The sequence below is a fragment of the Gilliamella sp. ESL0232 genome (assembly GCF_013346885.1).
Lineage (GTDB): Bacteria > Pseudomonadota > Gammaproteobacteria > Enterobacterales > Orbaceae > Gilliamella > Gilliamella bombi.
In genome coordinates this window covers 517,244-570,839 of record NZ_JAAEDW010000001.1, presented here as the reverse complement: position 1 = coordinate 570,839, position 53,596 = coordinate 517,244, and the positions used below count along the sequence as shown (strand labels likewise).

General features: G+C 34.8%; 48 protein-coding genes, 2 tRNA genes and 2 pseudogenes (1 of these 52 only partly in view). 36 read left to right on the top strand and 16 right to left on the bottom strand.

Annotated elements, in window-relative coordinates:
* Window positions 1-398: 398 nt before the first annotated feature.
* A complete protein-coding gene (locus tag GYW75_RS02740; RefSeq protein ID WP_065589761.1) occupies window positions 399-800 on the bottom strand; it encodes an SMI1/KNR4 family protein in 402 nt (133 codons plus the stop codon).
* 360 nt (window positions 801-1,160) lie between these two features.
* Here GYW75_RS02740 and GYW75_RS02735 point away from each other — a divergent pair, with 360 nt between their 5' ends.
* Entirely contained in the window at window positions 1,161-1,811 is a 651-nt protein-coding gene (locus GYW75_RS02735; RefSeq protein ID WP_034912801.1) for a DUF421 domain-containing protein, read from the top strand.
* Window positions 1,812-1,885: 74 nt separating this feature from the next.
* Here GYW75_RS02735 and GYW75_RS02730 read toward each other — a convergent pair whose 3' ends face one another.
* Window positions 1,886-2,158, bottom strand: a complete 273-nt coding sequence (locus GYW75_RS02730) for a DksA/TraR family C4-type zinc finger protein (RefSeq protein ID WP_065589760.1) — start codon at window positions 2,156-2,158, stop codon at window positions 1,886-1,888.
* Between the two features lie 162 nt (window positions 2,159-2,320).
* Here GYW75_RS02730 and msrA point away from each other — a divergent pair, with 162 nt between their 5' ends.
* The 3 genes from msrA to msrB are packed head-to-tail and all read left to right on the top strand — an operon-like array spanning window position 2,321 to window position 3,886.
* Window positions 2,321-2,851 carry a peptide-methionine (S)-S-oxide reductase MsrA gene (gene msrA, locus GYW75_RS02725; RefSeq protein ID WP_366940515.1) on the top strand — a complete coding sequence of 177 codons (531 nt, stop codon included), beginning with the start codon at window positions 2,321-2,323 and terminating at the stop codon, window positions 2,849-2,851.
* A gap of 15 nt (window positions 2,852-2,866) precedes the next feature.
* The gene (locus tag GYW75_RS02720) at window positions 2,867-3,394 is read left to right on the top strand and encodes a cytochrome b (protein ID WP_174798317.1); all 528 of its coding nucleotides are present in this window, start codon (window positions 2,867-2,869) and stop codon (window positions 3,392-3,394) included.
* A gap of 48 nt (window positions 3,395-3,442) precedes the next feature.
* Window positions 3,443-3,886 carry a peptide-methionine (R)-S-oxide reductase MsrB gene (gene msrB / locus GYW75_RS02715; RefSeq protein WP_174798341.1) on the top strand — a complete coding sequence of 148 codons (444 nt, stop codon included), beginning with the start codon at window positions 3,443-3,445 and terminating at the stop codon, window positions 3,884-3,886.
* Between the two features lie 60 nt (window positions 3,887-3,946).
* Here msrB and lptG read toward each other — a convergent pair whose 3' ends face one another.
* Entirely contained in the window at window positions 3,947-5,011 is a 1,065-nt protein-coding gene (gene lptG, locus GYW75_RS02710; protein ID WP_065589757.1) for an LPS export ABC transporter permease LptG, read from the bottom strand.
* A gap of 10 nt (window positions 5,012-5,021) precedes the next feature.
* Window positions 5,022-6,125: an LPS export ABC transporter permease LptF gene (gene lptF / locus GYW75_RS02705; RefSeq protein WP_065589756.1), complete on the bottom strand. Its 1,104-nt coding sequence runs from the start codon at window positions 6,123-6,125 to the stop codon at window positions 5,022-5,024.
* A gap of 137 nt (window positions 6,126-6,262) precedes the next feature.
* Between lptF and GYW75_RS02700 the strand changes: the two genes are divergently transcribed.
* The 6 genes from GYW75_RS02700 to ruvB all read left to right on the top strand — a co-directional run bounded on the left by GYW75_RS02700 (window position 6,263) and on the right by ruvB (window position 13,180).
* Window positions 6,263-7,741 carry a leucyl aminopeptidase gene (locus GYW75_RS02700; RefSeq protein WP_065589755.1) on the top strand — a complete coding sequence of 493 codons (1,479 nt, stop codon included), beginning with the start codon at window positions 6,263-6,265 and terminating at the stop codon, window positions 7,739-7,741.
* A 16-nt stretch (window positions 7,742-7,757) separates the two neighbouring features.
* Entirely contained in the window at window positions 7,758-8,213 is a 456-nt protein-coding gene (locus GYW75_RS02695) for a DNA polymerase III subunit chi (protein ID WP_065610897.1), read from the top strand.
* A 581-nt stretch (window positions 8,214-8,794) separates the two neighbouring features.
* On the top strand, window positions 8,795-11,002 hold the full coding sequence (dnaX, locus tag GYW75_RS02690; RefSeq protein ID WP_174798316.1) for a DNA polymerase III subunit gamma/tau: 2,208 nt from the start codon (window positions 8,795-8,797) through the stop codon (window positions 11,000-11,002).
* Between the two features lie 31 nt (window positions 11,003-11,033).
* Window positions 11,034-11,372 carry a YbaB/EbfC family nucleoid-associated protein gene (locus GYW75_RS02685; protein ID WP_174798315.1) on the top strand — a complete coding sequence of 113 codons (339 nt, stop codon included), beginning with the start codon at window positions 11,034-11,036 and terminating at the stop codon, window positions 11,370-11,372.
* Window positions 11,373-11,553: 181 nt separating this feature from the next.
* Entirely contained in the window at window positions 11,554-12,162 is a 609-nt protein-coding gene (ruvA, locus tag GYW75_RS02680; RefSeq protein ID WP_065589753.1) for a Holliday junction branch migration protein RuvA, read from the top strand.
* Window positions 12,163-12,175: 13 nt separating this feature from the next.
* On the top strand, window positions 12,176-13,180 hold the full coding sequence (gene ruvB, locus GYW75_RS02675) for a Holliday junction branch migration DNA helicase RuvB (protein WP_174798314.1): 1,005 nt from the start codon (window positions 12,176-12,178) through the stop codon (window positions 13,178-13,180).
* A gap of 93 nt (window positions 13,181-13,273) precedes the next feature.
* On the opposite strand, the gene cysK is transcribed toward ruvB, so the two are convergent.
* Window positions 13,274-14,239, bottom strand: coding sequence for a cysteine synthase A (gene cysK, locus GYW75_RS02670; protein WP_174798313.1), 966 nt, complete (start codon window positions 14,237-14,239; stop codon window positions 13,274-13,276).
* A 474-nt stretch (window positions 14,240-14,713) separates the two neighbouring features.
* Between cysK and GYW75_RS02665 the strand changes: the two genes are divergently transcribed.
* Entirely contained in the window at window positions 14,714-15,475 is a 762-nt protein-coding gene (locus GYW75_RS02665; RefSeq protein WP_174798312.1) for an IS5 family transposase, read from the top strand.
* Between the two features lie 231 nt (window positions 15,476-15,706).
* Here the strand turns inward: GYW75_RS02665 and GYW75_RS02660 are convergent.
* A tRNA-Val gene (locus GYW75_RS02660) sits at window positions 15,707-15,783 on the bottom strand.
* Window positions 15,784-16,066: 283 nt separating this feature from the next.
* Here GYW75_RS02660 and recQ point away from each other — a divergent pair.
* From recQ to GYW75_RS02635, 5 genes are all read left to right on the top strand, one after another.
* The gene (recQ, locus tag GYW75_RS02655) at window positions 16,067-17,896 is read left to right on the top strand and encodes a DNA helicase RecQ (RefSeq protein ID WP_174798311.1); all 1,830 of its coding nucleotides are present in this window, start codon (window positions 16,067-16,069) and stop codon (window positions 17,894-17,896) included.
* A 265-nt stretch (window positions 17,897-18,161) separates the two neighbouring features.
* A complete protein-coding gene (locus GYW75_RS02650; RefSeq protein WP_174798310.1) occupies window positions 18,162-19,004 on the top strand; it encodes a Rossmann-like and DUF2520 domain-containing protein in 843 nt (280 codons plus the stop codon).
* Window positions 19,001-19,855, top strand: coding sequence for a 3-methyl-2-oxobutanoate hydroxymethyltransferase (panB, locus tag GYW75_RS02645; protein ID WP_174798309.1), 855 nt, complete (start codon window positions 19,001-19,003; stop codon window positions 19,853-19,855). The genes GYW75_RS02650 and panB overlap by 4 nt, the downstream gene beginning before the upstream one ends.
* Before the next feature lie 5 nt (window positions 19,856-19,860).
* Window positions 19,861-20,709 carry a pantoate--beta-alanine ligase gene (gene panC / locus GYW75_RS02640; RefSeq protein WP_174798308.1) on the top strand — a complete coding sequence of 283 codons (849 nt, stop codon included), beginning with the start codon at window positions 19,861-19,863 and terminating at the stop codon, window positions 20,707-20,709.
* Between the two features lie 193 nt (window positions 20,710-20,902).
* Window positions 20,903-23,761 (top strand): valine--tRNA ligase, encoded by a 2,859-nt coding sequence (locus GYW75_RS02635; RefSeq protein WP_174798307.1) that lies wholly within the window; start codon window positions 20,903-20,905, stop codon window positions 23,759-23,761.
* 49 nt (window positions 23,762-23,810) lie between these two features.
* Here the strand turns inward: GYW75_RS02635 and GYW75_RS02630 are convergent, their stop codons facing one another.
* Window positions 23,811-24,482: an OmpW family outer membrane protein gene (locus GYW75_RS02630; RefSeq protein ID WP_085164020.1), complete on the bottom strand. Its 672-nt coding sequence runs from the start codon at window positions 24,480-24,482 to the stop codon at window positions 23,811-23,813.
* A 217-nt stretch (window positions 24,483-24,699) separates the two neighbouring features.
* Between GYW75_RS02630 and GYW75_RS02625 the strand changes: the two genes are divergently transcribed.
* A tRNA-Lys gene (locus tag GYW75_RS02625) sits at window positions 24,700-24,775 on the top strand.
* Between the two features lie 165 nt (window positions 24,776-24,940).
* Here GYW75_RS02625 and GYW75_RS12685 read toward each other — a convergent pair.
* Window positions 24,941-25,096, bottom strand: coding sequence for an integrase core domain-containing protein (locus GYW75_RS12685; RefSeq protein WP_202983908.1), 156 nt, complete (start codon window positions 25,094-25,096; stop codon window positions 24,941-24,943).
* Window positions 25,086-25,448 carry a DDE-type integrase/transposase/recombinase gene (locus tag GYW75_RS02620; protein WP_202983907.1) on the bottom strand — a complete coding sequence of 121 codons (363 nt, stop codon included), beginning with the start codon at window positions 25,446-25,448 and terminating at the stop codon, window positions 25,086-25,088. Before GYW75_RS02620 ends, GYW75_RS12685 begins: the two co-directional genes overlap by 11 nt.
* 870 nt (window positions 25,449-26,318) lie before the next feature.
* Here GYW75_RS02620 and GYW75_RS02615 point away from each other — a divergent pair.
* The 15 genes and pseudogenes from GYW75_RS02615 to GYW75_RS02550 all read left to right on the top strand — a co-directional run bounded on the left by GYW75_RS02615 (window position 26,319) and on the right by GYW75_RS02550 (window position 41,641).
* Window positions 26,319-27,647, top strand: a complete 1,329-nt coding sequence (locus GYW75_RS02615; protein WP_174798306.1) for a hypothetical protein — start codon at window positions 26,319-26,321, stop codon at window positions 27,645-27,647.
* A 693-nt stretch (window positions 27,648-28,340) separates the two neighbouring features.
* Window positions 28,341-28,862, top strand: coding sequence for a DUF2867 domain-containing protein (locus tag GYW75_RS02610; RefSeq protein WP_174798305.1), 522 nt, complete (start codon window positions 28,341-28,343; stop codon window positions 28,860-28,862).
* A 268-nt stretch (window positions 28,863-29,130) separates the two neighbouring features.
* Complete coding sequence (locus tag GYW75_RS02605; protein WP_085164023.1) at window positions 29,131-30,204, top strand: HlyD family secretion protein; 1,074 nt, start codon at window positions 29,131-29,133, stop codon at window positions 30,202-30,204.
* A 13-nt stretch (window positions 30,205-30,217) separates the two neighbouring features.
* A complete protein-coding gene (gene rbbA / locus GYW75_RS02600) occupies window positions 30,218-33,016 on the top strand; it encodes a ribosome-associated ATPase/putative transporter RbbA (RefSeq protein ID WP_174798304.1) in 2,799 nt (932 codons plus the stop codon).
* A gap of 5 nt (window positions 33,017-33,021) precedes the next feature.
* Window positions 33,022-34,152, top strand: coding sequence for an ABC transporter permease (locus GYW75_RS02595; protein ID WP_174798303.1), 1,131 nt, complete (start codon window positions 33,022-33,024; stop codon window positions 34,150-34,152).
* A gap of 186 nt (window positions 34,153-34,338) precedes the next feature.
* Window positions 34,339-34,554 carry a hypothetical protein gene (locus tag GYW75_RS02590; RefSeq protein WP_174798302.1) on the top strand — a complete coding sequence of 72 codons (216 nt, stop codon included), beginning with the start codon at window positions 34,339-34,341 and terminating at the stop codon, window positions 34,552-34,554.
* Between the two features lie 133 nt (window positions 34,555-34,687).
* Window positions 34,688-34,786: pseudogene (locus tag GYW75_RS02585) on the top strand (IS5/IS1182 family transposase); the annotation flags it as partial.
* A gap of 166 nt (window positions 34,787-34,952) precedes the next feature.
* Window positions 34,953-35,930 carry an HlyD family secretion protein gene (locus GYW75_RS02580; RefSeq protein ID WP_174798301.1) on the top strand — a complete coding sequence of 326 codons (978 nt, stop codon included), beginning with the start codon at window positions 34,953-34,955 and terminating at the stop codon, window positions 35,928-35,930.
* 42 nt (window positions 35,931-35,972) lie between these two features.
* A complete protein-coding gene (locus GYW75_RS02575) occupies window positions 35,973-37,133 on the top strand; it encodes an ABC transporter permease (protein WP_174798300.1) in 1,161 nt (386 codons plus the stop codon).
* Window positions 37,130-38,320, top strand: a complete 1,191-nt coding sequence (locus tag GYW75_RS02570) for an ABC transporter permease (protein ID WP_174798299.1) — start codon at window positions 37,130-37,132, stop codon at window positions 38,318-38,320. Before GYW75_RS02575 ends, GYW75_RS02570 begins: the two co-directional genes overlap by 4 nt.
* A gap of 285 nt (window positions 38,321-38,605) precedes the next feature.
* Window positions 38,606-39,325 carry an epoxyqueuosine reductase QueH gene (locus GYW75_RS02565; RefSeq protein WP_174798298.1) on the top strand — a complete coding sequence of 240 codons (720 nt, stop codon included), beginning with the start codon at window positions 38,606-38,608 and terminating at the stop codon, window positions 39,323-39,325.
* A 188-nt stretch (window positions 39,326-39,513) separates the two neighbouring features.
* Complete coding sequence (locus GYW75_RS12430; RefSeq protein ID WP_238786379.1) at window positions 39,514-39,870, top strand: hypothetical protein; 357 nt, start codon at window positions 39,514-39,516, stop codon at window positions 39,868-39,870.
* A protein-coding gene (locus GYW75_RS02560) for an IS3 family transposase (RefSeq protein ID WP_174798297.1) occupies window positions 39,774-40,939 on the top strand; the annotation gives its coding sequence in 2 pieces (ribosomal slippage) (window positions 39,774-40,020 and window positions 40,020-40,939; 1,167 coding nt in all). The genes GYW75_RS12430 and GYW75_RS02560 overlap by 97 nt, the downstream gene beginning before the upstream one ends.
* 17 nt (window positions 40,940-40,956) lie before the next feature.
* Window positions 40,957-41,238: pseudogene (locus tag GYW75_RS02555) on the top strand (phosphatidate cytidylyltransferase); the annotation flags it as partial.
* A gap of 139 nt (window positions 41,239-41,377) precedes the next feature.
* Window positions 41,378-41,641, top strand: coding sequence for an HPr family phosphocarrier protein (locus GYW75_RS02550; protein ID WP_034913021.1), 264 nt, complete (start codon window positions 41,378-41,380; stop codon window positions 41,639-41,641).
* Between the two features lie 122 nt (window positions 41,642-41,763).
* Here the strand turns inward: GYW75_RS02550 and GYW75_RS02545 are convergent, their stop codons facing one another.
* Complete coding sequence (locus tag GYW75_RS02545; RefSeq protein WP_065590976.1) at window positions 41,764-43,140, bottom strand: APC family permease; 1,377 nt, start codon at window positions 43,138-43,140, stop codon at window positions 41,764-41,766.
* Window positions 43,141-43,485: 345 nt separating this feature from the next.
* On the opposite strand from GYW75_RS02545, the gene GYW75_RS02540 reads away from it, so the two are divergent.
* The gene (locus GYW75_RS02540) at window positions 43,486-43,653 is read left to right on the top strand and encodes a hypothetical protein (protein WP_174798007.1); all 168 of its coding nucleotides are present in this window, start codon (window positions 43,486-43,488) and stop codon (window positions 43,651-43,653) included.
* 25 nt (window positions 43,654-43,678) lie between these two features.
* Here the strand turns inward: GYW75_RS02540 and GYW75_RS02535 are convergent, their stop codons facing one another.
* On the bottom strand, window positions 43,679-45,367 hold the full coding sequence (locus GYW75_RS02535) for an amidohydrolase (protein ID WP_174798296.1): 1,689 nt from the start codon (window positions 45,365-45,367) through the stop codon (window positions 43,679-43,681).
* Window positions 45,368-45,514: 147 nt separating this feature from the next.
* On the opposite strand from GYW75_RS02535, the gene matP reads away from it, so the two are divergent.
* The 3 genes from matP to cysB all read left to right on the top strand — a co-directional run bounded on the left by matP (window position 45,515) and on the right by cysB (window position 49,758).
* Complete coding sequence (gene matP / locus GYW75_RS02530; protein ID WP_085164035.1) at window positions 45,515-45,979, top strand: macrodomain Ter protein MatP; 465 nt, start codon at window positions 45,515-45,517, stop codon at window positions 45,977-45,979.
* Window positions 45,980-46,008: 29 nt separating this feature from the next.
* On the top strand, window positions 46,009-48,618 hold the full coding sequence (topA, locus tag GYW75_RS02525; protein ID WP_174798295.1) for a type I DNA topoisomerase: 2,610 nt from the start codon (window positions 46,009-46,011) through the stop codon (window positions 48,616-48,618).
* A gap of 168 nt (window positions 48,619-48,786) precedes the next feature.
* Window positions 48,787-49,758 (top strand): HTH-type transcriptional regulator CysB, encoded by a 972-nt coding sequence (cysB, locus tag GYW75_RS02520; RefSeq protein WP_174798294.1) that lies wholly within the window; start codon window positions 48,787-48,789, stop codon window positions 49,756-49,758.
* 76 nt (window positions 49,759-49,834) lie between these two features.
* On the opposite strand, the gene hisIE is transcribed toward cysB, so the two are convergent.
* The 5 genes in view from hisIE to hisB are tightly spaced (at most 2 nt apart) and all read right to left on the bottom strand, a layout consistent with a single transcriptional unit that may run on beyond the window.
* Window positions 49,835-50,461 carry a bifunctional phosphoribosyl-AMP cyclohydrolase/phosphoribosyl-ATP diphosphatase HisIE gene (hisIE, locus tag GYW75_RS02515; RefSeq protein WP_065560083.1) on the bottom strand — a complete coding sequence of 209 codons (627 nt, stop codon included), beginning with the start codon at window positions 50,459-50,461 and terminating at the stop codon, window positions 49,835-49,837.
* Window positions 50,455-51,231, bottom strand: a complete 777-nt coding sequence (gene hisF, locus GYW75_RS02510) for an imidazole glycerol phosphate synthase subunit HisF (protein WP_065590971.1) — start codon at window positions 51,229-51,231, stop codon at window positions 50,455-50,457. The genes hisIE and hisF overlap by 7 nt, the downstream gene beginning before the upstream one ends.
* Window positions 51,213-51,965, bottom strand: a complete 753-nt coding sequence (hisA, locus tag GYW75_RS02505; protein ID WP_174798293.1) for a 1-(5-phosphoribosyl)-5-[(5-phosphoribosylamino)methylideneamino]imidazole-4-carboxamide isomerase — start codon at window positions 51,963-51,965, stop codon at window positions 51,213-51,215. Before hisA ends, hisF begins: the two co-directional genes overlap by 19 nt.
* Window positions 51,966-51,967: 2 nt before the next feature.
* Window positions 51,968-52,555, bottom strand: a complete 588-nt coding sequence (gene hisH, locus GYW75_RS02500) for an imidazole glycerol phosphate synthase subunit HisH (RefSeq protein WP_174798292.1) — start codon at window positions 52,553-52,555, stop codon at window positions 51,968-51,970.
* Window positions 52,556-53,596: the 3' portion of a bifunctional histidinol-phosphatase/imidazoleglycerol-phosphate dehydratase HisB gene (gene hisB, locus GYW75_RS02495; protein ID WP_174798291.1), read on the bottom strand. Its footprint extends 27 nt past the window's final position; 1,041 of the gene's 1,068 nt are visible here — the last part of the coding sequence; its start codon lies beyond the right edge, outside the window — the gene reads right to left on this strand; its stop codon occupies window positions 52,556-52,558.

Genomic DNA, 53,596 nt, shown 5'->3' with positions numbered 1-53,596 from the left:
TTCCCACCGTTTATCTGTTAGCATTGTTCTTGGCATGATGAATCGAGTTATGGTTGTTTTTGACAGAATTATTATAACTCACATCATGCCGTCTAAAAAATAATCACGAAAGATCAACACGCCCTATAAACTCGGCCAGTATTTTTCATTATTTGTAGTAGCTTCTCCCACCGTTTATCTGTTAGCATTGTTCTTGGCATGATGAATCGAGTTATGGTTGTTTTTGGCAGAATTATTATAACTCACATCATGCCGTCTAAAAATAATCACGAAAGATCAACACGCCCTAATATTTTATGATTAAAATACTCAACTGAAAACTTATAAGGCGTTAATTTTGTTTTTATGTATATTCATTGCAACATTTTTTTAATTACTTTAAACAATGCGATTAATTCCTACAGCTTATTTATAAAACTATCAAATGATTCAGATACTAAAACTAATTCTTTTTCATCCATCAGCCATATATATATTTCTCCATAATTTTCATTTTTTAATGAAAGTAAAAAACAATTTCCACCCTCATCATAAGCAAAAGGAATCATATCTTTTAAATTAGAAAAGTCATCAATTAAATTAGTGTAAATATCTTCTATAGTTAAATCGCCATATTTTATTGGATTAAAGCCACCTAATAAAAAGAAATTATGTTCACCGTTTTCGGGAGGGTAACCACCATTAAATTTAATGTAAAAATCAATAAATGAAAGTGGAATTTCTTTATCAAAATAGTTGCTAAATTCTTCAATTTCTTCAAAAGATAATTGTTTTTCCGATTCTTCGATTATTAGTTGCATTTGTTATTATCCTTTTTAACTGGAAATATATACTTTTTGACTGTTTTTGTGGGTAAATATTTTACCTTCATTTCAAACTTAAAACACACCGATTTACAACATTGCATAATAGAAATTAGTTATCGCAATCAAAGTAATAATCTTATAATTTGTGTGAATTTTAGAGTAAAATACAATCAATAAATTATATTAATAATCATACTTTGTTTTAGTCATGAAAATAGAACCGTATTGATCATTAATCAAACAAAAATTATACCAGTTTTACATAAATTATTACCCGTTTCGATACAGAAGTTTCTATTGATTCTGCATTTGGAATTGTAGTTCAACATATTTTGTTTAGCTTGGAGAAAGGAAATGTATTTATTAGAAATGGCACCAAAATTTTTATTAGCTTTAATTATTTTACTTGTTTATGTGAAGTTATCGGGTAAAAGCCAAATAGCACCTATGTCACAGCTTGATCAGGTTGGTAGTATGGTTATTGGTGCGTTGGTTGGGGGGGCCTTACTTAGTCCGACAGTATCTTCTTGGGAATCGGCTGGATTAGTGGCTATTTGGGCTGGCTTACTTGTTTTAATTCGATTTATCAAATCTAAAAACTCACGTTTACGCGATGCTATAGATGGCGAACCAATCCAACTTGTTAAAAATGGGCATTTAATAACGGATAATTTTGTTAAAGCCAACTTACCAGTAAGGGATTTTGAAACCTTAGTCAATATACAAGGCATAGCTTCTTTTGATGAGTTAAAAGAGGTTTGGTATGAATTAAATGGTTCGTTAACTGTTATCAAAAAAGGTGATAAAGATATTGCCGTGCTAATCATCGAAAATGGCGGTATTAGCCATGACAATTTAGAACAACTTAAAAAAGATGAAAATTGGGTTAAACAAGAAATTGCAAAACAAGGTTATGAAAAATTAGAAGATATTTTTTGTGCTGAATGGTTTGATAATAAATTAATTGTTTATCCTTATGACGCTGTTCGTGAAGGTAAAAAATAACTATTGTTTGTATCTTAGGGTGGGTAATAATCCACCCATCTTTTAGCTCAATTGGTTAAAAATGTATCTTCAAATTAACGTAGTTGGCTATCTTTGCTGCCACGACGATTATATAGACTTGATGTTTTAGCTAATTGTTTATCGATTTCTTGTTGGCAAGACAAACAATATTGTACGCCAGGCAATGCTGACCTTCTGGCTTCTATAATAGGCTCTCCACATTCAATACAAAAATGAGCACTAATTGTACCGTGATTGAGTTGTCTTCTTGCGTTTTCGATGGCATCAGCAATAGTGCCTTCGATTTGTTGATTAACGGCATCGTCAGACGCCCATCCACTTGCCATAAATGAATCCTTCTATAACTGAAATCGTTGACCAATGATATGGTGTTTTTTTAAACATTTTCAAGTAGTATGCTAATTTAAAGCAGTGTATTTTAGTGTTAATGATTATGCTGAAGTTAAGCAATAAATAGAAGAATTGTTTAACATATTAAGTGGGAGGTTATTATGCAACAATATGAACAAGCAACATTTGCTGGCGGTTGTTTTTGGTGTATGGTTAAACCCTTTGATCAGTATGAAGGGGTTATTAGTATTGTAGCAGGATATACTGGGGGGAATGTTATCAATCCAACCTATCAGCAAGTTTGCTCAGGCACAACAGGGCACACCGAAGCGGTACAAATTAAGTTTGATCCAAAAGTTATTAGTTATAAAAAATTGCTTGAAATTTTTTGGAAACAAATCGATCCAACGGATTCACAAGGGCAATTTGCTGATCGAGGTGATTCTTATCGTCCTGTTATTTTTTATCATAATGAATATCAACATAAAGTAGCATTATCGTCTAAACAAGCATTACAAGATAGTAAGAAGTTTAATAATCCTATAGGTGTCGCTATCGAGCCAGCAGTTGCCTTTTACCTAGCTGAGGATTATCACCAAAATTATTATACAAAACAATCCCAGCATTATAATCAATATTATCAATTATCAGGGCGATCAAAGTTTTTAGCACAGCATTGGCAAAAATAAAGAGGCAATTGAATTATGCAAAACTATCCGCAATATAGTAGTAAACAAAAATGGAACCATTGGTTAACATTGATACTGATTGTATTAACGTTTTTATTAGTGTTATTTAAGGTGACGTTGTCACATTATTTGGGTGGTATGTTTACTATTTATTTATTACATAAATCTTTTGGCGTGTTGATATTTGTAATAACCTTGTGGCGTTTTACAATTATTAAAGCTGAAGGTGTGCCTAATGTCTTGCCCAAAAATCAAAAACTACAACGTATTTTATCGACGTCCATACAAGGGTTTATTTACATTTTTTTAATTATTGTGCCTCTGTCTGGGTACTTAATGAGTAGTCGGTCGCTGAATTTTTTTGGCATCATTTCTATTCCGGCTATTGATATGCCTAACATGTTTTATGATTTTTTTCATATTATGCATAAGTTCAGCTCATATTTATTAGCAATTTTACTTATTTTACATATAGCTGGCGCCTTATATCATTATTTTTGGATTAAAGATAAAGTATTGCAATCAATGTTAAATCGTAATTAATTCTATTATTTAAAATAAATAACATAAAGGTGACTTATGAATAAAACAATGAAGGAAAAAGCACTGTCCATATTAACACCTATGCAATATCACGTAACTCAAAAAAATGGGACTGAACCACCGTTCGAAAACGAATTTAACTCTAATCATGAGGAAGGGATATATGTTGATATTGTATCTGGCGAGCCGTTATTTACTTCGTTAGATAAATTCGATTCAGGATGTGGCTGGCCTAGTTTTGCTAAACCGATAGAAAAGGGCAATATTGTTGAAAAAAAGGATACCAGTTTTGGTATGCGACGTATTGAAGTGCGATCTGTGGAAGCTGATTCTCATCTTGGGCATGTCTTTAATGATGGTCCAAAAGAGTTAGGTGGATTACGTTATTGTATTAACTCGGCTTCCTTACGATTTATACCTAAAGAGGAACTGGAAGATGCAGGTTATGGGCAATATTTAAACCTGTTTGATAAACAATCACAGACAGCATAATCGTTACAATATAAAAATCCTATCATCTAAATCAGATGATAGGATAAAATTTTAAAAAACCTAGTTTTTTCGTTTAAATAAAATATAACTAATCAATAAAAATACGAAACTGGTTATAAGCGAACCAATAATAGGGTAAATACCAATAACAATACTTACTTGGGCAAACAAATTATCGGCAATATAAAATAAAAAGCCAAAGCTGATACCTATCACCACACGAATCCCCATTGATACGCTACGCAATGGACCAAAAATAAACGATAAAGCTAACAACATCATCACAGCAACTGAAATTGGTTTAATGATCTTTTTCCAAAACAGCAAATCATAATACTTAGAATCTTGCCCAGAGTTTTTTAGATATTGTGAATATTCATAAAGTCCTGAAGCCGACAACGAGTCAGGATCAAATGCGACAATATTTAATTTATCAGGAGTAATGCTTGTTTTCCAAGGTATGGATATCGTATTTACACCAACTACTTTATTGGGCACTGTTAGATCATTTTTTTCAACTTGCGATAATGTCCAAGTATCATTTTCATACACTCCATAAGCAGCATAGGTAATGGATTGAAGCTTATTTTGGTCAACTGAATAAATATAAACATTCGAAATCGAATTATCGTTATTTACATGGCCAATAAAAACATAATCATTACCATCTTTAGCCCAAAGACTGCCTTGTTCAGCCATTAACGAATTACCATAAAGCTTTTCAGAACGCATATTGCGTGCAGTTTGCTCGCTAACTGGAGCAACCCATTCACCAATCGCCATTGTAATTAGTACTAGTGGTAATGCTGTTTTCATCACCGCAAATGCAATTTTGAAACGACTAAAGCCAGATGTTTCCATTACAATTAATTCACTGCGGGATGCTAACAATCCTAAACCAATCAATGCACCCAATAACGCTGCCATCGGGAAGAATACTTCTAAATCTTTTGGAGCCATTAAAAGCGTATAAATACCGACAGAAAACGCATCATAATCAACTTTAATTTTTCGAAGCTGATCAATAAAACGGATGATACCCGACAAACTAATAAGTAAAAAAAGACTAACACCAATGGTGCTTAAAATAGTTTTACCGATATAACGATCTAAAATCGAAAACACGCTTTGCTCCTTAAGATGCCGAATATTTTAAGCGAAGTTTACGCATAAATAGGTTATCCCAACAATTCAATATTATCGCTAACACAAAATATCCTAAATTTAATATATAAAACCACAATTCGGGATCTAACCGACCTTTACCAGCATTAGCCTTAATTGAACTGGCCGATAAAAAGTAAACTAAATAGATCAGTAAAGCTGGTAAAACTTGCGCAAGGCGTCCTTGTCGTGGGTTTGATACGCTCAGTGGAATAACTAAAAAGGCCATTAATGGTACTGAAATAATTAGCGTTATCCGCCAATAAAATTCCGCAACAGCTTTAGGTGTATTAGTGTTAATAAGCTCTAATATTCCCAATTGCTGAACATCGATTTTATCGTTATCCTCGTTAGTATTTAACTCTTTGGGTTTTATGATACCTAAATAATTATGAAAGTTTGAAATTCTAAAATCTTTTAATTGTGCTGTTCCTTCATAACGATTAGCATTTTCAAGCGTAATAATTTGGTTACCTTCGTTATCGTGTCCAGTCTTACCTTTATTAGCAATAATAATAGAAGGTCGTTGATTTGCTTTTGGATTGATTTGAGCAATAAAGACATTCTCTAAATTGTTATTATCCACATTACCAATGTAAATAACTGAATTACCATCTGGCGTTTGTTGGAATTGTCCTGCTAATAATCCAGCTAAACTAGGATTGATCTTAGCATTAGCAACCAATTGATCTTGCTTAACGTTAGACCAAGGACCAAACCAAAGTGAATTCATTACGGTTAATATACTAGTTAAAATGCATAGAAGAAATACTACTTGATAAGTTAAGTTTTTCTTAACACCACATGCATGCATTGCTACCATTTCACTATCAGAATAAAGTCGCCCGAAAGTAACAAGTACACCAAGAAAAAGGCTCAGCGGCAAAATAAGATCGGCCATATTTGATACGCCTAAAACTAGTAACGGCATAATTAATTCACGAGGGATTGAACCATCGATTGCGCTCGACAAAATTCTAATTAATTTTTGAGAAAAGAAAATCAGCAACAAAATAAATAAAATTGCCCCTTGGGTTTTCAATGTTTCTTTCACTAAATATCGACGAATTATCACATCTTACCTTTATCTGTTGGCACAAAACCAGACTATTATAATCTGATTTGTTTCGTTTTAGTTATCTTTTTGTTGCTATCCAACAATGAACCGATAGAATATAAATTATCTGCACTAATTCATAAACGAGAAGCACCATGGAATTTCAAATAAAAAACAGTACTATTATAACTAAACAAAAAACAGAGTGTTTAGTTGTTTCAATTGATTCAAGAAAAAACCAGTCTGATTTTGTCAAAGATATCGATAAATCAACCAATGGTTTAGTTAGTCAACTTATCAAATCAGGTGATATAAGTTGCGAACTAGGTAAAACTACTTTGCTATATCCAAATAACAATTTAAAACAAAAACTTTTATTTGTTGGTTGTGGCAAAGCAAAAACATTTGACTCAGTTCAAGCTAAAACCGTTATTAAAGCGGTAATAAAAGAACTACTAGCCAAAAAAATTAAAAATATTGCATGGGATCTATTAGCGTTCAATGAAGTAAATAGCCTTGAAATAGCCAAACAATTGCCGCAAATTATTAGCGATATAACTTATCGATTTGATGATTTTAAAACGACTAAAGATCCTGTACCAAGCTTAACTAAAGTGACATTATTAATTCATAATAAGAAAGCGTTATCAGCATTAACTGATAACTTGTTACAAGGGCAAATTATTGCTAATGCTATTACCGTAACAAAAACAATTGCCAATATGCCGTCAAATATTTGTAACGCAAAATACTTAGCCGAACAAGGTAAACAACTAGGCAAACAGCATTCATCATTAAAAGTAACCTGCCTTGGCGAAAGCGAATTGGCAAAATTAAACATGAACGCTTATTTAGCAGTAGGGCGGGGTTCGCAAAACGAATCAATCATGACTATTATTGAATACAAAGGTGCTAAAGATAAAAAAGCCCAGCCGTATGTTTTAGTCGGCAAGGGACTAACCTTTGATTCAGGAGGAATATCAATCAAACCATCTGCAGGCATGGACGAAATGAAATACGATATGTGCGGTGCGGCAACCGTTTATGGTGTTATGCAGGCTGTGGCAGAGTTAAAATTACCTATTAACGTTGTTGGAGTCATGGCGGGTTGTGAAAACATGCCTGACGGCAACAGCTACCGTCCTGGCGACATATTGACAACCATGTCAGGTACTACAGTTGAAGTGATTAACACTGATGCTGAAGGTCGCTTAGTCTTATGTGATGCTTTAACATATGTTGAACGTTACAATCCAAAAACTGTTATTGATATTGCCACTTTAACTGGCGCTTGTATCGTTGCACTAGGACATCACTATACTGGAGTAATGGGTAATAACGACAAATTAGTTGCACAATTGATCTTATCATCCAACAAAGCAGGCGACAAAGCATGGGCGCTACCGATTGATAGTGAATTCCAAGAACAAATCAAATCAACCTGTGCTGATATTGTTAATACTGGTGGTCGAGATGGCGGCACCATTACTGCGGCATGCTTCTTATCACGTTTTACCGAAAAATATCAATGGGCACATCTAGATATTGCTGGCACAGCGTGGAAATCTGGTGGGCAAAAAGGAGCAACGGGTCGTCCAGTTGCCATGTTGATTCAATATCTACTAGATCAATAAATCGAGCTAAGATTTTATGAAAAAAGTGATCTTCTATTTACTTGAAAACCAAACAGAAGCCGACGAGTCTGGCGTGCTTTTTTACGAAAAACTAGCATGCAAAAAAATAGTTGAAGCATGGCACGCCAATCAGCGCGTGCAAGTTGCTTGTCAAGATCAGGGTCAAGCAGAACGAATAGACGAGTACCTATGGCAACTCGAAACCGACAATTTTGTTCCGCATAATTTGGCTGGTGAAGGCATGAAAGGGGGATCACCTGTTGAAATTAGCTGGCCACAAAAACGCAGCAGCGGCACACGTCAGCTACTTATTAATTTACAAGAACAATTTCCTGAATTTGCAGGTGTTTATCGTGATATTATCGATTTTGTGCCAGTGGATGAGCAGCTAAAGTCATTAGCAAGGAAACGGTACAAGTTGTATAAAGAGGCAGGATTTAATCTTAAAACGATTTCAATTAATTGCGAATAATATTAGGGAAGTTTTTTTATTTCTTCACTGATTATTTTTTCTAAAACTTAATGTGAAAATTAAATAAAATCAATGGGCTACCTGAATGTTTTTTAATGGTGAAATCTGTGCATTATCCAAAAACTCAAAATTCACGCCAACCCTTTTTTTATTGATGGGTAAAAATTAGTGAAAAACAATAAATTAAAATCATCTTGTAGAAAAGGGTATTTTAAAGTAGAAAACTTGTTTTGCTTTTGCAAAACTATGTTTATAGTATATCTGTTTCTCTATTAACGCCATATAGGTGGTTTAGAAAAATGTAGGCGGTGCATTAAATGGCATTAATATTATTAACGCCATATAGGTGGTTTAGAAAAACGCTCTTTTTTCGTTGTGCTTTCTTATATATTCCATTTTATAATTTGTTAGGTATGTTTAGGTTAGCACTATTACACTTTTATTTTTTAATAGCAAATTTAGGTTTTCTCAAGCTAAATTTTGTTGATTAATATTGCATCGATTATTGACTGTATCAAGACTATTTTGCCAGTTTATGATATGATTAGTGCCAAATTCAATGGCAATGAGTTATGGTGATTATGAGTTATCAAGTTCTGGCACGCAAATGGCGACCAAAATCATTTTCTGAGGTTGTGGGGCAGCAACATGTCCTTAAAATTTTGTCTAATGCACTTTCGCTAGGGCGAGTTCATCATGCTTATTTGTTTTCAGGCACTCGAGGAGTAGGTAAAACGTCAATTGCGCGTTTGTTAGCAAAAGGGCTGAATTGCGAAACAGGCATTACTGCTACACCATGTGGAGTTTGTGATAATTGTCGTGATATTGAACAAGGTCGTTTTGTTGATTTACTTGAAATTGATGCCGCATCTCGTACCAAGGTCGAAGACACTCGTGAAATACTTGATAACATCCAATATTTACCAACTAAAGGGCGCTTTAAGGTTTATTTGATTGATGAAGTGCATATGTTATCGCGCAGTAGCTTTAATGCACTTCTTAAAACCCTAGAGGAGCCACCTGAGCATGTTAAGTTTTTATTGGCAACTACAGATCCGCAAAAATTACCTATAACTATTTTATCACGTTGTTTGCATTTACATTTAAATGTATTAGATACAACATTAATTGGCCAGCAACTTGAACATATTTTAAAATTAGAGCAAATCAGCAGCGATCCGAAAGCGATTGGGTTATTAGCTAAAGCAGCTAATGGCAGTATGCGTGATGCGCTGAGTTTAGCCGATCAAGCGATTGCTCTTGGTAACGGTAAGGTCGATGCAGAATCAGTGTCGGTAATGCTTGGTACACTTGATAAGTCGGTTCCTTTTGCAATTGTTGAAGCATTACATAATAGTGATGGTAATGCCTTAATGCAACAAATTGAAGCAGCTGCTATACAGGGCGCTGATTGGGATAATCTGTTAGCCGAAACCATTACTTTATTGCATCAAATTGCGTTATTACAAGTAGTGCCAACTGCTTTGGGTGATTATATTGATAATGAAGAGCGCATACGTTTTTTAGCACAATATATGGCACCTAACGATGTGCAGTTGTTTTATCAAATTTTGCTAATGGGTCGTAAAGAGCTTTCTTTTTCGCCTGATAAAAAAATTGGTGTCGAGATGAGTTTTTTACGCGCTTTAGCCTTTATGCCAAAGGTGGTTGATGCTGTTACACCACCAGTTATGGCTAGTTCGGCATCTGTTCAAGGCAATAAGCAGACTCAAACTCAAAAGCAAACTAAAGAACCGCCTAATACCCAATCGCAATCACAAGCAGTAATGCATGCGAATGTATCAAGGCAAGCAGAAGCTAATAATCAGGCTGTAAATCAAACTAAAAAACAATCTCGAATTCAGCAATCTGATCCTATACTTGCAACAGTGAGCCAGCCAGTTAATCATACCGAACAGAATACACCACAATCAGTGATAAGTTCGTCATTAACAAATGAGCAAAGTCAGCACAACGACTTAAACGATTTAACCGTTTTGTCTTCAAAAACAGCGTCAACATCTAAAGCCAAACCAGCAACGGCGGATCTAACGATTCCTGATGATGTGTCGTCGGTGACTAAAAGCATTTTAGAAATGCGTATGCAGTTGTTAAAAGAGGAACAATATCCAAAAAAGTCTGAATCGGTTGATGTAATTCAACCAAAAAATTTAGTAATAAATAAATCACTAACACGAATTAAACAGAGCGCTGTGCCAGTAAACGATATCGATAACAACGATAACGGCAATAGTAAAGAAGATATTACCGCTGAAAATTATCAATGGCAAGCCAGTGGTCTAACTGCAATGAAGGAAGAGTTGGTGGTCGATACTAAGGCTTTTCGTGAGTCACTAAATGGTGATAAAACTCCTGAAATGATTAAGAAATTAATTACCGAAATGGCGCAAAAAGATGCCTGGTGTGCCGAGATCGAGCAATTAGATTTACCGCCGTTAATTAAGCAAATCGTAGCTAATTCAGCTTTTGAACAAGTAGATAGTGGAACGATTGTGTTGCATTTGCGTTCAACCGTTAAGCATTTGATTAATTCGATATCGAATGTGATAAAGATAAAAAAAGCGCTATGCAAACATCGTAACCAAGAGCTTGATGTAGATATTATTATTGATGATGTAAATTATAAAACACCAGTTGAAATGCGCGAAGAGTTATACCAAGAAAAACTTGCGCAGGCGAAGATAGCCATTGCCGAAGATTCAAAAGTGGCTACAATTTGTCGATATTTTGATGCTAAGATTGATGAATCCAGTATTCGTCCTGTATAATGCAGACTATATTTTTTAATGAGGAATTATTATGTTTTCAGGTGGAAAAGGTGGTTTGGGCAATTTAATGAAACAAGCCCAACAAATGCAAGCTAAAATGCAACAAGCACAAGAGGAGATCGCTAAATTAGAAGTTACTGGCGAATCAGGTGCTGGTTTAGTTAAAGTCACCATTAATGGTACTCATAGTTGTAAGCGCGTTGAAATTGATCCATCACTTATGGCTGATGATGATAAAGAGATGTTAGAAGATCTTATTGCTGCGGCTTATAATGATGCGGCTCGCCGTTTAGATGAAGCACAAAAAGAAAGAATGGCTCAGGTTACTGGTGGCATGCAATTACCATCAGGTTTTAAAATGCCGTTTTAAGTTAATGCATTAATTCAGTTAGTTAAACTTTTTGCATTGCCGACTTTGAGTACCAAGTCGGCGATATTTTTTTGTTATTGCCTGTCTATTTATACAGTTTTTCTTTATTATTTTTTTGCTATCGGGTAAACTACACCTTATTATTTGCTTATTTGTTATGCTTTATTATTAAGGATATATTGTGATTGGTCGTTTACGTGGTACCATTATTGAAAAGCAACCACCTAAAGTCTTGATAGAAGTCGGTGGCATCGGTTACGATGTGTTTATGCCGATGACCTGTTTTTATGAATTACCCGAAAATGGACGAGAGGTCATTGTGTTAACACATTTTTCCGTGCGTGAAGATGCCCAAATCCTATATGGTTTTAATCAAGAACAAGAGCGTGAATTGTTTCGTGAACTTATTAAAGTTAATGGAGTTGGTCCTAAGTTGGCGTTAGCCATTTTATCGGGCATGTCAGCAGCACAATTTATTAGTGCTGTTGAACAAGGTGAAATTAAAACGCTAGTTAAATTGCCAGGCGTAGGTAATAAAACTGCACAACGATTAATTGTTGAGATGAAAGATCGCCTCAAACATTTTGGTGAGCAATCATCAAATGTTAGCTTGGTTTCTGATGTAGATAGTGTTCAAAAGTCAGCTAATCAAATTGAAAGCGAGGCTGTTTCAGCTTTAATTGCATTAGGTTATAAACCACAAGAAGCTAGCCGTATTATTAATAAAGTAATTAATCCTGATATGGATTGCGAAACGCTGATTCGTGAAGCCTTAAAATCAGCATTGTAAATAGAGATTTATTATGATTGAAGCGGATCGTTTGATTGCACCACAAGCGCAAAAGGAAGAAGAGTCATTAGATCGTGCAATTCGTCCAAAATATTTAGACGAATACATTGGTCAACCGCAAGTTCGTGAGCAAATGAAGATATTTATTCAAGCCGCTAAACAACGCAGTGATGCACTTGATCATGTGCTTATTTTTGGTCCCCCAGGGCTTGGAAAAACTACATTGGCTAATATTGTCGCAAACGAAATGAATGTAAATTTACGCACTACATCAGGCCCTGTTTTAGAAAAAGCCGGCGATTTAGCCGCTATGCTAACTAATCTAGAGCCAAACGATGTGCTGTTTATTGATGAGATTCATCGGCTTTCGCCTGTAGTTGAAGAAATTTTATATCCAGCTATGGAAGATTATCAATTAGATATTATGATTGGTGAAGGACCTGCTGCACGTTCAATCAAAATCGATCTTCCCCCCTTTACATTAATAGGTGCAACAACTCGTGCAGGGTCGTTAACTTCGCCATTGCGAGATCGTTTTGGTATTGTACAAAGACTTGAGTTTTATCGGGTTGAGGATTTGGAATATATTGTTAGCCGTAGCGCTAAATTTTTGGGCATGGATCTGTCAGACGAAGGTGCGCATTTAATTGCACAACGTTCACGCGGTACTCCCCGAATTGCAAATCGACTTTTGCGCCGAGTGCGCGATTATGCTGATGTAAAATCAAAAGGTGTTATCGACAAAAAAATTGCTACTCAAGCGCTAGATATGCTTAATGTTGATAATGAAGGCTTTGATTATATGGATCGCAAATTATTACTGGCCATTATAGAAAAATTTATGGGTGGTCCTGTTGGTTTAGATAACATTGCCGCGGCAATTGGTGAAGAGCGTGAAACGATCGAAGACGTACTTGAACCTTTTTTAATTCAGCAAGGTTATATCCAAAGAACGCCACGCGGTAGAATTGCTACACCTCATGCGTATCACCATTTTGGGATTATTCAGGATAATTGAACAGTTAAAATTATACTAGTTTATGTTAACAAAAAGCGTGGCTATTTGCTCAGCCACGCTTTTTTATTAATCAAGTTTAATTCTATTTGGAATTTAACCGAGCTCTTTTTCAGTAAACATGCCACTAAATAAGTCAGTACTTAAGTAGCGTTCACCAGAAGAAGGTAAAATGGTTACAATAGTTTTATTAGCATTTTCTGGCAATTTTGCTAATCGATCGGCAGCATAAACAGCGGCACCCGATGAAATTCCTGCTAAGATGCCTTCTTTTTCCATCAATTTACGGGCTGTTTCGATCGCTTCTTCATTTGATACTTTTTTTACCACATCAATTAAACTTAAATCAAGATTTGCAGGAATAAAACCAGCTCCAATACCTTGAATTTTGTGAGGTCCTGGCTTAATTGGTTTACCTGCTAGTGCTTGACTAATTACTGGTGAGTTGGTTGGCTCAATGGCAACTGCTGTTATATTTTTACCTTGTGTTTTTTTGATATAACGTGTTACACCAGTAAATGTGCCACCAGTTCCTACTCCAGCAATAAAAATATCGACTTTTCCATCGGTATCTTGCCAAATTTCAGGGCCCGTTGTTTTTTCGTGAATTTCTGGATTAGCAGGATTACTAAATTGCTGTAGCATCAGGTTCTTTTTAGGATCCCTTGCCACCATTTCCTCTGCTTTTTCGATTGCGCCTTTCATACCTTTAGCAGCTTCAGTTAATACTAAGTTAGCACCTAAGGCTTTTAGTAGCTTTCTGCGTTCAATACTCATGCTTTCAGGCATGGTTAACGTTAGCTTATAGCCTCGAGCAGCGGCTACAGCTGCAAGTGCAATCCCAGTATTACCACTTGTTGGTTCAATTAGTTCAACATCAGTAGTTAATAAACCACGCTTTTCAGCATCCCAAATCATGTTTGAGGCAATGCGGCATTTGACGCTAAAACTTGGATTGCGAGACTCAACTTTGGCTAAAATATTACCGTGACCAAAATGTTTTAATCTGACTAATGGTGTATACCCAATAGTTTGTGAATTATCATCAAAGATATTACTCATAATAAAGTCCTTCTTTAGTTCTAATTAGCTCAAGAGAAACTCTCTCTCTCTAATTACTTAATCATATTTATCATTATAAATACTACCTAAAAAGATGGTACTAATTAATTATTATAATGATATTCATTTTAGCTATAAGATGATCTTTGTTTGTAGGAGTTTTTTATAAATGTTAGTAATTGCCAAGATTCTAAAATTGAATTTTTTGTTAAAAATGTGTTATCACAAAATATATGACTTTAAATCAACAAATTCTTTAGTATTTATTGGATCTTATGTAAATGTATGAAATTATCTGATATCAATTAATTTAAATTCTTACTATTTTAGCTCCTTTATACCTATGGTTTATTTATATTCCTATTTCAATAATAGTGTTAATACTAGGGCGTGTTGATCTTTCGTGATTATTTTTTAGACGGCATGATGTGAGTTATAATAATTCTGTCAAAAACAACCATAACTCGATTCATCATGCCAAGAACAATGCTAACAGATAAACGGTGGGAAAAGCTACTACAAATAATGAAAAATACCGGCCGAGTTTATAATAAATCCGAGCATCGGATGACGTTTGAAGGGATCCTTTTCCGAATGAGAACCGGAATTCCTTGGCGAGATTTGCCAGAAGAGTTTGGTGAATGGAGCACCGTCTATAGACGATTTAATTTGTGGTCTAAAAAAGGAATATTAGTTGATATTTTCAAACATTTATCACAACTAGCGGATTTTGAATGGGTGTTCCTAGATGGCTCGATTATCAGGGCTCATCAACATAGTACAGGCGCTGCAACGGAGTATTCCGAGCAAATAGGTCAGAGCTGTGGTGGTAATTCAACTAAAATTCATCTTGCGGTTGATAGTGGTGGTTTGCCTATTTGTTTTGAGCTTTCTGAAGGACAACGACATGATATCACTTATGCAGAAAACCTAGTTGAAAAGCTCGATGAAGTCAATACAGTGATAGCCGATAAAGGTTATGACAGCGAGTCTTTTCGGTGCTTTGTTCGTCAAAAAGGCGGACGAACGGTGATTGCTAAACGTAATTATGGTAAGGATATAGATAAAAGCAGTATGGATAGGTGCCTTTATCGCTATCGTCATTTAGTCGAGAATGCCTTTGCTAGAATCAAGCAATATCGTTCAATATCAACTAGATACGATAAGTTAGAAAGGAATTATGCCAGTATGGTATCACTGGCATTTATGTTAATGTGGCTGCCAATGTATTGTTGAGTAATTTATGTACAGCAAAGATCAACAGCCCCTAGTTATTTTTAACAAAAAATAATCAAATTAATAAGGCAAATATAAATTACTACAGGTTAGGTAATTTTTTACGATGTTTATTTTGATTATTTTTCTCATATCAGTACCAGGGGGTATTGCTAGGGCTTAATATAGCTGAATTCTAATTGAATAGATAATAAACTGGTTTATTTGGATAATTGTAAATAGACCATAATATGGTACGCCCGGGTGGACTCGAACCACTGACCCCCACCATGTCAAGGTGATGCTCTAACCAACTGAGCTACGGGCGTATATTTGAAACACGTAAATATTAACTGTCAAATCGGTTTGTATCAAGTAAAAAAATAAAAAAATAGCTTTTTTTTTAGTCTGTTGAACTAAATTTATTATTGAATTAACATTCTATATATAATAAGTTCTAAAAATTACAATAGATATTGTTTAATGCAGCTGTTTAAAAAACATTTGATTTTTCGGATTGAATTACCAGTTTTCGAAAATTGATGGTGGTTTGTTTACTTTAATTTAGCTATACTCGCTAGCCCAAGTCGGATTTTATATGTTTAGGTTAGTATGTCAATAAAAGATCATATTGAAGATGTTTTACAAAATGTTTTTGGTTACAAGTCGTTTCGAAATCAACAAAGAGAAATTATTGAATCTATTATTGATGGTCGTGATACTTTAACAATTATTCCAACTGGAGGAGGAAAATCTTTATGTTATCAAATTCCCGCAGTTTTATTACCAGGAACAGCAATAGTTGTTTCACCCTTAATTTCTTTGATGAAAGATCAGGTTGATCAATTATTAGCTAACGGTATTGCTGCTGCCTATCTTAATGCCTCACAATCATCTACAGAACAACAAAAAGTTATCAAGCAATATTTGGATCATTCAATAAAACTATTATACGTTTCTCCTGAAAGATTGGGTGTTTACTCTTTTTCTTCATTAATTGATGAGTATCCTCCTTCATTAATAGCTATTGATGAGGCGCATTGCATTTCTCAATGGGGGCATGATTTTAGACCTGATTATAGGCAATTAGGACAACTTTCTATTCGTTTCCCTAAAGTCCCTATTGTTGCATTGACTGCAACAGCAGACACAATGACACAAAAGGATATTATTCATCAACTTAATTTGGTTAATCCATTGGTTGTAGTAAGAAGCTTTGATCGGTCTAATATTCGTTATACAGTTGTTGAAAAATTTAATCAATTTGAACAAGTTGTTTCTTTTATTGAGACGCAAAAAGGTAATAGTGGAATTATTTATTGTTCAAGCCGTTCTAGAGTTGAAGATATGACAACTAGGCTTGCTTCCCGTGGGTTTTCTGTTAAGGCTTATCATGCTGGGTTGACTAATAATGAACGTCAACAGGCCCAAGAAGATTTTATAAAAGATAATGTGCAAATTATTGTAGCTACCGTTGCATTTGGTATGGGAATTAACAAACCTAATGTGCGTTTTGTTGTTCATGCTGATAGCCCAAGAACGATTGAATCTTATTATCAAGAAACAGGCCGTGCAGGTCGTGATGGTGTACCAGCTGAAGCTATACTATTATTTAATAGTAAAGATCTTAATTGGTATCAGCAACAAGTTATTAAAAAAGGGAATGGTCAACATCAAGATATAGAATTACAAAAGATCAATGCAATGGAGGCTTTTGCACAAAGTTTGACTTGTCGGCGCATTGTGTTGCTTAATTATTTTGGTGAAGAGAGGACCGAACCATGTAATAACTGCGATGTTTGTTTATATCCTCCAGAGCTTTATAACGGTTTAATTGATGCACAAAAAGTTTTATCTTGTGTTTATCGTGTAGAACAGCATTATGGTGCTCAATATATTATTGACGTGTTACGTGGTTCTGGGCGATCTCAAATTAAAGAAAATGGTCATGATAAGTTATCGGTTTATGGTATCGGTAAGCAGTATTCATCAGATTATTGGCTTAGTGTTATTAGACAACTAGTTTATTTGGGGTATTTAAGTCAAAATATATCTGCATTTACTACGCTTCAGTTAACACAAAAAGCGCGTCTAATACTTAGAGGTGAAATATCATTATCATTAGCTAAACCACGTTTAGAAATTGTTAAGAAAAGCAGAATTAATCGCTATGCAAGAGCGATTAATTTAACAACAATTCTATCTTACGAAGAACGTATTTTATTTAATAATCTCAAAAGATTACGCAAAAGTATTGCCGATGTTGAAGATATTCCTCCCTATATTGTTTTTAGTGATGCAACATTGCTTGAGATGGTTCAGACTAAACCTGAAAGTAAAAAACAGCTAATTAACATTACTGGTGTGGGTAAAATTAAGTTACAAAAATATGGTAATTTGTTTTTAGATGAAATAAATGAATTTATGATAAAAAATATGTAACAATTTTATACTGAAAAATATTTCTTGAGCTTTTACATCGTTTGGTTCTGGTAATCTTCAAAAGATACCAAATGGTTACATTTCATGTGTTGTTTCCTTCTTTCTGTATCTAATTAATAAAATAATCTACTGTTTTTTCTTTTAATTTTATAATTATTAAAATTATATCTTACTAATTTATTTTAAATGTTATTGATATCTAATTTGATTGAATATCAAGCTGATTAAGCTATAATGCAACGACTTCAAATAATTTACAGTTGTAATGATTATTGGTTTTATCGGTGCAGGTAAAGTAGGTTGTACTTTAGCTAAGTATTTTTCTTTATGTGGAATGCAGATTTCTGGATTTTATAGCCAAACCTATGAACATGCAAAAGAGGCAAGTGATTTTACTCAAAGCCAACATTATACTTTTTTACCTGAATTAGTTAATGATAGTGATTGCATATTAGTCACAGTACCTGATGGTCAAATAGTCACAGTTTGGCAAGAACTTTGTCAATTATCTATTGCTAACAAATGGATTGGTCATTGTAGTGGTCTGTTAACATCGCATATTTTTAGTCAACATAAGGTTGTTCACCCATTTGCGTTTTCGTTGCATCCTTTATATGCTATTTATGATAGATTTAGTTGCTATATGGCAATGTCAGGTATCTCTTTTACTCTTGAAGCAAATGAAAATATTATCCCTCAATTACGAGCCACATTAGCTCCACTAAATAATCCTTTAGCAATTTTACCTGCAAGTAAAAAACCGTTGTATCATGCTGCTTGTGTTATGTTAAGCAATCAAGTTATTGCATTGGTTCAAATTGGTGTTGATTTGTTTAAACAATGTACACTAGATGCTGAATTTAGTGAACAGGCTTGGCATCCATTATTTCTAGGAAATGCAAATAATATTGGTAAAGTAGGAGTGATCAATGCTTTGACTGGACCTGTCGAACGTGGTGATATTGAAACTATCAAACAACATATTATGGCAATGCCTGATGAACTCAAGCCGATTTATCTACAATTATCAACTATTCTACTTAATATTAGTCGGACAAAACATCCAAATAAGGATTATCGACAATTAGAGCTGGAGCTGTTACCTTGAAAAATACAATTCTTACACTACAAAAATGCAAGCAAAATCAACAAAAAATTACCATGTTAACTGCATACGATTACACTACAGCCAAATTAATGGACGAAAGTGGTATAGATTGTCTGTTAGTCGGTGATTCTCTAGGAATGGTGATGTTAGGTTACGATAGTACTGTATCGGTTACTATGGAGGATATGATTCACCATTCCAAAGCAGTAGCAAGAGCCGCTAAGTCAGCTTTTGTGGTGACAGATTTACCTTTTATGTCTTATCACACGTCTGTATATGATGCGGTTTTAAATGCAGGTCGTTTAATCAAAGAAGGGCAAGCTCAAGCAGTGAAACTTGAAGGTGGGCAAGCATTTTATGAACATATCAAAATGATTACACAAGCATCTATCCCTGTTGTAGCGCATATTGGGTTAATGCCACAATCTGTACTTGCTTTAGGTGGGTATAAAGTTCAAGGTAAGGATTATGAACATGCTAAAAATATTGTTCTTGATGCATTAGCGGTTGAAAAAGCTGGTGCTGCAGCTATTTTGCTTGAGTGTGTTCCGGCAGGTTTAGCGAAATTTATCACACAATTAGTTAATATTCCGACGATTGGCATTGGAGCGGGGGGGGATTGTGATGGGCAAGTGCTAGTTTATCAAGATATGTTATCAATGTATGATGGTATTTCGTCAAAATTTGTGAAATCTTTTGCATCGATTGGTGAACAAATGAAACAAGCTTTTAAATTGTATTGCCAAGAAGTTAATAATCGACAGTTCCCAGCTACAAATCATGAGTTTTCTATTGAAGATAATGTTATAGAGAAACTCAAGCTTGAATTTACTATTAACCATAAGGGCTAATACAAATGAATATTGTAAGTACAATTAAAGAAGTCCAAGCACAAGTAAAAGCTTGGCGTCAAGCTGGGTATAGTATAGGACTTGTTCCAACAATGGGATATTTGCATGAGGGTCACCAAAGTCTAATGGCTGCGGCTAAAAAGGAAAACCAAAAAGTAATTGTGAGCATTTTTGTTAATCCTATCCAGTTTGGTCCTTCTGAGGATTTAGCCAGCTATCCTCGTGATTTAAATAGAGATAAAATTGTTTGTGAGCAGATGGGGGTAGATTTGATTTTTTGCCCAACTGTTAATGAAATGTATGTTCCTAATTTTAGTAGCTATGTTGATGTTAATGGTTTAACCAACGCATTATGTGGACAAAAGCGTCCGGGGCATTTTAAAGGTGTTTGCACTGTTGTCACAAAATTATTCAATATTACGCAACCTGATCGTGCTTATTTTGGGCAGAAAGATGCACAGCAGCTAGCTGTAATTAAACGTATGGTAAATGATCTGAATTTTAATATTGAGATTGTTGGTTGTCCGATTGTGCGTGAAGCTGATGGGCTAGCTAAAAGCTCGCGTAATAGTTATTTGTCCGAAAACGAACGATCCGCATCTGTTTGCCTTTATCAAGCTATAGAAAGTGCCAAAGCAATGATAAAGCAGGGGGAAAAGTCAGTAACTGTTATTACAAAAGTTATGCATGAGCTTATAAACAATCAACCCTTAGCTAAAATTGATTATATTGAATTTGTTGATCTAACATCTTTACAATCGGTTGATATGCTTGAGCAAGATAGTTTATGTGCATTAGCCGTTTATATTGGTAAAACACGGTTAATTGATAATTTTATATATCAACATCTCTAGTTATAACAATATTTTGGTGATAGATATATAAAACCGCTTGATATAAAGCGGTTTTTTTGTCATTTGTCGTGTAATAAAAATTTTTTAAGAAGATTAAATCAACGAGTTTATTATTCTGCCAATTTATTGTTTAGCTATTTTACTGTAGAATGGTCAAAATTTTATGCCTTAAATCAGGATTTATGCATTAATTATGAAAAATACGACTTATAATCCACAAGAAATTGAACAACCTATTTACAAACATTGGGAAGAAAGTGGGTATTTCAAACCCAATGGCGATAAGTCCCAACCAAGTTACTGTATTGCTATCCCACCACCAAATGTAACTGGGAGTTTACATATGGGGCATGCATTTCAACAAACTATTATGGATGCCTTAATTCGTTATCATCGTATGCAAGGCAATAATACTTTGTGGCAATCAGGAACCGATCATGCAGGTATAGCAACGCAAATGGTTGTAGAGCGGAAAATTGCTGCAGAAGAAAACAAAACTCGTCATGATTATGGTCGTGATGGATTTATCGAAAAAATCTGGCAATGGAAAGCTGAGTCAGGTGGTAGCATTACAAAGCAAATGCGCCGTTTAGGGGATTCAGTTGATTGGGAGCGTGAGCGTTTTACAATGGACCAAGGCTTATCCAATGCCGTTAAGGAAGTTTTTGTTAGATTATATCAAGAAGATCTGATTTATCGCGGCAAACGTTTAGTTAATTGGGATCCAAAACTGCGTACAGCTATTTCTGATCTTGAAGTCGAAAATCGTGAAGTAAAAGGTTCAATGTGGCACTTACGTTATCCTCTTGCTGATGGTATGAAAACATCAGAAGGAAAAGATTATTTAGTTGTCGCCACAACTCGTCCTGAAACATTATTCGGTGACACAGGTGTTGCTGTTAATCCTGAAGATCCACGCTATAAAGATCTGATTGGTAAATTTGTAGTATTACCGTTCGTAAATCGTCGCATTCCTATTATTGGTGATGAACATGCCGATATGACTAAAGGTACTGGTTGTGTAAAAATCACACCTGCTCATGACTTTAATGACTACGAAGTTGGGCGTCGTCATCAGTTACCAATGATAAATATCCTAACTTTTGATGGTGATATTCGTACACAAGCTGAAGTATTTGATACTAATGGGGAACCTAGCACGTTATATTCAACTGATATACCATTAGAATTTCAGAATTTAGAGCGTTTTGCTGCCCGTAAAACTGTTCTTGCACAATGTGAAAAACTAGGTATTTTGGAAAAAATAGAACCTCATGATTTAACCATTCCTTATGGTGATCGTGGCGGTGTTGTTATTGAACCTATGTTGACGGACCAATGGTATGTGCGAGCCAAAGTGCTTGCAAAACCAGCCATTGATGCCGTCAAAAATGGTGATATTCAGTTCGTACCAAAACAATACGAAAACATGTATTTTTCTTGGATGAATGATATTCAAGATTGGTGTATTTCCCGTCAATTATGGTGGGGACACCGTATTCCAGCTTGGTATGATAAACAAGGTAATGTATATGTGGGGCGTGATGAAGCTGAAGTACGACGTGAAAATAATTTGCCAAATGATATTGAGTTAGAGCAAGATGAAGATGTGCTTGATACTTGGTTCTCGTCAGCCCTTTGGACATTTTCAACGTTAGGTTGGCCAGAAAATACTGACGACTTAACCACGTTCCATCCAACGAATGTGCTAGTGACCGGTTTTGATATTATATTCTTCTGGGTAGCTAGAATGATCATGATGACCATGCATTTTATAAAAGATGAACATGGAAAACCGCAAGTCCCATTTAAAACGGTGTATGTCACAGGTCTAATTCGTGATGAAGAAGGACAAAAAATGTCAAAATCTAAAGGAAACGTTATCGATCCTTTAGATATGATTGATGGTATTTCATTAGCTGATTTGTTAAAAAAACGAACAGGCAATATGATGCAACCACAACTTGCTGAGAAAATTGCTAAGCGAACAGAAAAGCAATTTCCAAATGGCATTGAAGCGCATGGTACTGATGCGCTACGATTTACACTCGCAGCACTAGCATCAACAGGGCGTGATATTAATTGGGATTTAAAACGTTTAGAAGGTTATCGTAATTTCTGTAATAAACTATGGAATGCAAGCCGTTATGTGTTAATGAATACTGAGCAGCATGATTGTGGTTTTAAAGGAGGAGATTTAGATTATTCGCTAGCTGATAAATGGATTTTGGCTGAATTTAATCAAACAGTTAAAACTTATCGTGAGGCATTTGATACTTATCGTTTTGATTTGGCTGCTAATATTTTATATGAGTTCACTTGGAACCAGTTCTGTGATTGGTATTTAGAACTAACGAAATCCATTTTAGCTAATGGCGAAGCATCGCAGCAACGTGCTGCTCGTCATACGTTAGTGACTGTATTAGAAGCTCTATTACGTCTGGCTCATCCAATTATTCCATTTATAACGGAAGAAATTTGGCAAAATGTAAAACCACTAATGGGTATTAAAGCTGATACCATTATGTTACAACCAATGCCTATTTTTGATAACCAGTCTTCAATTGATGAGGCAGTTGCAGATATTAATTGGATAAAAGATGCGGTAATTGCTGTACGTAATATTCGTGCAGAAATGAACATTGCACCAAGTAAGCCTCTGCAGTTATTAATTCGTAAAGCGTCACCAACAGTGCATCGAATTACTAGCAATAATATTAGTTTTATTGAATCATTAGCAAGATTATCTGAAATAGTCTTATTAGATGAAAATGAAACTGGACCTTTATCAGTAACTAAATTAGTTGACGGTGCAGAATTATTAATACCTATGGCAGGATTAATTAATAAAGAAAATGAACTTGCTCGTTTAGAAAAAGAAATTGCACGCATTGAAGGTGAAATTATGCGGATTGCAAACAAGTTATCTAACGCAAGCTTTGTTGATAAAGCACCTGCGGCAGTGGTCACTAAAGAGAAAGAAAAACAACAAGGTTATATTAATGATAAAGCCAAACTGCAAGAACAGTATTTGTTGATAAAAAATCTTTAATATTAATAATAAAAAGTCTCTCAAATGAGAGGCTTTTATACTTATTAAATCAAAATTTGTACCCAACTCCAATCATAGCAACCCAAGGATCAAGCTTATAATTGGCTGTCACTTTTGTATTGCCTAAATGTGTAGTTGCTTTCGTTTCAATATCAATATAACGTATTTGAGCATTAACGAGCCAATTTTCATTGAAAGTATAATCAGCACCAACCTGTGCTGCCCAGCCCCAGGAACTATCAAGATCTAAACCATGGAACCCAGCCTTTTTAGCTTCACCATTGAGTTTTTCATCAAAAAAGAAGGTGTAGTTTATGCCCATTCCAAGATAAGGTTGAAACTCATATTGCGAATCAAGCGGATACCAAACAGCACTTAATGTTGGCGGTAGGTGTTTAATTTTTCCTAAATGAGCACCAGAAAGGCCTGTTGAATTACCACCACCTAACTTAAGCTGATGGCTAAAAGGCGTTGCAGCTAGCAATTCGACACCAATATTATCAGTAACCATATATTGAAAGTTTAATCCAAGTTGGGTATCGTTATCTGCCTTTGCTTTTAGATCGCTTTTTACTCCACCTACTTTAACATGATCACTTTTATCTTGAGGATGAACATAAACCGGTCCTCCACGAATTATAATTTCATTTGCTGTATGAGCATAAGCCAAAGAGCTTACTAATCCCATTGAGATAAGCATTGTAATTGATGATACTTTCATTTTTGCCTCCAAAGTTAAATTGCGAATTAATGTAAATTATGACAACAAGTTTTAGTTAGATAAATAATATTGATTTTATAACTAATTTTATTTTACAATATTATAATACTGAATTTGATATTTCTGAGATTTATATCAAAATTCCTGACAAATAAAATTAAATTGATAACTTGCATTATTAATATAATTTATATAAAATAAACGGAAATATTTAAGTGGGTTGTTAGCTCAGTCGGTAGAGCAGTTGACTCTTAATCAATTGGTCGCGGGTTCGATCCCCTCACAACCCACCATTCTTCTTATTTAAACTCTTATCTAATTCCAAAAAAATATTATATGATAAATAGCTAAGCTAAAAGTTATTTGCATCAAGTTGCACTGAATTGTGTATATGTTTTGTATACGAACTTTCTTGACTAAGTTGGCTAGTAATAAACTGTAGGAAAACGCCGAGTTGTTTACACTTCATGGTTAAAATAATCCTTTAAAAACTCATAAGGCGTTTTCCCTGAAATCGCTTTATGTGGTTTAACGGTATTATAAAAATTAATAAAGCGTTTCAGTTTTTGTTTTCTATCTTTTGAATCGCTAAATATATGCTGATTATGCCACATCGCAATTCAAAGTTCGTATCACTCTTTCGGCTTTCCCATTCGTTTGTGGGCAGGCGGGTTTGGTGAATTTTTGATTAGTACGGTGGTTGTTACACGTTTTAACAAATAAGTGTTCGCTGGTGCCTTGATATTCACGTCCATTATCGGAATAAACACATTCAATAGTATAAGGACATTGGGTTAACACATCGTTTTGTAAAAATTGTGCCGCGCTAAATTGGGATTTATCAGGGTAAATACCCGCATAAAGCTCACGTGAAAAATCATCAATACCGACAAATAAATATTCTCTAGTTTGTTGTTTCGTTTCATTTTTAAGTAAAGGTAAACGTTTGGTATCAACGTGTAGCATTTCTCCCGGATAGGTTTTGTTGTAGTGTTTAACTTGTCATCTTAATTTATCTTCAATCGATTTTTCGACTTTAACCAGACGTTTAATTCCATAACAAATGGTTTTATAACGTTCATTCTTACATTCCTTACTGGTTAAAAACACAAACAGCTTCAATCGTGCTTTTTAGTACGTTATAAATGACTTAACGAATGGCAATAAAACGTTTAGCTAAATCAGTGACCGTTATTTTTCTTTTGCTATATCTCTTGTCTATGATAAGGCGTTAATTTTGTTTTTTTATGTATATTTATTACAGTATTTTTTTAATCACTGTAAACAATGTGAGTAAATTTTATATATTTCTAATTAATCACTTTTCTTAATAATTAAATTAATGTTATATTTACAATATATTTACAAAAAATCTAATCATTTCATTTACTTTAAAAAGTTATGTTGTTTAGTTTATAGTTATTTTAATTTTTTTGTGAATAGGTAATATTAGTATTTTATGTTTTTAAAAGCGCAATATTTACTCGTATTTTCACAAAACGTAATTAGTTAATAAAAGAACTTTAATAAATTTTATTATATAAAATCATAGGGTTAAGTGATGAAAAAATTGCAATATGGACGAAGAAATGATATAATTAATAGTAAGGTACACAGGTACACAGGTCACCCTCTGAACAACTTAAAAAGTTATTTTTATACATACTGTTAATTTTCACGTATTCAAGTCTTTATAGTTCCAAGTTGTACTTAATTAAAACTTCATTTTTGCTACTTTGGATAAAACCGAAGTTTCTGACTAAAATAGCAAAGTTTTGTAAACTAATTCCACGGTTAACGCAACCAAATATAAAAAATTATGCTTTTGGAATGATTTTGGTATTGTTAGGTTTAACGATATCAAGTAATGCAATTGCACTATCAGCAATAACAGTAAAGACAATTCAAGGTAGTGCGCCTTATTTATCGTTTGATAGAAAGGGGACTAAAGCAAATTCAACAGAACATTTATTGAGTATTACATTGTCTGATGGTAGGCAATATAGTATCCGTAATAATCCGTCATCGGAAAATAACCCAATTGAGTTGCCTGCTGTAGATCAAAAACTGAAAGATATTAAGAAATTCATTCCCGAAGGGAAATCAGTAGTTACTTTAACAGATGTAGTATCAACTAACAAATTTTGGAAAGATGATGATGGCGATAGTTCGATCTCTGTAACAGGTAATCTTACAATGACCGTGCAAAATGTTGATGGAAAAATAGTTAATGAGAATACAGAATTAAATGCTTGTTATTCGCCTTATAAAATCACTTTAACGAGTGATAGTGGTATTTTATCTACCCAATACGGAAAGCCAAGATCAACTGAGTTTAAAGGTGGAAGCGTTAGTTATTATCTAACACCTAAAGTTGCAGTTCCTTATGCATGCTTTGCTCAACCAACGTTAAGGTATAATGGAAATGTACTTGTTAGTTATCGTGGTCCAGTTGAACAGTGGGATGATGATAAAGGCTTTAAACCACAAGATATAAATTCCCCCGCATCAAATTTCCCAACTATAGGGGCTAAGGGGATGTACTTTGATTTAACGGTGGCAGGAGCATCGGCAAAAGAGTTAACTTACAGCAAATGGCCAACAGATTCAAATATAGATTTAAGTATAAAACAAGGAAGCCGTTACAATATTGCTAGAATAGAATTAACCGGACCTAGTGATTCAAATAAAGGTCAAACCTCATCAGTTGTTCCAACTTACTTTAATATTTATTCAGATAAAGCAAAGACAAATGTTATATACCGTTTTATGATAAGTAAATGGTTTGTTGCAAAGCCGACTTATAGCGGAGGTTTAGAGGCAGCCAAAGCGTACTGTAGTAGTTTAGGAAATGGTTATAGGCTTCCCCATATTGTTGAAATGACAAATGCAAATAATGATATTGTTGCTTGGGCAGGAGGATTATCTGGTCAACCTAATAATTTCCAACGTCGGATCGGGGGAGGATTCTTTGCAGAGTGGGGGTATACGGATAATGAATACTACGTGAATAGTGATTTTATACGGGATGATATCAATTTTGATTACTGGACTGCTGACCCTTTTTATGGTGGAGAACAAAATTATACTGTTTTTTCAAAGCAAGGTAATATTGGGCACTATTATTTTGTGCATAATGAAACTAGAGTTGTGTGCGTACGTTAATTATCAAGAAATGGAATTAAAAATTTTAGTTCCATCACAATTAGGTTTATGAGATAAAAACAAAAAACATCTAGTGTACTAGTTTAAGAATAAAAATGGTTATTGTAAGATAAAATTATGGATTAAAAGACATTTAAGTTTGTAAGGTGATGGTAAATTATTTGGTTACGTGTTGGTAAAATTATAGGATTGTGATTAGTTGTATCGAAGTTAAAGTCAATCGAATAATAAGACACGAATGAATTGTTACTGAAAGTATATATTCAAACAAAATTTCTACGCATCATGATGGAGATTAGACCTAGCTTTCTTATAACCATTTTTTAAGTAAATAAGATAGCAATTGTAGCTATTTTATAAAATAGTACAGCAAAAAATTAGAAAATTTTCTATGATAAAAGTAAAAAAAAGAAAATGACAGGCACTAAATCATATTGATCTTAAAAGAAGTTGAAGACGGTATTCTGGTTAAAGAGTTTTGCTAGAAATAAAGTATGGGAAATTCTATTTTTTATAAATAGTGAGAGAAATCTAACGATATAGAAAGCTTATATATCAAATGTTTAAAAGAATTAGAAGCGGGAAATCACAAGATTAAGTAGAAGTTTGCTGATTTGCAAGGATCAAATAACATGATGTGTTCTTATATTTTTTGATAATTGACTTATATAATTTAAGGAGGGAGAATATGATATGAAAAACAGACAAAATCATATTATGAAAGTACGGCAAACATTACCTGATAATGTAAGCTTTATTGCAGAAGAAATCGATTATTTAGATTGTCAAAAAAAAGATATTTCTAAAAAATTGACAGCCTATGAAGCTTATAAAATGATGACATCCTATCAACCTAGATGGCTAAAAATACTATTTAAAATAAGGGATTGTTTAGTGAAATTAATCGGTGTTAAAGCGATTAATGGATTTGATAGTTCTGCGGAAAATAAGCATCAACCAGACGAAAGCAATATGGCCGATTTTTTTACCATAACAGAGGAAACCAACGATAAACTGACATTAGTTGTAAAAGATTGCCATTTAGATGTATGTGTTTGTATTCGTGTTGTAGATAAAGGTAATGATATAAGTAAAAATACAGTATATTTAATTGCATCAGTTAAAAATCACAATATCTGCGGGAAATTATATATGTTACCCGTTGCTATTTTACATCCTTATATTGTTAATAAATTATTTGAAAATATAAAATAATAAGTCTTTTATTATAAATAACTTATCAAGTTGCAATGAGCATATCAGCTTTATTGCATAATATAATGATGTTATTAATTTCAAATCTATAAATAAAATATAAAACCATCCTGCTTATTTTTTTAGCTTTTATTGCGATTGTTTTATGAACAGATATTATTTGCCATAAACATTTGATACTATTTAAACGATGCAATTGATTAGGCCATAACGATTTGTTATCTCGTTAAAAATTATTATGAATCGTATTAAAAAAATAAGGTGTTATATGAAAAATATAAGCAGGAAATGGATTGTTATTGCAGTTGTTATTATTTCTATTATTTTTATTTTATGGCAGCAATTAAAAACTGATGGGTATGGTTCAGATTTTATTAGTGGCAACGGACGTATTGAAGCGACTGAAATCAATATTTCAGCTAAATTAGCTGGTAGAATAGAAAAAATTAATGTTGATGAGGGCGATTTTGTTAAAGCCGGTCAAGCTTTAGTCGTCATGCAAACTGATACCTTACAAGCACAACTTAATGAAGCCCAAGCACAATACCGCCAAGCGGTTAGTAATGAAGCAAGTGCTAAAGCGCAAGTAGCATTAAAAATGAGTGATAAAGTTGCAGCGCAAGCAGGCGTAAGCCAAAAGGAAAGTGACTTAGATATCGCCTCAAAACATTTACAACGAACTACCGCACTATATCAAAAAGGTGCAATATCTATTCAACAATTTGATGACGATACTGCTAAAGTAAACAATGCTAAAGCAGCACTAGATTCAGCCAAATCACAAGTTACTGCCGCTGACGCAGCGATTGCTGTAGCCGAAGCGGGGGTTGATAGCGCCACATCGGCAATCAATGTTGCAAGTGCTAATATTAAAAGAATTCAAGCTGATATTGATGATAGTACTTTAAATGCCCCTGTTGACGGTCGTATTCAATACCGAATAGCACAATTAGGTGAAGTTTTACCTTCAGGCGGAAAAGTATTAAATTTAGTTAATTTGTATGATGTTTATCTTACATTCTTTTTACCTGAAACGGTCGCAGGTAAAGTGGGTATTGGTGATGAAGTGAGATTGATTTTAGATGCACTACCAGATAAAGCAATTTCTGCCAAAATATCGTTTGTATCAAGCGTTGCGCAGTTTACGCCTAAAACTGTTGAAACTAAAGATGAGCGTCAGAAATTGATGTTTAGAGTAAAAGCGCAATTAAGCCCTGAATTATTAAAATGTTTTATAAATCAAGTTAAAACAGGTTTACCAGGTGTAGCTTGGGTAAAACTTGATCCAAAAGCTTCGTGGCCGTCAGGCTTAGCTGATATTGCAAAATGTCCAACAAAATAATTGGGGATAGCATATGTCAGAATTCGACAATAAAGATTTAGCTTTATCAACCGAAGCTAAATCGTTTGATGATGCAGTGGTAAAAATTAGTGATGTATCACTGCATTATAAAAAGACCCTTGCTCTTGATAATATCACTTTAGCTATACCGCCAAGATGTATGGTTGGATTGATAGGACCAGACGGTGTTGGAAAATCAAGTTTATTATCATTAATTGCTGGTTCGCATGTTATTCAAGATGGGTTAGTATATGTACTTGACGGTGATATGAAAGATAAAACACACCGTAAAAATGTTTGCACACGTATTGCTTATATGCCGCAAGGGTTAGGCAAAAACCTTTATCCGACTTTATCTGTTGAAGAAAATTTACAATTTTTTGCTCGTCTGTTTGGTAATGATGCGGCCGAACGTCGACGCCGTATTGATGAATTAACGCGTAGTACTGGGTTATATCCATTTTTATCAAGACCAGCAGGGCGACTGTCCGGTGGTATGAAGCAAAAAGTTAGCTTATGTTCGGCTTTAATCCACGATCCTGATTTGTTAATTCTTGATGAACCTACAACTGGGGTGGATCCACTTTCCAGAGCTCAATTTTGGCAGTTAATTAACAAAATTCGTGAACAAAGACCCCAAATGAGTGTGATTGTTGCAACAGCCTACATGGACGAAGCTCAAAATTTTGATTGGTTGGTGGCAATGTATGGCGGTAAGATTCTTGAAACTGGCACACCAAAATCCTTACTAGCTAAGACAGGAAAAGATAATTTAGATGATGCATTCATTCAGCTAATGCCAGAAAGTGCTAGACAAGGTTATCAAACTGTCGAAATTCCACCTTTAGATCTTAATAAAGATCTGCAAACAGCCATAGAAGCAAAAGATTTAACTAAACAATTTGGTAATTTTATCGCAGTTGATCATGTTAATTTTTCAATTAAACAAGGTGAAATATTTGGCTTTTTAGGTTCAAATGGCTGTGGTAAATCAACCACCATGAAAATGTTAACGGGTTTATTGCCGATTTCATCAGGAGAAGCATGGTTATTTGGTAAACCTGTTGATGCTAGTGATATTAACGTTAGGCGTCATTTGGGGTATATGTCTCAGGCATTTTCCTTATATAGTGAATTAACGGTCAAACAAAATTTAGTTCTACATGCACGCCTGTTTGGTATTGAAGAAAGTAAAATACCTGCCCGCGTTGAAGAATTACTAAAACGTTTTGGTTTAGAACAAGATGCAGAAAATCTACCCGATAGCTTACCTTTAGGGGTAAAGCAACGGCTTTCATTGTCAGTTGCGGTTGTGCATAATCCACAAATTCTTATCCTTGATGAACCAACATCCGGCGTTGACCCCATTGCTCGAGATGATTTTTGGCGTTTAATTATCGAATTGTCTAGAAAAGATAAAGTAACAGTGTTTATTACAACTCATTTTATGAATGAGGCTGCAAGGTGTGATAGAATCTCATTAATGCATGCAGGTAAAGTATTAGCAAGCGATACGCCAGATAACATTATCAGCTCCAAAAATGCTAAAACACTAGAAGAGGCCTTTATTAACTATCTTGTTGATGCAGGAGCTGATGATAGTAATGCAGAAGAACACTCTGTTGAACCACCAAAAGAAATACTCAATCAAGCAACAAAAACATTACCACATCATCATGTTCAAGGGTTTAGTCTTAACCGTATGATAGGTTGCTTATGGCGTGAAACACTTGAGTTATCTAGAGATCCTTTACGAGCATTATTAGCGTTATTAGGTTCAGCAATTTTAATGTTAGTTATGGGATATGGTATTACGATGGATGTTGAAGATCTGAATTTTGCTGTGCTTGATCGAGATCAAAGTGTAATTAGTCAAAATTATATTCTTAATTTATCGGGTTCTAAACGTTATTTTATTGAAAGAGAGCCAATTACAGATTATAACGATATGGACGCGCGGTTAAGAAGTAATGAAATCGCTTTAGCGATTGAAATCCCTCCCAATTTTGGTCGAGATATACAACGAGGTGATCCTGTTGATATTGCTATTTGGATTGATGGGGCAATGCCGCTACGAGCTGAAACAATTAAAGGTTACGTTCAAGGAATGCATCTTGCTTGGCTAAGTGAAAAAGTAAAAGAAGTAACAGGAAAATCCTCAACTAGTTTGGCAAATATAGAAACAAGATACCGTTATAATCCTGATATTAAAAGCTTACCGTCCATGGTACCGGCTGTAATACCAATTTTATTATTGATGATTCCATCTATGCTGGCGGCTTTATCGGTTGTGCGTGAAAAAGAGATGGGTTCAATTATCAATTTATATGTAACTCCAGTAACTAAAGCTGAATTTTTGCTAGGTAAGCAAGTGCCTTATATCATTATTTCCATGTTTAGCTTTATATTATTGTTATTTATGGCAATCACCATTTTTGCTGTTCCCGTAAAAGGAAGTCTATTTACTTTATGCCTTGCTGCCTTTGCTTACTGCATTATTTCAACGGGTTTTGGTTTGTTAGCTTCAACTGTTACTCGTAGTCAAATTGCTGTTATCTTTTTAACTTGTGTAGGTACAATGCTACCAGCAATTCAATTCTCGGGATTACTCAATCCTGTCGCATCTTTAGAAGGTGGTGGTCGTTATATTGGTGAGGTTTATCCAACTACACATATGCTAATTATTGCTCGCGGTGTGTTTAATAAAGCACTTGGTTTTATGGATTTGCACAATTCAATATTTGCTTTATTGGTCACAATCCCCATTGTTCTTGGGGCAAGTATTTTTCTTCTTAAAAAACAAGAAGGATAGATATTATGCAAAGTTTAATTAATATTTATCGCTTAGGAATAAAAGAGTTATGGGGGTTATTGCGTGATCCTATCATGTTGTTGTTAATTGCCTATTGCTTTACCTTTGATATTTACATTGCCGCAACAGCAACATCTGATTCGTTGCACCATGCTTCGATTGCAGTTGTTGATGAAGATGACTCACCGTTATCACGGCAAATTATTGCAGCATTTTATCCGCCGATGTTTAATGATCCCGTTAAATTATACTCAATGAACGATGTTGATCATGGTATGGATACGGATAATTATACGTTTGCTTTAAATATTCCGCCTAATTTTCAGCGTGATGTGCTAAATAGCCAAAGTCCAGAACTTCAACTTAATATTGATGCAACACGAATGGGACAAGCGTTTGTTGGAAATGGTTATATAACACAGATTGTTACTGGTGAAGTAACTGAATATGTTAATCGTTACAGTAGAACACCTAATTTGCCCGTTAATATACAAGTGCATACTGCATTTAATCCTAATTTAACGCGATCTTGGTTTGGTTCAGTCATGGAAATTATCAATATTGTGACAACATTATCTATTATTTTAACTGGGGCAGCCTTAATGAAAGAGCGGGAACATGGTACGATTGACCATCTCCTTGCTATGCCTGTTACCCCTTTTGAAATTATGCTCTCCAAAGTATGGTCAATGGGACTTGTGGTATTAATATCAACATGGGTGGCATTGTTGTTAGTTGTTCATAGTTGGCTAAAAGTACCAATTGCAGGTTCGGTAAGCTTATTTTTGATTGGAGCTGCATTGCATCTTTTTGTTACAACGTCACTTGGAATATTTATGGCAACAGTAGCAAAATCCACTGCGCAATTCGCAATGTTACTAATTTTAGTTTTATTACCACTACAAATGCTATCTGGGGGTAGTACTCCGCGTGAAAGCATGCCTGAAATTGTGCAAAACATTATGATGTTTGCTCCAACCACGCATTTTGTTGAATTAGGGCAGGCAATACTGTATCGAGGTGCTGGCTTACGCGTTGTTTGGACTTCATTTGCTTGGTTATTGGCAATTGGTGCTGTATTCTTTTTAATTGCTTTAAGGCGTTTTCGTAGTTCAATTGTGAATATGGGCTCATAATGTCCTATATTTTATTGCAAAATTAGTTGTAAGGATTACTCGTATTGTTTACAAAAATTTGAGAAACGACATAATATGGATACTAAGAATTGAATAGTTACAATTTTTTCTGTATTACACGGGATTGGAGTCGGTGATATTCCCAGTATTGATCGCCTGCTTAGCTTAAATGTACCAACTGTTAAAATGAAGTACAGTAAAACACTCAATGAACATTATATGGCAAATGTTTGTCTACATTGTGGAGCCATACAAGGTCATAACTATGTAGTCACTGATCCCCATGAAATCATCAATTCACTGTGGCATAATCATGATATGAATAACTATTTCTTTAAAAACTTAAAAATTGATACAAGCACATTATTAGGTGAATTGAAAAGATGTATGGAATGGAGCTAATATTCTCATGTTTTGTCTGAAATCATCACCTTTAATACCAGTATACTAATTTAGTAAATATCAACAATCCTATTTTCCATGGATATTACCGTGTTCGTAGTACTCAATCATTACTTAAGATTCATTTATCCCTTATCGTTCTATTTTAATAAGATATGATAAATTAGAAAGGAATTATGTCTGCATGTTATCTCTGGCATTCATACTTATGTGGCTACCAATGCATTGTTGATTAATACATGAATACAAAAGATCAACAATCCCTAACAAAGGATAAATATTTTTTAATCGTTAACACATATAACAGTATATATTTTATTGCGTATTTAAGTGTTTGGCTTTATATTATTTTCAATACTAATATTGCAATTTTGCTTTAACCTTTATAAGCCCAATTTATGCATAAAAAACGTTTTTCTTTGATTGTAGCGATCATTGCTGTTATTGCTATGGTTGTTATTATATATTTTGCTTATCAACCTAGTACTATTATTTTGCAAGGTGAAGTTGAATCTAATCGTGTTGATGTTGCTGCCAGAGTTCAAGGTCGAGTAAATCAATTTAATTATGATGTTGGTGACGATGTTAAGCAGGGTGAAGTTCTTCTTACTCTTTCAAATCCTGCATTGTTAGCTCAGCTTGCAACAGCAGAAGCGCAATTAAAAGTAGCAATGGCGAGTCGTGATAATACTTATAGCACTAGACCAGAAACAATTGATGTGCAAAAAGCGCAGTTAGATAAAGCTAAATCAGATTTAGATTTAGCTCAAACTAGCTATGAAAGAATTAATCGCTTAGCTAAAAATGGCACTGTTTCAAAGCAAAGCTATGATGAATCCTTTAATCAATATCAAGCGGCCATTAAAGCTTATGAAGCCGCTAAAGCTAACTTATCACTAGCCGAAAACGGTAGCAGTGTAGAACAGAAAAAATTAGCCGATGTGCAAGTTGAACAATCAGAAGCAGCATTGTCGCAAGTAAAAGCTGATATTAATGAATTAACTTTAGTTTCTCCAATTAACGGTCAAATTACGACTCGAGTCGCTGAAACAGGGCAATTATACAGCCCAGGTACTCCGCTTTATTCTATTATTGATTTAAATGATATTTGGTTTACTTTTAATATACGTGAAGATTTGCTGGGAAACCTTAAAGTTGGTGATACGTTTCAAGTAAGAGTACCGGCATTAAATAATCAGATTATAGATGTTAAAGTCACTGTATTAAATGCTTTAGGTCAATATGCGAATTGGCAAGCGACTAAAGCAACGGGTGATTTTGACTTAAAGACTTTTGAAATGCGTGCTAAACCAATTAATAAAGTGTCAGGTCTCCGCCCAGGAATGAGTGTTACTACAAAGTGGCAATCTCGCTAGCTTGAATAATATCGAGATTTTAGACAAAAAGGAACGATATTAATGTATCACCGGCTATTTCAAGTAATTGGATGGGAACTTCATAAATTAATTAAACAACGTATTTTGTGTTTATTAGTTTTCATCTATCCTTTATTATTTATTTTTTTATTTGTTTATATGTACCATGCCGGTGTTATTACTCAGGTACCTATTGCTGTTGTTGATCAAGATACAACCAAATCATCTCGCTTATTGATTCAACAAGTTGCTGCTTCACCTCAGCTACAGGTAGCTGAACGTTATCAAGATCTTACCTCAGCTAAACATGCGTTGATTAAAGGTGATGTTTATGCTGTGCTTTTCATTCAGCATGAGTTTGAAAAAGATCTTATAGCTGGTCATCAGCCAGAAGTTGTCGCTTTTTATAATAATCAGTATATGTCAGCTGGAACGATTATTTTTCGGGCGATGAGTTCCGCATTGAAAACAGCAAATAGTCAAATAGTATTGCAAGGATTATTAGAAAAAGGAATTGCTTCACCAGTTGCACAAAGCCAAATGCAAACTATACCGACAAGTTTACATCCCTTATATAATCCAACTTTAAATTATTTATATACGTTAATTAGTGGTTTAATTCCTACTATATTACAAATCATTATTATGATGGCCATGGTTACTAGTATTACTCGTGATCGTTTTACTGGAACGGGGTATCAGCAAATATTACAATTAGCTAATCATAATATTTTTATCTTTTTATTAGGACGCATTATTCCTTATTTTATCTATTTTTTATTTTGCTTGATTCTATTTGATACGGTTTTAATTGCTAATTTTAATTTACCTTTAAATGGACATTTAATATTGCTTATACTTGGTGATATAGGCTTTATTTTGACTTCATGTTTGTATGGCATTTTCTTTGGTTTAACGGGATCAACACTAGCACAAGCTTATGGCACTGCAAGCTTAGTAGCATCACCTGCGTTTGGATTTACTGGGCTTATTTTTCCTCGTATTGCAATGAATACCTTTGCTTATATTTGGAGTGCTTTATTACCTGTAACATGGTATATACAAATTCGTCTTGATCAAACATTAAGATCGCCAAATATAGTAACTTCCTTGCAACCGTTTGTTTATTTAGTGATCCAATTAAGTGTTATGGCTATTCTTGTTTATCTTTTTTTACGAAAGATCCGTAGGCGGTTGATATGATTAAATCTTTACTATTAATTTCCTATGATGAATTAAAACGAATTTTCCAAACCAAAGCGATAGTTAGCGTTATGTTTGTGGGAATATTTATCTATTTCATCTTTTACCCACAACCTTATTTACATGAAGCAATCCGAGATGTTCCTATTGCTGTTATTGACCAAGATAATACCAATTACAGTCGAGATCTAGTAAGACAACTTGATGCTAATAAGTCCATCAATATAGACTTACATATTGCAGACTTAGAAACGGCTAAAAAACTTATCGAAGAACGTAAAATATATGGAGTTGTACTCATACCTTACCGTTTTCAAAAGAATATATTAGAAGGAAAAACTAGCCCAGTGTCATATTATGGCGATGCGAGCTATATTTTAATTTATAGTAATGTTGCTACCGCCATTAATACCGTTGCCAGTAATTTTGGCGCTAAAATTTCAATTTCACGCAAAATAGCGCAAGGTGTCGATCCTGCAGTAGCAAATAATAATGTTTCTCCTTTTAATAGCCAGTTAATTAGTTTATTTAATCCTCAATCAGGATATGCAACCTATATTATTCCAGCCGCTTTTATTTTGATCTTAAATCAGACATTATTTATCGGTAGTATTTTATGCCGTCTATTTAGTAAAAATTCTGATTTTGAAATAGCCTTTATTAATAAACAGAATCACACGGTTTCATCGGCATTATTCCTGCTTTCTGGTAAATTATTGACTTATTTAGTGCTTTATTTAATCTATTTTATTATTTATACCGTATTTGCTAACTATTGGTATGACTTACCGCGCCTAAGTCATCTATCTGTTTCCTTACTATTTATTCTTCCTTTTATTTTGTCCACTTCGTTATTAGGTAAAGTTGTTTCACATTTTGTCCATACGGTAAGTGATGTATTTTGCTTAATTATACCGTCAAGTATGATTATCTTTTTTGTTACAGGATTATCTTGGCCAAAAGAATTGATGCCTCCTTTGTTCCATTTTATTGGCTATATATTTCCAGCTGTACCAGCTATAGTTGGGTCAGTAAAAATAAATCAAATGGGAGCAAGTTTTTCCGAATTTAGTCAGCAATATTGGCATTTGTGGATATTAACCATTGTCTATTTTTGTATCGCATTTATTTTAGAAAAACGTTATGTTCAAAAGATAATGTCGACAAATGCTAGGAGAGAAAATTAAATTAGCAATAGTTCATTTATTATAAATAATCAAATAAAAATTGATTGATACAACAACGTCAGCAATGGCACTAATTTGCAGCTGTATTAATATGTTTGAATTTCTTCTTTAGCTTTATGATAAACCTCATTTGTTATATATAAAAATATGTCAGTTTCATAAAGTTAGATATAGAAATTTAGTTTTTTCCTTGAAGGTTAGTGTGTATAGCTATATCATAATTGGCCGACTAAGATCTTAGTTAGCTAGACCCCAAAAAATAGAAAACAAAATAAATGAGTCCCCATGTTAATTAATGCTAAAAATATTCTCGAAAAATTAAATCCACATAATAAAGTAAATTACGATTCTGTTTTAAAAGAAGTGATTAATAATTGGCAATCAGAATCAGTTCGACCAAAGTTATTAATTCATAGTTGTTGTGCACCTTGTAGTACCTATGTTTTAGAGTATTTAGCACAATATGCAGATATTACGATTTATTTTGCTAATTCTAATATCCATCCCAGAGTTGAATATGAGCACCGTAGTGTGGTGCAACAGAAATTTATTGCTGACTTTAATCAAAAAACAGGTAATAACGTTGAATTCTTAGAAGCACCTTATCAGCCAGCAGAATTTATTAAACAAGTTGGTCATTTACGTGATGCGCCCGAAGGTGGCGAGCGTTGTCATATTTGTTATAAAATGCGATTAGATCTGGCCGCAATTAAAGCACAAGAATTGGGCTTTGACTATTTTGCAAGTGCTTTAACACTAAGCCCTAAAAAGAATAGCCAAAAAATAAACGAACTGGGGTTTGAAATTCAAGAGATCTTTTCGGTCAATTATCTGCCTTCTGATTTCAAAAAAAATAACGGTTATAAACGCTCTATTGAATTATGCAAGGAGTATGATGTGTATCGTCAATGTTATTGCGGTTGTATTTTTGCGGCCAAAGCACAAGGTGTTGATTTGAAAAATGTGATTGCGATAGCTAAGCAAGGATTAGAAAAAGGTTTATAACTATTAGGGACATTTAATTATAGACCATACTCAAACGTATAGTTACCTGAAACTTTTTGACACTGTTATTATCTGCGGAAAGATATTTTTTAAACAGAACTATTAAAAAATTTGAACATTTAACTATAATTATCATTTATAAAATTAATTTTCTGATAGTCAGTTATCTTGCTAAATGTGAGTTTATTATGTCAAAACTTTATAAGTTAGGATTGGATGTTGGTTCTACAACAGCTAAATGTGTGTTGCTTGATGAGCATGGCAATTTTGTTTATACCAATTATGTTCGCCATAATACCCATATTATAGCAACTGTGTTGCGATTATTAGATGAGATAGTACAAAAACTTGGCAATAATATTATTTTGTCGGTGAAAGTGATCCTCGCCAAAAAAGTGGACAAAATTCACCTCTATGATATAAACAAAAATCATAGGAGACAAATATCATGGTCAAAAAATTTAGTATCGAATTCAAACAACAATCAGTGGATTATGCGTTATCTAATGCACACCTTTCTATCAGCGAACTTGCCAATCATCTAGGTGTGGGTAAATCAACCCTAGATAAATGGATTAGGCAACTTTCCCCGAATAAAACCAGCCGTCGAGAGTTAACCGCTGAGCAACAGCGGATAATGGCGTTAGAAAAAGAGATTAAAGAACTGAAAATGGCTAATGATATACTAAAAAAGGCGCATATGCATATCATCAACAATCCAAGTCGATGAAGTACGCTTATATGAAAAATCATTTAACCTGCTATCCCGTTACTAGGATATGCTCATTACTTGGTGTCAGTTCATCGGGTTATTATGCTTGGTTAAAAAGAGCAAACAAATCAGCTAAACTCAGCGAGTATATCCAAAAACAGTATTGGCAACATAAAGCCCGTTTGGGTGCGCCAAGCCTGCTTCATGATGCAAGGGAAGCGGGCTATCAAGTTTCAGAAAGAACAATTAGCCGTGTTTTGCAACAATTGGGATTACGTAGTTTAAGATTGCATAGTAAAGCAGCACGTAAATTCAAGTATAAAACAGACACGACTCATCGCAATATTGCGCCCAACACGTTAGATAGGCAATTTAATCCTGATAAGCCTAATAAAACATGGGTAACCGATATTACTTATATTAAAACGGGTGAAGGTTGGTTATATTTGTCGGTGATTATCGATTTATATGGACGAAAAGTGATTGCTAGGCAAACGAGTCGCTACATAGACCGCCATTTAGTGTGTAATACATTAAAACAAGCTTTATTTCGGCGTCAATTTCCTAAAAATGTACTCATTCATAGTGACCAAGGGAGCCAATATTGCAGTGCTGATTTCAAGCAATTATTGTTACAATATGGGCTAAGGCAAAGCATGAGTCGAAGAGGCAACTGCTTTGATAATGCGGTTGTTGAGAGTTTTTTTCATACACTCAAAACACATATTATTCATGACTGTTACTACAAAACGAGGAAGCAGGCTAATAAAGCACTATTTGAATATATTGAAGTCTATTATAATCGGATACGCCGTCATTCAGCCAATGGCTGGGTATCACCTGAACAATATGAACAACAATATTACCAAAACGAAAAAATGATAGAGGTGGGCACTGTCTAATATTTTGGCGAGGATCAACGGTTGAAGGATTTATTGGAGGAACCTTATCAGCAAGTTTAATTGGTGCGTGCCTATTTTGGATCACACCTTTTAGTTTTATCCAAGCAGGTTTTATTTCACTCATGCTTACATTATTGGTTTTTTTGGGTGGTTTGGTTATGTCTGCCATCAAACGAGATAGAGGTATAAAAGATTGGGGAAATTTAATTAGCGGTCATGGTGGTGTGCTCGATCGTTTAGATTCTGTTTGTTTTGCCGCACCGATCTTTTTTCATCTTGTACGTTATTTTTGGGTCTAACTTTAATATTAACTTTAGATAAGCAAACTAGTTTATCTAAATTATACAAATTCACATGCAAAAAAAGAGCAAAATCGTTTAATTTATGATATAAATACAGTTATAGTTTTAACTTTAAAATATAAATAAGGACTTTATTATGTTAAAAGAGCAAATGGTAGTAAAAAATTCAACGGGCTTGCATGCTCGCCCTGTAACAACACTAGTTAAATTAGCTGGTCGTTATAAATCATCAATTGAGCTTGTTTATAATGATAAAGCAATTAAATTAAAAAGTATGATGGGTTTACTTGGTGCTGGGGTTAAAGGTGGTTCAACTGTAGAAATCATCTGTGATGGTGAAGATGAACAAGCAGCAATGGACGAAATCCGTGAACTATTTGCTACAGGTTTTGGTGAATAATTACAACATTAGCTAGCTAATAATTATTTTTTTATTTGATTCCGTCGACTTAGGTCGACGGAGTTGTTTTTTGAAAGGCGTAACTAGATACTTTTAAGTAGACCTAATTTAAAAAGATTAAGTTAATCTTTAATTATTGAATTCAATTCGCTATGATCAATTGATGGCAACGTTTTGGTAAAACCTTTAGTTAGATAAATTAAATAAATAACTCCAATTGCTAACCAAACTAAACCAACAATCATCGCTGTTGCATCAAGACTTGTCCACAACCACAATGAAAGCAAAACGCCAATTGCAGGTAATAGTCCATACTTAAATAGCATTGATGCTGTTTTTGTATTACCACTAAGGTAGCTTTTGATCACACATAGATTGACAAAAGTAAACGCCACTAATGCACCAAAGCTTATCATTGAGAAAACCAAACTAAGATCTAATACTAATGATAGTAATGAAAAACAAGCGACAAAGATAATCGATAAATAAGGCGTTCTAAAGCGTGGGTGAATTTTATAAAAGATCTGTTTAGGTAGCACGCCTTCACGTCCCATTGCATAAAAAATCCGTGATACGCTAGTCTGTGCAGTCATTGCCGATGCAAAGACGCCAGTTAGATATGCCGCTTGGAAGAAATTGTACATAAAATTGTTACTAATTTGTCTAATAAATTCTATACGATTGATTTTATCAAGGTGGTGCATCACATCAAGGCTTGCCGTATCTTGGTTATCAACAAAACTACTCCACATAGGAAAAATCAGATGACCACAATAAGAGACAACCAAAAAGATACAGCCAGCAATAAGAACTGTCCAAATAATGGCTTTAGGCAGAGATCTTTTTGCATCATTGGATTCTTCTGCCAACGTTGCTATCGCGTCAAAGCCTAAAAAAGCAAGGCAAAGTACTGCGGCTCCTGACATTAATCCGCTAAAATCATCAGCATTGATCTTAAGTGGTTTTATTATCACTTCTGGGGTTAAATGGGTATTAGCAAAAGTGAAAAATATAAATAATCCAATAAAAATCATCTGAACAATAATTAAGGTGAAATTTACCGAATTAATCAACTTAATACCCAGATAATTTAAGAGACTAACCCCAATCAATGATCCAAGTACAAATACATAAGCAGGAACGCTAGGAAATGCTTCGTTAAGATAAATACCTAAAACCAAATAATTTAATATTGGTAAAAATAGGTAATCAAGGATTTGTGCCCAACCCACCAAAAATCCAGCTTTTCCACCAAAAGTACGTTGTACATAAGAATAAGCAGAACCAGCAATAGGTAGTTTATTTGCCATACGACAATAGCTTAATGCAGTGAAAAAAATCATGGCAAGGGTGATGATATAGGCTATAGGTAAGTGTCCATTACTTTTAACTGTTACTTCCCCATAAGTGGTAAAGATCCCTAAAGGAACCATATAAGCTAAACCAAATGCAATTAATGCAGGTGTGGTTAAAACTCGTTTCATTTTTATTGCGGACATGACTTACTTTGCTCCTCTGTCCCAAAAAACAATAAAAAACTACTAAGTATAGTTTTGCCTTTTTACCCGCTTAAAGCGGCAGGGAATTCTGCCATATTATAATAATTATGCAAGCTAATTTTTTGTAAAAAATATTAAAGCGGGCAAATTATAAACTTTAAAGTATATTAGCTGTTAATTAAGACCTATTTAATTTAAACTGGTTAGTTAAAACTTTGAATTTCTATTTTTACATTTGAGTAGCAACAGAAATACTAATTTAACAAATCAGTTTATAAAATAAGTATAGATTATTGTATTGATCTTTAGTGGAATTATGAGGTATGGTCAGGAGCTATATGGTATGTGATTGATATGTTTATCGGAGTATTGATTATTGCTGCTATCTTACATTTCACAAAAACGACAGCGGGGAAACAGCAAAAGCAAAAGCAAAAGCAAAAGCAAAAGCAATTGGAGTTGATTAAAGCTTGGATAATTATTTATGCTACACCACTAATAATTGTGGTGTAGTAATTTGACATAAAAAAGTTAAATTTTAAATTACATCATTTTGATAAACCGTTTTACCGCCAACAATAGTTGTTAACACGTTAACGTTTTGGATATCATTAGTTGGTATGGTAAATGGGTTGCGATCTAAAATAATTAAATCAGCAAATTTACCTTTTTCAATTGAACCAATATATTCATCTTGATTTAATACATATGCAGCATTGATAGTAGCACTACGCAATACTTCAGTAATAGTTAAATTACGATCGCTGTCTAATCGTGGATGATCAGCATCAATTTGTCGAGTCATAGCAATTTGGAAATCATACCATTCGTTTAAAGGATCAATTGGCCAATCGCTACCAAATGCACAGTTTACACCAGCATCAATGTATTGCCCGTGCGCTTCTAATCCATTATAACGTTCTGGACCAAATAGAGTTTGATACTGCTCAACCATTGCTGAACTACAACCAGCCCACTGAAAAGAAAATACTACGCAAGCATTTAATTGTTTATATCTGGCAAACTGGTGTGTTGCGCTTAGTTCGTTATGTGCAGTGCTTGGACGGATATCTGCATCAGGTAAGGTTTTTCGCATTTTTTCAATAGCGTCAAGTACTACTTCAATTGCCCCTTCACCAACAGTATGCATATGTGGATGAAAACCTGCTTTTGCGGATTCAAGTATTAATGCATCTAACATTTCAGTGGAATAATAAAGATCACCGTAACGATCTTTTTCGTTTTCTAACTGATATGGTTTAAGTAATCGTGCCGTCATCAAAGGTGCTTGCATTACGCCATCTACAAATAACTTAGTATGTGATATTTTAATGCCTGGTTTAGGTTGCCAGTTTTTATCATCATAACGAGTGGCAAACTGTTTTACTTTCTCAATGACATTTGGAATATCGGTAATTGATGACACATCATCAGGTGGCAATTCCCGAGCGCCGAACAGGCGGATAGAAAGCCCATCTTGTTGCTGTAGTCTTAAAAAGGCATCGGCTTGAGTTTCAGTAATTCGAGCATCCATAACAGCAGTAACGCCTTGTTTATTTAATTCTGCTTGCGATAATTTAGCAATATTAAGTGCTTGTTCATCAGTTAATTTAGAAATACTATCAAAAGCACGCATGGCTGGGGCATCTTCTAATATACCATTTAATTCGCCGTCATCAGTACGACCAATTTTACCATCCGATGGTTCTGGAGTGTTTCTATCTAAACCAAATTTCTCTAATGCTATACTGTTAGCAACCAAAGTATGGCAATCATTTGAAAACAAAATAACAGGGCGTTTTGTATTGAGTTTATCAAGATCAAAACGAGTAATATCTGTACCAATTGGCAACACTTCTTGGCGTAACCAACCACGGACTTGCAACCAATTAGCGTTATGATTGGGATTATCTTTATCTAAATAGTCTTGGATAATAGCTAAAGTCTCATCAATAGTTAAACTTTGGTAATTTAAATTACATGATGATAATTGCATGCCACCCCAAAAGGTGTGTAAATGTGAGTCAATAATGCCAGGCATCATTGTTTTACCTTGCAAATCATAAATTATTGTATGATTATCAACATAGTGACTGTTATTTATTTCTTGCGTGGAGCCTGTTGCAATAATATAGCCATTTTCAATTGCGATAGCTTCACACACGCTGTCTTGCTTATCTGCGGTGTAAATATAGCCATTAATATAAATAACATCAGCTTTAACCATTATGAAGGATTCCTTAAATAAAGATAGAAATGAAAGGCTCACGATAACAGATTTATAAAAAATTTGTCAAACGCAATAATTTTCTTTATTGTGTGAGCAGATTATGCTACAAATAGCTATTTAGTTACAGCGTCACAAGGTGAACGGATGAAATATCAACAGCTAGAAAACCTTGAATGCGGTTGGAAATGGAACTATCTAGTTAAGAGACACTTAGAAGGTGAGTTAATTACACGCTATATTGAAAAAAGTGCTGCGCAACATGCGGTCAATGAGTTATTGTTGTTAGAACATAACCCAACTGGTGTTGTTGATTGGATAAAAAAGCATTTAAACCCTGACTTAGATAATCGCTTGAAGCAAACTATTCGGGCAAGGCGAAAGCGCCATTTTAATGCAGAACAACAATATACTCGGAAAAAATCCATTGATTTGGAATTTTTAGTCTGGCAACGATTGGCTAATTTAGCTAAACGCCGTGGATGCACGTTGTCACAAACCATTACTCAATTAATTGAAGATGCAGAGCAGAAAGAACAATATGCAACAAAAGTATCAACAATTAAAGATGATTTACTATCACTCTTAGATGTAAATATTGATAGTAAATAATACAAACAACAGAATAGAAAGGTTTAATTATGGGAAAATCCCTTGTTATTGTCGAATCACCAGCTAAAGCAAAAACGATCAATAAATATCTTGGTAAAGATTTCGTGGTTAAATCAAGTGTAGGTCATATTCGCGATCTACCTGTGAGTGGTAGTAGCCAACGAGCTGAAAGATCAACAAAAGACAAAAAAGATAAAGCAGATAAAAAAGTTAAACGTTCAGAAAGACAGGTCTTGGTTGATCGCATGAGCGTCGATCCATATAACGGTTGGAAAGCGCATTACGAAATTCTACCAGGTAAAGAAAGGGTAGTATCTGAACTGAAAAAACTGGCTAAAGATGCTGACATGATCTATCTCGCAACCGATTTAGATAGAGAAGGGGAAGCCATTGCATGGCATCTTAAAGACGTGATAGGTGGTGAAGATAGCAAATATCGTCGTGTTGTTTTTAACGAAATTACCAAAACGGCGATCAAAAATGCTTTTAATGAACCATCGATGCTTGATATGGATCGTGTTAACGCCCAGCAAGCACGTCGATTTATGGATCGGGTAGTTGGCTTTATGCTATCGCCATTACTTTGGAAAAAGGTTGCTAGGGGGTTATCAGCTGGTCGTGTACAATCTGTTGCTGTACGCCTTGTTGTTGAGCGTGAACGCGAAATTCATGCTTTCATTCCTGAAGAATACTGGGATCTGTTTGCTGATTTGAGCACGGCTAAAAATGAGCCATTAAGTTTACAAGTTACTCATTATAAAAACGATGCATTCGAACCTAAAGATAAAGTTGCCATTGATATTGCGCTAGCTGAACTTAGTAAAAACCAATATCAAGTAACTAATATTGAACAAAAGCCAACTAAAAGTAATCCAACAGCACCTTTTATTACCTCAACTTTACAGCAAGCAGCAAGTACTCGTTTTGGTTTTGGTGTTAAAAAAACCATGATGTTGGCTCAAAGATTATATGAAGCAGGTTACATTACCTATATGCGTACTGACTCGACCAATTTAAGTCAGGATGCGCTAGCGATGGTACGTGATTATATTGGTAAAAATTTTGGCGATAAATATCTACCAAAATCGGCTAATGTATACAGTAGTAAAAAGAACTCGCAAGAAGCGCATGAAGCGATTCGCCCATCAGATGTTACTATCTTAGCTGATAATCTTAGTGATGTTGAAGCTGATGCCGCTAAATTATACCAACTAATTTGGCGCCAATTTGTAGCTTGCCAAATGACATCGGCTGAATATAACTCAACAACAATTTCGGTTAATTCAGGTGATTTTACTTTAAAAGCCAAAGGTCGGACATTGCGTTTTGATGGTTGGACTAAAGTGCAGCCACAGCTAGCCAAAAATAATGAAGATAAAATATTACCATCACTATCGATAAACGATAAGCTTGATTTAATTAACTTAAATCCAAATCAACATTTTACCAAACCACCAGCAAGATATAACGAAGCATCTCTTGTTAAAGAGCTTGAAAAGCGAGAAATTGGGCGACCATCGACTTATGCAACCATTATTTCGACAATTCAAGATCGTGGTTATGTGCGTTTAGATAATCGTCGGTTTTATGCTGAAAAAATTGGTGAAATTGTTACCGATAGACTTAGTGAAAACTTTAATGATCTAATGAGTTATGATTTTACAGCACGTATGGAACATGCTCTGGATGAGATTGCTCATAAAAAACAAGAATGGCGTGAAGTGCTTGATCAGTTTTTTAGTGACTTTAGTCAGCATCTTGAGGTTGCTGAACAAGCACCAGATAAAGGTGGAATGCAGCTTAATCCATTGGTGCTAACACCTGAAATTAAATGTCCAAATTGTGGGCGTGAAATGGGTATTAAAACTGCCGGTACCGGTGTATTTTTAGCTTGTTCAGGCTATGCGTTGCCACCTAAGGAGCGTTGTAAACAGACCATTAACTTAATTCCTGAGCACGAAACATTAAATATTCTAGAAGAAGCTGAAACAGCAGAAACTGATGCTTTAAGAGCCCGTAAACGCTGTCCAAAATGCCACACGGCTATGGATAGTTATCTACTTGATAATGAACGAAAACTGCATATCTGTGGCAATAACCCGATTTGTGATGGTTTTATTGTCGAAAAAGGTAACTTTAAGGTTAAAAGTTATGAAGGGCCAATTATTGAATGCGAAAAATGTGGTTCAGAAATGCATTTAAAATCAGGGCGATTTGGCCTATATATGGGCTGTACTAATCCTGATTGTAAAAATACGCGTAAGATCTTAAAAAATGGTGATGTTGCACCACCAAAAGAAGACCCAGTTGATCTACCAGAACTAAAATGCACCAAGTCAGATGCACATTTTGTATTACGTGACGGTGCTGCGGGTATCTTTTTGGCGGCGCATAATTTTCCAAAATCAAGAGAAACACGCGCACCTTTGATAGAAGAGTTACAACGTTTTAAAGAGCGCTTACCCGAAAAATTCATTTATTTGACCGAAGCACCAAATAAAGATCCTAATGGTAATCCATCAATTGTTCGTTTTAGCCGTAAAAATAAACAACAATATGTTACTTCTGAAGTTAATGGAAAATCGACAGGTTGGGTGATGCAATATGTAGATGGCAAATGGATCAATAGCAAAAAGTAGGTAGGCACGTCTGAATTTTGTTAAAAACTTTCAGGAAAGTATGCGTTTTAGTATAAAATAATTATTCTTTTGCGCTAAGCTGTGAAATGACTTACCTTAGCAATTCTTCCTTTTGTAATGTTATTAAAAAGGAAGAAAGGCATACAGTTAAAGGAGCGTTTGAGTGTTATGAAATTGCAACAATTACGCTATATTGTTGAGGTCGCAAATAACGACCTCAATGTATCGCTAACATCCGAAAAACTGTATACCTCTCAACCCGGTATAAGCAAACAAATAAAATTATTAGAAGACGAGCTCGGCGTTCAGATATTTACTCGAGTGGGTAAACACCTTTCTCAAATCACACCGGTTGGTGAAAAAATCATTGCTCTTGCCCGAGAGATCCTCAATAAGTCCAATGATATTAAGATTATCGCCAAAGAGTTTAGTCAACCAAATCAAGGCTCATTAACAATTACCACTACCTATACTCAAGCTCGTTATACATTGCCAGTTGTGATTCAACAGTTTATGCAGCAATATCCAAGTATTACATTGCATATGGAGCAAGGATCTTCTCCTCAATGTATTTTACAAACTCAAGAAGGTCTGGCTGAATTTGCGATTGTGACCGATATCTCACAGCTTAGCGATGATATGATAGCCTTACCTTGTTATCACTGGAACCAGGCTGTGATTGTGATGAAAGATCATCCGCTTGCCAAAAGTAAATTAATTTCGATTGAAGAGCTTTCAAAATATCCGTTAGTTAGCTATGATTTTTCTAATGATGGTTCAGATTTAAATCAAGCTTTCTTGCGTGCTAACCAATCACCTAATATTGTTTTTAGCACAACGGATGCCGAATTAATTAAAACTTATGTTAAATTAGGTGTCGGCGTTGGTATTGTAGCAAAAATGGCGGTGATCAATACATCAGATGACGATTTAGTTGTACTTAATGCTGGACATATTTTTCCTTACAGCACGACCTATATTGTTTTTCCTCGCTCATTATATTTACGCAGTTATATGTATGATTTTATCAGTCAGTTTTCACCTCATTTGAATCGACAAGCTGTAGACAAACTTATGTTATGTGAAAACAATTCCGAAGTATTAACGATGTTTAACGGGGTAAAATTACCCGTTTACTAATTTATTCTATCTTTTTTTATGAGAATAAAAAATTGAAACAAAGTGCGACATAACTCGCACTTTGGATGGGTTATAACTATTTATGTCTTGCTTTTAAAATACCAATGACATCTTGTAAAGACAGATTCTGGTCTTGGAGTAAAACTAATAAATGATAAATTAAATCGGCAGATTCATTTTTTAGTTCCTCGCTGTCATGAACTGTTGCTGCAAGGGCTGTTTCAACGCCTTCTTCTCCCACTTTTTGAGCTATGCGTTTAGTGCCGTCATGATACAGTTTTGCGGTATATGATGATTTAGGATCGGCATTTTTACGCCCTGCAATTATCTGTTCTAATTCAAATAAAAATCCCCATTGAGTTTTAGTCGAAGCAAAACAACTTGTTGAGCCGGTATGGCAAGTTGGGCCAACTGGATCAACTAAAATCAATAACGTATCATTATCACAATCCGTTGAAATACTCACAACATTAAGAAAATTGCCAGAAGTTTCACCCTTTGTCCAAAGGCGCTGTTTGGTTCGTGAATAAAAAGTGACTTTGCCGCTATTTTGTGTTTGTGCTAACGCTTCTTGATTCATATAGCCAAGCATTAACACATCGCCCGAAACATAATGCTGAATAATGACCGGCATTAAATTATCCACTTTTTGCCAATCCAGTTGTTGTAAATCTAATTGGGTATTGCAATTTTGCGTTAACATAATCGAATATTTACTCCATGCTGTGCCAAATATTGTTTAAGTTCACCAATATTAATAATTTGTTTATGAAAAACTGAGGCAGCTAATGCTCCATCAACTTGTGCTTCATTAAATGCCTGTAAAAAATGCTCAATAGTACCAGCACCGCCTGAAGCAATTAGTGGCACGTTGCATACTTCTCGAACGGCGTTTAGTTGAATAATATCATATCCATTACGAACACCGTCTTGGTTCATCATATTAAGAACAATTTCACCTGCACCACGTTTTTGTACCTCCTGTACCCAGTCGAGAGTGTTCCATTTTGTGGCAACGGTACGTTTTTCGTCACCAGTAAATTGATAAACATGATAATTGTTTGACTGTTTGTCATACCAGCTATCAATGCCAACTACAATGCACTGTACTCCGTAACGATCTGCAAGCCGTGTAATTAAACTAGGATCAGCAAGGGCAGGGGAATTAATCGAAATTTTATCAGCTCCAAAGGTTAATATTTGACCTGCATCTTCAACCGTTTTAATACCACCAGCAACACAAAAAGGGATATCAATCACTTCGGCAACTTTTGCGATCCAACTTTTATCGACAACACGGCCATCTGACGAAGCGGTGATATCATAAAAAACGAGCTCATCTGCGCCTTCTTCTGCATATCTTTTTGCTAAGGGGACTATGTCTCCAATAATTTCATGATTACGAAATTGTACACCTTTAACCACTTGTCCATCGCGAACATCTAAACAGGGAATTATTCTTTTGGCCAACATGAAATTGCCTCCTGAACTGTAAATTTTTCTTCAAGTAAAGCACGGCCAACAATGACACCTTTAACACCACTGTCTTTCAGTGCTTTGACATCACTCAATTGACCAATTCCGCCAGACGCTTGAAAAGCAATCTGTGGGTATTTACGACTAATTTCCTGATACAACTTAACGTTTGAGCCACTGAGTGTGCCATCTTTGGAAATATCTGTACACAATACATGCCTTAAGCCATAAGGAAGGTAATCATCAATCACTTGTTCTAGTGTCTGACAGGAATCTTCTTGCCATCCATGAATAGCGACATATTTATTTCCTTGGTTGTCAATGCGGACATCAAGAGCCAATACTAGCCTTTCTGCACCATATTTTGAAAACCACTGTTTGACCAATTCGGGTTGCTTAATAGCTGTCGAACCAATTACTATGCGAGCAGCGCCGGCAGATAGCAATGATTGTATATCTTTTTCAGTACGAATTCCTCCACCAACTTGAACTGGTATTTGCACACCATTAATCAGATTTTGTATTAGTAAAATTTGGCGTTTTTGGGGATCTTTCGCACCTGTTAAATCAACAAGATGTAACAGTTTAGCACCTTGTTTTTCATAATCCTGTAAGCGTAAAAGAGGATCGTTACCATAATCACGTTTTTGTCCATAATCACCTTGATGTAATCGCACCACATTGCCATCAATTAAATCAAGAGCAGGAATGATGGTTGGAAAAGTTGTCATAGCTACATCTCCAAAAAGTTTTTTAGCAATTTTGCACCGGCCAAGCCAGAACGCTCGGGATGAAATTGCACGCCGTAAAAGTTGTCTTTTTGCACGGCTGCGGTAAAGCTTTCGCCGTAATTGGTTTCTGCTATTGTTGCTGAGCATAATGGCATCGCGTATCCATGTACAAAGTAAAAATAAGCATCATCAGGAATATCTCGAAATAGATGATGACCGGCTTTAGGTGAAACCTGATTCCACCCCATATGTGGTAAAGGTAAACCACAATCAGGAATTTCTCTAACTTTTTCGTGAATAATTCCCAATGTGTTAACATGTCCTTCGGTACTATAATCGGCTAGAAGTTGCATACCAAGGCAGATCCCTAATACAGGTTGAGTACAGACTTTGATAAGTTCAATTAAATGACGCTCTTTTAATTTTTCCATTGCTGAACTTGCGGATCCTACTCCAGGTAAAAACAACTTATCTGAGCTGAGCACGATATCAGGGTCAAGGCTAATTATTGGATCATAACCTAATCGTTGCACGGCATATTTGACCGAAGATAGATTAGCACAGCCAGTATCGAGGATGACAATCTTCATTTATAGCACTCCTTTTGAGCTTGGTAATCGGTCACTTTCAATTTTGATGGCTTGTTTTAATGTTCTAGCAAAAGATTTAAATAAACTTTCTACTTTATGATGATCATTATCGCCTTCTGTTTCAATATGCAATGTAATAGCCATAGCATAACTTATTGAGTAAAAGAAATGTTCTACCATTTGCGTGCTCATATCGCCAACTTTAGGGTGAGTAAACTCTGCTTTAAATTTTAGATAAGGGCGTCCTGAAATATCTATTGCACATCTGGCCAAACACTCGTCCATAGGGATAACAGAGGCATAACGGGTAATACCACGTTTATCACCGAGTGCTATTTTTAGTGCCTCTCCTAAAGCTAGTCCAGTATCTTCTATGGTATGATGATCATCAATATGTAAATCACCATCAACTTGGATATTGAGTTTAATTCCACCATGAGTCGCAATTTGATCGAGCATATGATCAAAAAAACCAATTCCAGTATTAATTTGACTGCCACCTTGGCGATCAAGCCACACTTCAACAAGTATTTTAGTTTCTTTGGTATTGCGTACAACTTTTGCATAACGATCTTTAGTGGTTAATCGTTGGGCGATTTCGTCCCAATTTAAATTTTCAGGATGATATCGTAATCCTTGGATTTGCATGTTTTCAGCCAATTGAATATCTGTGACCCTGTCACCAATAACATAACTGTTTTGTTTATCTAATTTACCACTAGTAAGATATGGCAAAACTAATTGGATTTTCGGCTTACGACACTCACAATTATCTTCTGGAAAGTGTGGGCAAATTAAGACATCCTTAAAATTAACACCTTGCGATTTAAAAATCTGCATCATCAAATTGTGTGGACCATCAAAATCAGCCTGTGGATAGCTACTAGTCCCGAGCCCATCTTGATTGGTGACCATCACTAAATGGTATCCCGCAGTTTGTAGCTTGAGTAGGGCTGGGATCACATTAGGTTCAAAAGCCAATTTTTCAAACTGATCAACCTGAAAATCAACTGGAGGTTCAGTAATTAGTGTGCCATCTCG

Bases quoted from the DNA above. Each gene is read 5' to 3' on its own strand.
- GYW75_RS02550 (WP_034913021.1), top strand. From the start codon at position 41,378: ATGTTAAAAGAGCAAATGGTAGTAAAAAATTCAACGGGCTTGCATGCT.
- GYW75_RS02650 (WP_174798310.1), top strand. From the start codon at position 18,162: ATGATTATTGGTTTTATCGGTGCAGGTAAAGTAGGTTGTACTTTAGCT.
- matP (WP_085164035.1), top strand. From the start codon at position 45,515: ATGAAATATCAACAGCTAGAAAACCTTGAATGCGGTTGGAAATGGAAC.
- hisH (WP_174798292.1), bottom strand. From the start codon at position 52,555: ATGAAGATTGTCATCCTCGATACTGGCTGTGCTAATCTATCTTCGGTC.
- GYW75_RS02535 (WP_174798296.1), bottom strand. From the start codon at position 45,367: ATGGTTAAAGCTGATGTTATTTATATTAATGGCTATATTTACACCGCA.
- recQ (WP_174798311.1), top strand. From the start codon at position 16,067: ATGTCAATAAAAGATCATATTGAAGATGTTTTACAAAATGTTTTTGGT.
- GYW75_RS02665 (WP_174798312.1), top strand. From the start codon at position 14,714: ATGCCAAGAACAATGCTAACAGATAAACGGTGGGAAAAGCTACTACAA.
- GYW75_RS02685 (WP_174798315.1), top strand. From the start codon at position 11,034: ATGTTTTCAGGTGGAAAAGGTGGTTTGGGCAATTTAATGAAACAAGCC.
- GYW75_RS02545 (WP_065590976.1), bottom strand. From the start codon at position 43,140: ATGTCCGCAATAAAAATGAAACGAGTTTTAACCACACCTGCATTAATT.
- GYW75_RS02730 (WP_065589760.1), bottom strand. From the start codon at position 2,158: ATGGCAAGTGGATGGGCGTCTGACGATGCCGTTAATCAACAAATCGAA.
- GYW75_RS02635 (WP_174798307.1), top strand. From the start codon at position 20,903: ATGAAAAATACGACTTATAATCCACAAGAAATTGAACAACCTATTTAC.
- GYW75_RS02720 (WP_174798317.1), top strand. From the start codon at position 2,867: ATGCAAAACTATCCGCAATATAGTAGTAAACAAAAATGGAACCATTGG.
- GYW75_RS02565 (WP_174798298.1), top strand. From the start codon at position 38,606: ATGTTAATTAATGCTAAAAATATTCTCGAAAAATTAAATCCACATAAT.
- GYW75_RS02570 (WP_174798299.1), top strand. From the start codon at position 37,130: ATGATTAAATCTTTACTATTAATTTCCTATGATGAATTAAAACGAATT.
- GYW75_RS02700 (WP_065589755.1), top strand. From the start codon at position 6,263: ATGGAATTTCAAATAAAAAACAGTACTATTATAACTAAACAAAAAACA.
- ruvB (WP_174798314.1), top strand. From the start codon at position 12,176: ATGATTGAAGCGGATCGTTTGATTGCACCACAAGCGCAAAAGGAAGAA.
- rbbA (WP_174798304.1), top strand. From the start codon at position 30,218: ATGTCAGAATTCGACAATAAAGATTTAGCTTTATCAACCGAAGCTAAA.
- GYW75_RS02695 (WP_065610897.1), top strand. From the start codon at position 7,758: ATGAAAAAAGTGATCTTCTATTTACTTGAAAACCAAACAGAAGCCGAC.
- GYW75_RS02620 (WP_202983907.1), bottom strand. From the start codon at position 25,448: ATGCTACACGTTGATACCAAACGTTTACCTTTACTTAAAAATGAAACG.
- GYW75_RS02590 (WP_174798302.1), top strand. From the start codon at position 34,339: ATGAAGTACAGTAAAACACTCAATGAACATTATATGGCAAATGTTTGT.
- GYW75_RS02605 (WP_085164023.1), top strand. From the start codon at position 29,131: ATGAAAAATATAAGCAGGAAATGGATTGTTATTGCAGTTGTTATTATT.
- dnaX (WP_174798316.1), top strand. From the start codon at position 8,795: ATGAGTTATCAAGTTCTGGCACGCAAATGGCGACCAAAATCATTTTCT.
- GYW75_RS12430 (WP_238786379.1), top strand. From the start codon at position 39,514: ATGTCAAAACTTTATAAGTTAGGATTGGATGTTGGTTCTACAACAGCT.
- topA (WP_174798295.1), top strand. From the start codon at position 46,009: ATGGGAAAATCCCTTGTTATTGTCGAATCACCAGCTAAAGCAAAAACG.
- msrB (WP_174798341.1), top strand. From the start codon at position 3,443: ATGAAGGAAAAAGCACTGTCCATATTAACACCTATGCAATATCACGTA.
- hisA (WP_174798293.1), bottom strand. From the start codon at position 51,965: ATGACAACTTTTCCAACCATCATTCCTGCTCTTGATTTAATTGATGGC.
- cysK (WP_174798313.1), bottom strand. From the start codon at position 14,239: ATGAGTAATATCTTTGATGATAATTCACAAACTATTGGGTATACACCA.
- cysB (WP_174798294.1), top strand. From the start codon at position 48,787: ATGAAATTGCAACAATTACGCTATATTGTTGAGGTCGCAAATAACGAC.
- GYW75_RS02735 (WP_034912801.1), top strand. From the start codon at position 1,161: ATGTATTTATTAGAAATGGCACCAAAATTTTTATTAGCTTTAATTATT.
- GYW75_RS12685 (WP_202983908.1), bottom strand. From the start codon at position 25,096: ATGTGGCATAATCAGCATATATTTAGCGATTCAAAAGATAGAAAACAA.
- GYW75_RS02580 (WP_174798301.1), top strand. From the start codon at position 34,953: ATGCATAAAAAACGTTTTTCTTTGATTGTAGCGATCATTGCTGTTATT.
- GYW75_RS02610 (WP_174798305.1), top strand. From the start codon at position 28,341: ATGAAAAACAGACAAAATCATATTATGAAAGTACGGCAAACATTACCT.
- panC (WP_174798308.1), top strand. From the start codon at position 19,861: ATGAATATTGTAAGTACAATTAAAGAAGTCCAAGCACAAGTAAAAGCT.
- hisIE (WP_065560083.1), bottom strand. From the start codon at position 50,461: ATGTTAACGCAAAATTGCAATACCCAATTAGATTTACAACAACTGGAT.
- GYW75_RS02630 (WP_085164020.1), bottom strand. From the start codon at position 24,482: ATGAAAGTATCATCAATTACAATGCTTATCTCAATGGGATTAGTAAGC.
- GYW75_RS02595 (WP_174798303.1), top strand. From the start codon at position 33,022: ATGCAAAGTTTAATTAATATTTATCGCTTAGGAATAAAAGAGTTATGG.
- hisF (WP_065590971.1), bottom strand. From the start codon at position 51,231: ATGTTGGCCAAAAGAATAATTCCCTGTTTAGATGTTCGCGATGGACAA.
- GYW75_RS02575 (WP_174798300.1), top strand. From the start codon at position 35,973: ATGTATCACCGGCTATTTCAAGTAATTGGATGGGAACTTCATAAATTA.
- GYW75_RS02740 (WP_065589761.1), bottom strand. From the start codon at position 800: ATGCAACTAATAATCGAAGAATCGGAAAAACAATTATCTTTTGAAGAA.